Raw genomic sequence first — 57,671 nt, 5'->3', positions numbered from 1 at the left:
ACTGCCAACAGGGCCTTCCGCGCCACTGCACAGCAATGCGATTCAAAGGTTCCGCAATGTACTTTCCGCACCAGCAAGGAATGTTTCGCGACAGAATAGTAATCGAAGCTGACCAATGTTTTGGTGTGCCTGATGAAATCGATCCGGGTGCAGCGGCGTGTGCAGAACCGCTGGCTGTGTGTTTACATGCAGCCAATCGGGGTGAGGCAATTGCCGGTAGCCTATCGGGCAAAGTCGTGCTGGTAACTGGAGCAGGTCCGATAGGTGCGCTTTGTGTAGCGGTGGCAAAAAGACGTGGCGCTTCCGAAATTATCGTAACGGATATTCAAGACGCAACACTTGCGATTGCTACAAAAATGGGCGCCAACCACATAGTCAACATTGCAGCCGATCCAACCGGACTTGACCGTTGGAAAGAGGACAAAGGCAAGGTTGATCTGGTCTTCGAGTGTTCCGCTGCGGCCCCCGCAATAAATGACGCAATCTCATGTTTGCGCCCCCTCGGAACTATGGTGCAAGTGGGTGTTGCAGGGCCGACAACGATGCCATTGAATGTGATGGTTGGCAAAGAAATACAGTTCATCGGTTCGCAACGTTTCGATGCTGAATTTGCTGAAGCTGTTCAGCTGATCGGATCGCGTACAATTGACCCGCGTCCGATCATTACGGCCACATTTTCCGTGACTGAAGCGCTTTCCGCATTTCGCTTGGCTACCGACCGTTCCCAATCGGTCAAGGTTCAAATTGCTTTTGCCGCTGCGTCCGCACGGCACTGAAAACAGAGAGACGATAATATGAGACAGACCTGGCGCTGGTTCGGCCCCAAGGACCTGGTATCCATTGACGATATGTTGCAGGCAGGTGTGGAAGGCGTTGTAACAGCCCTTCACCATGTTACGACGGGCGCTGTTTGGTCGCCTGCAGAAATTGAAAGGCGAAAAGCCGACCTTTCTCAAATGAAAAACGGGGATCCCTCCGGTCTGCGATGGGAAGTCGTTGAAAGTCTTCCTGTCTCCGAGGATATCAAACGTCAGACGGGAAATTGGAAACAACATATAGCAAACTGGAAGACTTCCATGTGTAACCTGCGTGATGCAGGTATCGAGGTCATTTGCTATAATTTCATGCCAATTCTTGACTGGACGCGTACCGATCTGGCTTACCGATTACCAAACGGTGCCACCTGTATGCGCTATGACGCGATCGATTTTGCGGCCTTTGATTTGTTTCTTCTGCAACGCGACAGCGCAGCAGACGACTATAGTCCCGAAGTTCGCGAAGCCGCTCGCAAACGTTTTACAGAGATGTCCGATGAGCGACGTCTCGAACTTGCAGGCAATGTCGTGTTCGGCTTGCCCGGTGCTGCCGAACGCATGTCGATGGACGATGTAAAGCTTCATCTTGCACATTACGACAGTATTTCGCCTGAACATCTGCGCGGGCATTTGATCGATTTTCTGGCTGAAGTCAGCCCGCTGGCAGAAGAACTCGGTGTGCGCCTATGCTGCCATCCGGATGATCCACCGTTCCCACTGCTTGGCCTGCCGCGTATCATGTCCACCGAAGCCGATTATAAGACTGTGATGGATGCCGTTAATATTCCAGCCAATGGCATTACTCTTTGCACCGGATCACTGGGCACACGCGCGGATAATGATCTGCCTGGTATGATGAAACGTCTGGGTAATCGGGTCCATTTTCTTCATCTGCGCAATGTCAGACTTGAGGAATCTCATCTCGGCGGGTCGTTCCATGAAGCGGCTCACCTGGACGGTCACACCGATATGGTCGCAATGGTTGCGGCCATTCTTGCCGAAGAAAACCGCCGGAAGGCTCAAAACCGTAACGACTGGCAAATCCCCATGCGACCTGACCATGGTCAGGATATTCTGGATGATCTCAACAGAAGAGCACAGCCGGGTTACCCATCTATTGGTCGGTTGAAAGGTCTAGCTGAGCTACGCGGAATTATGACTGCTCTATCGCATACAAATGTTAAGGTTGTTGAATGAGGCGGCTTTCTGCACAGCGAAATGAGAGCGCGTTAGCCTGTTGGCCGGCATATGCGCCGGAAAACTATGAGGCTGGGATTGTCCATTTGGGACTGGGTAATTTTGCGCGCGCCCATCTGCTCGATTATACCGATAGGGTGTTGGCACAAAAAGGTGGCGACTGGCGCGTCATTGGCGTTTCACTGCGAGGAACTGCCGTCGCCGAGAGCTTGAACCCGCAACAAGGGCATTACACGCTGATCACGCGCAGTGCATCCACAGAGGCGCGGGTGGTTGGCGCGCTTGAAAATGTATTGGCCGGGGTGGATGTAAGTCGCGGTACACTGCAAGCAATGACAGCACCCCACTGCCGAATTGTCAGTTTGACAGTCACAGAAAAAGGCTATGGAATATCCAGCGATGGTCTACTAGATCGTAGCCATCCTGCGATCGTATTCGATCTTGAAAATCCTCAGACGCCTAAGGGCGTAATCGGACTGATTGCCTTGGCACTCAACAGGCGAATGGAAAAAGGCTTACCACCCTTTACAGTGCTAAGTTGTGACAATCTATCTCATAATGGTCAGAAACTTCGCAATGCAGTCCTTACATTCGCGAAAGAAGTCCATGGAGAAGAACTGTTCAGTTGGATAGCAAACAATGCGAGCTTTCCATCTTCAATGGTGGATCGGATCACGCCGGCCTCAAGTTCAGCAACGGTGAAACTTGCAGCCGAGCTTACGGGACGCGAAGACTACGCTGCGGTGGAAACAGAACCATTCTCACAATGGGTGATTGAAGATCAGTTTTGCGCCGGACGACCGGAATGGGAATGTGCCGGTGTCCTATTTGTCGAAGATGTTACTGCGTATGAAAATATGAAGCTTCGGATGCTGAATGGTGCGCATTCGATGCTTGCGTATAGTGGGCTCTTGTCCGGCAAAGCATTGGTACGCGATGTTATGTCCGACCATAACCATGCCCTCCTTGTGAAGCGTCATCTTGCAGCCGCTGCTGCAACCGTCAAGGGCCTATCAATTGACCTCGACGCCTATTCATCTGCGCTAGCTGAGCGGTTTTCCAACCCGGCTATCGCGCACTCAACAACTCAAATTGCAATGGACGGTACTCAAAAGCTACCTCAACGCATAACAGCTCCGGCTCTAGAGACAATTGCAGCTGGTGGATCAATACGTCCTTTTGCATTTTCGCTGGCCGCCTGGCTTGCCTATCTTATTCAGAAAGACAGTGATGGTAATCCACAAACGTTGAATGACCCGCGCGCAACTGAGCTTCAGCGAGCTTTAAGGAATACGGCTGCTCCCGAGGAAATAATTCGAGCCGTTGCAGCAGTTTGCCCTGATGTTCTCCCTGAGAAATTAACGGAAGGTATTTTCGGCACCATGCTTCGGGAAGTAGTCAATGAAATTCAAACCGAAGGCATGGCTGCTTTTATCAAACGGGAGGCACAAAGGGGCGAATAGAGCACAATCCAATCGGCGCATGGCCTTTGATAGGATAATGCATGAAAATCTAGTTTTGGGCTTTCATATGGTAGGTAACCTGCTGATAGGGTATTTTTATACCGGCCGCGTCAAAGGAAGTTTTCACGGACTTAGTGGTGTTGCGAACCACATCCCAATAATGACTGCTGTCAACCCAATAGCGATAGCACAATATTATTGCACTATCGGCGAGTTCATCGACAAAAAACGCTGGTTTGGGATCCGCCAGAACGCCCTCTTGCGACGAAACAATGTTCTCAATTATTTTGAAAGCGTCATCGATGCTGTCATCGTATCCTATGCGGACCTTGAAGTCGTGCATCCGCGCTTTAAGGCGACTGTAATTCGTAACAGAGGTGTTCCAAAGAGTAGAATTTGGAGCCATAATGTATATGCCGTCGTAAGATTTAAGCTCAGTCGTAAACAGGCCTATCTCTTCAACAGTTCCCACCACACTGCCTGCGCTTATAAACTCTCCAACACGAAAGGGCCGGAGAACCAGAAGCATAATGCCAGCTGCAATATTCTGAAGCGTTCCTTGCAAGGCGAGGCCAATTGCGAGACCGATTGCTCCCAGTGCCGCAAGTATTGAGGCGGTCTGGACGCCGAACTGGCCCAGAACCATCACAAGAACAATAGCAAGTATTCCATAGCGGATCACTCCGCCAAAAAATTTTGAGATTGTTTTATCAAGCCCACGGACGTTTGATAGTGAAGTGACTGCCCAGCGTTGAAGTGTTCCAGCTAATATCCATCCTGCGCATAGGATCAAAATTGCACCGAGTGTCGATAGAGAATAGCGCAAAAGCAGATCTGATATTTGGAACAAAAATTGATTAGTATTTTCAAAGATTTCGGTCGCTTTTTGTTCCATTATTCCTGTCTCAGTTGTTAACATTTTGAATTTGGTGGGCCGATGATCACATGTCGGCTGAATGCTCCGGTGCGCGATGGACCAGTTGCGTTTCTGGTGTGTAAACCAACGCCAGGTAACGCTCAAACTGGACCAGTACGTCCGAGATCAATTGTTCTTTTGTCATGCCCATGACATCATAGCCACGACCCCCACTCGAAAAATAGGTTCTTGCTTCAAATCGGAATTCCGGTTTTCCCACGGCCATAGTCGAGAAAGCCGGAATCTGGTGTGAGGCTGGCATTATTCCGTAAATGAAGTCACGAACACCATCTGCGGAGGAGCGCAGCGCTATCGAACCGTTGTCTTCCGACACCACGACCGTGTCGCGTCCACGATTGTTGAGTTCTGACGCGACTTCTGAAAGTGCCTTCATCGCCGGACCTTCGATAAACGTTAGCACTTCACGTTCGGAAGGCGCATGCAGCATTAACCCCAACCTGCGCTGCCAGGTCAGACCTGATGCTGGTTGTGCCGTTGGCGCATTTGGAATTCCCGCATGTGCGACTTGCTGGGCAAGATCGGCTCGCATGCCTTTGAAAAGCGACCAAACAAGAACAAGAATGACGATAGAAAATGGAAGTGCACTTGCGATAGTCACCGATTGAAGGGCACCTAATCCCCCTGCAACAAGCAGGCTGGCAGCCACGATACCTTCCAGTGCGCACCAGAAGACCCGTTGAGCTGTCGTCGTTTCTGTCTCACCACCAGCAGCAATAGAATCCACGACCAACGACCCAGAGTCCGAAGACGTAATGAAGAAAATCGCGACCAAAAGGACGGCAAGCGTTGAAGTCAATGTTGTCCAGGGAAGGTATTCAAAGAAATGGAAGAGACCAACCGACACGTCGGCAGCTATCTCGGCCCCCAGCTTTCCGTTGGCAACGGTTGTGTCAATCAAGATCGCGGAGTTTCCGAAAACAGTCATCCAAAAAAATGTGAAACCGGCTGGAATAAACAAAACAGCTGTAACAAATTCTCGTACTGTTCTACCTCTGGAAATACGAGCGATGAACATGCCGACAAAGGGTGACCAGGAAATCCACCATGCCCAATAGAAAAGTGTCCAGTCATCAATCCATGGTGTGGGCTGGTAGGCATATATATTGAAGGTTCTCAGTACTAAGGAATCGAGATAAAGACCGATATTCTGAACAAAATCGCGAAAGAGCTGTGCTGTTGGTCCCACAAGGAGGACAAACAGCATAAGCAAAATTGCAATCAGAAGGTTTACTTCTGACAAAATGCGAACGCCTTTATCAAGTCCTGTGACAACGGATATGGTCGCAAGTCCTGTAATGACCAATATTAGCGGAAGCTGTACCTCTAAACCGATGGGAACTCCCGTCAGATAATTTAGCCCGGCATTAATTTGCGAGACGCCAAGTCCAAGAGAGGTTGCAATACCGAACATTGTTCCGACAATGGCAAAAATATCAACAGCGTGACCAACAGGGCCGTTAATCCGCTCTTTCAAAAGAGGATAAAGGCCTGATCGGATCGTTAGAGGAAGATTGTAGCGATAGCCAAAATAAGCAAGTGACAGACCCACAACAGCATAGATCGCCCACGCATGAATACCCCAATGAAAGAACGTCACAGCCATTGCTTGTCGTGTCGCTTCGATCGAGCGTGGCTCAGCTGTCGGCGGGGCCATGAAATGGGACATTGGCTCGCCTACGGCATAATACATAAGGCCAATGCCCATACCTGCTGCGAACAGCATCGCGATCCACGACATAAAACTAAAGTCTGGTGTGGAATCGTCGGGCCCTAATTTTAGGCGGCCGTACCGGCCCAAACTGAGCAGCAAAACACTCGCGAGAAAAATTCCCACAACCAGAAGGTAAAACCATCCAAAATTCGCCAGAATACTATTTTGCAGAGCGGCAAAAATTTCGGACGCCTGATCTGGGGCTATTACGCCTACTGCCAGAAATAATCCTATGATGATTATCGAACCAAAGAATACGGGCGGATTTATAATAAACTTGGCTGGCATTGTGTCTCGCAGAACTGGAATATCGAAGGGGTAAATGTCAACCTAGGACCGGACAAAATTTTGTCAATATTATTAGAAAATTTATAATTATCTATAATTCATGTTAGCAATTATAATGTAAATAACACTAAAATAAGAAAAAACAATATTATAGAGCCAGTATTTAATAATACTATTCTTTATATTCGTTTTGTTCTTCATCTTTATGGCTATTTAAAATAAATTCCGCCATACGCGCATTATCACAATTCTTTCCTCTTTCCTGCCCCTCAGTGCATTTGCTAAGCATAATCTTTCTATGTTCATGGTTGTTGGTGTAATGCTCCACGGGAACTGGTCTACCAGAGAGATAGGCATTCAGACCAATCATTATTCCCAATGCCGCGATCGGGTATTTGAGGTTCATGATTTTCTCACTTTTAAGTCGAGATCGCTTCTTCTGCGTTTTGAATTATCACCTTCTTCGGATGTTAACCGATATGAACGCCATGCTGCTGCGCGTCCCAACAGATGCGCACCGATTGGTGCCGTAAGGAGTAAGAACACAATCGCTAATAAAGATCTTGTCGCGGCACTGACGGTTCCAATGTGAATTGCAGCCGCAATAAGTGCTAAGCTCGCGGCAAATGTTCCCACCTTCGAAGCCGCATGCATTCGTGAAAGTGCGTCAGGAAATCTGAATATACCCACAGCAGCAATGAGAGAAAAAGCCCCCGCAGTCAGCGCGAAAGCAGCCACTATTATTTCAATCATTGGAGCTATTTCTCCTCGTTTGACGAGACGCATATCGCGCTAACGCTGCAACCGATATGAAGCTGACTAGCGCCAAAGCAATAGCTATATCAAGATAAGCAGCGGCTTCCGTTTGGATGGCATAAAGACTGCTAAAGACGATAACCAAAGCCGTAAGCATATCCAGAGACAATACGCGATCAGCGAGCGATGGGCCTTTTAGGAGGCGTGCAAACCCGATTAGCAGCGATAAAATCACCATCCACATACTGATTTTCACACATAAATTCATAAAGTCTGAGGCTGTCATGGCTGAAAAACCTTCCTGACACGATACTCCATGCCGGATTTCAGCTCCGCGACAAGCGCGTCGGGATCATCTGCATATATCGAGTGAATTAGGAGGAAGCTTTTATCGTGCGCTACATCCAGAGTTAGAGTTCCTGGCGTGAGCGAGATTAGATTTGCTACCAAGAATATTTCCAAATCGCTCTTGGCATCCAACGGCATTTTTACAATCGCAGGATTCAATCTTGGGCGCGGTGCAATAACGTCTCTCGCCACATTGATACACGAAAGCACCAACTCTTTTGTGAAGTATAACGCTAAAACAATTGCTTGGGGCAGTGTGCAAAAATAATTCACCTGCCTAGGATCGCCAACGAGGCCCCGGCACAACCATAAGACTAAATATCCAACCAAGAACCCTGATGTTAGCATGGCTACGGAAAAGCTATTCCAAAGCGCTGACCACACGATTGATAAAACAATATTCAACGCAAAAATCATCATTGCGATCTAGCTCCTAGAACAGTGTTTACATAGGCTTGAGGATCTAGAAGCTGGTTGGCACCAACCATCGCAAATTTGAGAAAAGGTTCTGGCTGCAGCCCGATAAAAACCGTCATAGCAGCCAACACAATGACTGGCGTAAGCATGCAAAACCGCTGTCGCGGATCCAACTGTGACAGTGTGGGCTCAACTCCGCGTGTATGATCCTTCCAGAAGACCTCAGCCCATATTTTTGTCATCGAGAATATTGTGATCAATCCGACTAACAGTGCGATCGCTGCCACAAGCCAGAATTGAATATCCAATGACGCTTTTACAAGAAGATATTTCGCCCAAAACCCCGATAAAGGCGGGAAGCCAGCGAGTGAGAAGGCTGGTATCAGAAACAGGAACGCCAGCAATGGCGCAGACTTATATAAACCTCCGATTTTATATAAATCAGAGCTTCCAGTAATTTTGGCGGAGATGCCTGCAATCAAGAACAGATTTGCTTTCACGATGATGTGGTGAACCAGGTAGAAAATGGCTCCAGCAACAGCCAAAGGTGTCATCAAAGCCAGCCCTAGCACCATATACCCTATTTGGCTAACAATATGGAATGACAGGATTTTTCGGAAATCACTTTGCGCTGCAGCCGCCAATACGCCCGTCAGCATCGTAAGCACAGCAACCCATAAGAGTATGGTATGGGTGAAACCAACGTCGGTAACAAAAATTAGCGTGAACGTCCGAATTAACGCATACACGCCAACTTTAGTTAGGAGACCCGCGAAAATCGCCGATACCGAATAGTGAGGGGTATGATAAGATGCAGGGAGCCAGAAAAATAATGGAAACACGGCTGCCTTCAGGCCAAAGGCAAACATGAATAACACCGCAATCACCGACATTAGGTTTTGATCTGGAGCGCTCGCAACAGCGCCCCGCAGATCAGCCATGTTCAATGTTCCTGTTGCACCATATAACAACCCCGCGCCTGCAAGGAAGAAAACCGTCGAGATTAGGTTAAGCGTTACGTATTTGACCGCACCATCGATGGCCTCTCTACGTCCGCCAATAACCAAAAGACCAAAAGAGGAAATGAGCATCACTTCGAACCAGACGTAGAGATTAAACAAATCTCCAGTCAAAAAGGCACCAGCCACACCTGCGAGAAGTGTCTGATAAAGTGCGTGATATCCCAAACGTTGCGACTTCTGACCAATTTCAGCTTTAGCGAAAATGGATACTGCAACACCGATAATTCCAGTAATCAGAACCATGGCTGCGGTGAGATGATCAGCAACAAGAGTTATTCCAAAAGGAGCGCTCCAACCACTCATCTGAGCTGAAATTATGCCATTTTCACTTACTTTTATCAAAAGGACTATTGAACTCACCAGCAGCAATAAAGAGCCGAGTATCGAAATCCACGAGCCCCAACGATTGTTGCGTGCAAGGAATGTCAAAACTGCTGATGCCATAGGTATCAGGATTGGAAGAGAAAGAACCCAGCTCATTGATGGGTTTCCTTCGGCTCGGCGGCTCTCATTTCGTCAACTTCCAAATGTCCAAAGCTGCGATAGGCTCTCAAGGTGAGAGCAAGGGCAAACGCAAATAACCCGAAGCCAATGACAATCGCTGTTAAAAGAAGAGCCTGAGGGAGCGCATTTGCCATCGTTACGTCTGGCAGGCCTCCAGATTGTTGAAGTAAAGGTGGTGTGCCGAGGTTGAGCCGCCCCGATGAGAATATTGCAATATTGACACCGTTAGAGAGCAGAAGAAGGCCGAACAAAAAACGCAGTAAATTACCGGAAAGCATCAGATAAATTGCAACGGCTAGAAGGAAACCTGCAAGAAGAGCGAGCACAGTACTCATGAGCGCATCTCCTCGAGACCAAAAACAAGTGTGAGAATTGCTCCAAAAACGGCCAGGTAAACGCCAATGTCAAATAAGAGAACGGTCGAGATTGGTATATTGCCTATAGTGAGCCAAAGCCCCGTAAACGGACTGCCGCCAGACATCGCCGGGAACAATCCCGCAATGAGTGCAACGCCCATCCCAATTGCACCGACAGTTTGAGGGTCAACTTTGAGGGCTGAGCGTGCGTGCGCAGTACCTGTTGCAAAAGCATAAAGCGTAAATCCGGCAGCGCCTATTAACCCACCAATAAAGCCGCCACCAGGTGCGTTGTGGCCTCTTAGCAAAACGTAAAGCGAAAATAGGAGAAATAAGGCAGTGAGCAATCTTGCGCCTGTTCTAAGGATCAACGAATTCATGTTTTTCTCTTCTTCGTCCGGCGCGTCAAAAGCGAATAAGCACCTACTGCTGCGAGCAAGACGACCGTAATCTCGCCAAAGGTATCGAGTGCGCGGAAATCGACAAGAATGACGTTCACGATGTTCAAACCATGCGCGAGTGCGTAGGCGTTTTGTTCAAAGAACGCGGTAATATGCCGATCGAGCGGATTGGACGAGATAGCGAGGAGCGTGAGCGAAAAAGTCCCGCCAATCACACATGCAATGCAGGCGTGAAATAATCGCTTCGGAAAGCTCCGTTTTTCAACGATCCTCGGTAGCCTCAATGCTGCAATGCCAAACATGACAGCCGCAAGCACTTCTACCATCAATTGGGTCGTTGCGACATCTGGTGCACCGAAGAATATGAAAATGAGAGCGACACCTACTCCCATCGTACCAATACCAGAAATAGCAGCGATACGAGACTTCGTTGTAACTGCCAGTAATGCACCAGCTGCCGTAAATAATGCGATTAGCCAAATCAAAGGTGGAGCTGATGGATCCACTGATATGGATGGTCGCTTCAACATCAACGTTGTAAGGCTAGCTAGCGCTAAAACTAAGAAAACGTTGCGAAGATAAATCGTCAATTCTCCGGGCTGAATAAGGCGCGTCTGAAATGCAGCAAATGATCGGAAACCGTCGAGAAAGTTATCCCAAAGTCTGTCGAAGTCCGGGAAACGGGCGGCAAGTCTATCTACAAAAGGCCGGATTTTGTTAGATTTTAAGTATAGGATAGCTCCCAACGAGAACGTCATCGCACTTAAGGCGAGCGGCAGATTAAATCCTGCCCAAAGTGTCAGCTCCGCTGCCTTTTCGCGGGCGAGACTTTCCGTGACTGTGACTTCTACAATTGACCCGATAAGGCTTTGGGAAAACAATCCAACAACTAAACCCATCAAACCTAGTACGAGCGGTCCAGCTAGCATGGTCAGACCTGCTTCATGCGACTTTGTCGGAGTCTGACTTGATTGCTTGAGGAACGGCTTTAGCCCAACGATGCCGGCAATTGCAAAAATTAAAGCATTCGACGCCACCAGGCTTACGATCACAAGAGGCGCGGCATCCATTGTTAAGGAGCCTGCATATAACAATTCTTTTCCTATCCAACCAAGGAATGGTGGTAGTCCTGCCATGGATGTTGCCGCCAAAACTCCTGCCGTAGCAGTCCACGGCATCGCCTTCGCTAACCCTGAAAGCCTGCGAATGTCCCGCGTCCCAGTTCCATGATCTATCGATCCTACAACCATGAAAAGTGCAGCTTTATATAAAGAATGAACGACAAGGAATGTCACCGCAGCGGTCAACGCATAGCTGGAATTTCCGGCCAACATTAATGTTATGACGCCAAGTGCCATAAGCGTGGTGTAAGCCAATGCTTGCTTAAGATCCGTCTGACGAAACGCCAGTATCGAAGCCAGCACTGCCGTAATTGCTCCCGCTGTGGTCAAAGCAACTGTCCAGACCAAGGTGCCGCCCAGAGCGGGATGCAATCTTGCGAGCAGATAAACCCCTGCATTCACCATCGTTGCTGAATGGAGATAGGCTGATACCGGCGTCGGAGCAGACATGGCGTTAGGGAGCCAAAAATGAAATGGAAACTGTGCAGACTTTGTGAACGCACCCAGAAGAATTAGAATTAATATTCCGTGGTAAAGGCTACTGTCTTTAATATTGCCATCCTGCAAAATCACAGCAAGATCATAACTGTCAGAGACGTTACCTATCAGTATGAAGCCAGCTAGCAGCGCCAAACCACCCGCAGCCGTTATTAGCATCGCTTGTAGCGCATTTCGGCGAGCCGCCGGATCATTGTGATTGAAGCCGATGAGCAAATAGGATGTGACGCTTGTAAGCTCCCAGAACACGAAAAGCGTTATGAGATCACTTGCCAAGACTAAGCCGAGAATCGAAAGCATAAAAGTGAACAGATATAAAATGAAGCGGATAAAGTGCCGATGATTGCCCATGTAGCCAGTGGCATAGAGAAATATCAACGTTCCAATCCCGGCAATTAATACCGAAAAAATCAATGAAAGGCCGTCAATCATAAAATTTAAGCCGACACCCAATGAGGGCACCCACTGCAAGTTATATCGTATAGTCTCACCCTCTTGGACCGCGCTTAACGAACCAAGAAAATAAGCTGTCAAAATTAATGCCAATGCCGAAGCGACGTATCCAGCATAACGGTTGCCTGCCGGAGCGGCGTCATCGTGATTCATATATTATCCATGAAGATTCATCTGTTGCCACAATTGACCATGGATCGTTTTATAATGAAAATTGTTATTTTGATTGAAGCTCATAGGTAAAATCTATAAGCATTCTCTATGCCAAAAATGCATCAGCTTCGATACTTCATTGCCCTTGCAGACACGCTAAGCTTCAGCAAAGCTGCGGCCCTTTGCCATGTGACGCAACCCACCTTGAGCGCGCAGATTAAAGAACTTGAAGAACGGTTGCAGGTGCAGTTGGTTGAGCGCAGTCGGTCCTTCGTATTTCTGACTCCGATTGGTGAGGAAATAGCCGTAAGGGCTCGCGCGATAATTGCGCAGACAGAAGATATTCGGGAAATCGCACGCGGCACCAAGAATGAACAGCTTTCCGGAACACTCCAAATGGGGGTGGTGCAGACACTGGGTGCCTACGTTTTATCGCTTGCTGTGCCGAAACTTCGAAAGAAATATCCTGATCTGCGGCTCTCGGTGTGGGAAGACCGCATCGAGAGTTTGCCGGTGAAGCTGTTAGAAGGGGCACATGATCTCATGCTCATCCCTTCTAAACCACAGCATGCAGAACTCACTTCAATGATGCTCATGCGCGAACCATTCCATATCGTGATGCCCTATGACCATCCCCTGGCTCACCAATCATCAATCAATTCGTCAGATTTAAACGGCCAAACTTTGCTTTCTATGGATCGTTCAGGCGACGTTTATAATCAAATGCATCGCCTGTGTGCTGAAGTCGGGGCATCCTTCGTTACCGACTATGCTGGTGCTACTTTAGATACTTTACGGCAAATGGTTGCCGCAAGAATGGGGATTAGTTTGCTGCCCGCGCTATATGTAAGATCAGACGTCTTACGTGAAAAACTCGTCGTAGCAAGGCCGCTTTCTTTCGATGGTCCTTCGCGCGAGATACACATGGTGTGGAGGCAATCTTCCCCACGGCATGCCAAATACTTAGACTTTGCAAAACTCATAAGCGAATGTTTAGCACCTTGGGACGCAGGCGAAACTGGTGTTGGCAACTAAGATTAAAAGGACAGTTAAGAAGTCATTTTTCGCGACCGTTAATAAAAACTAGGTTTCTAGAGCCCCTATTAAATGGCGTTGTCACGTTAAGTTTGTCTGGCCGGAAAAGGCAGCGGTTCTCAGATCTTCAGGCGACACCGGCCGCAATTTTCCCTACATCGATAGCTTCGAGGCGATGGTATCGAATTGTTTGTGCGGCTCGACGACGGGACGGAACGGAAAGGCAATTGCGGGTCGCTGAGTGCATAGAGACGAACCTTTGCAACATGCCTAGTGCTAGGGGGGCCGCCTTGCATGGTTCGTTCCCGTTTACCGAACGGCAGATGGCTATTCTCGGCCCGATTATTGAGGCCCTTGTGCGAACACTGGTTAAGGCCGGGTGCCACTTCTGCCTTTGCCGCGCCTTTATCACGCCGCTTCTGCAAGATTTCATCGAGAACGGTGCCGTTTTGATCCACCGCACGCCAGAGTTTCTCTCTAGCGCATTTGACGACGACTTAGTCCAGATACCAAATATCACTGAGGCGCGCCTGATGCTGCCGTAAGTTGCATGCGATTTGGGGTCGGAACTTGGCGATCCAACGACGAACTGTCTCGTATGACACGTCGATTCCACGCTCAAGCAGCGTTTGCTCAACTTCACGCAGACTGAGATTGAACCGCAGATAACGCCATACCGCATGAGCAACGATGTTAGGTAGAAAACGGTGACGCTTGCAGCTGATAACGGATGTCTGCATCGCCTAAATTTACGCCTAGTCCATCACACAGGCAATTGCAGCCCAGTTAAAGTGACAATACCCGCCGTACAGTGGATGAAGGTTGAAGAACGCAAGGCCGCCAAACGACTCCGCGTCTCGCGCGTTACATCCAGACATTTGGTGCATGATGAGCGCAGTCATACCAGAACGAAGCGAGGATCGATGGAATTATGCTCCGAACAAAAAAATTTAAAGCGCCGATCTGCTCATTCAGATCCACGCTTTAAGATAGCGACACTCTGCAAGACGTTCTTTTAACGAACCAAATATCTATCCATCCAGATTAATGATTATGCCGCGGTGGCGTCTTCGAGAGCTGGCGAAATTTTTCCGCATCACGAATGGTTGCACCATCGGCAAGCTGCGTGACGGTTTGCCGGTAAATCATCTGCCAGGGTGTCGCATCCGCCGGTGTCTTCGGAAGGCCATCCGCCTTCCGGCGTGCAATCTCAACATCATCTACCAACATATCGCACCGGCCCTGATTGAAGTCGATACGAATAATATCGCCATTGCGCACCCAGGCCAAACCGCCGCCTGCTGCACTTTCCGGTGAAGCGTTGAGAATGGATGGACTGTCAGCTGTACCAGATTGGCGACCGTCACCGATGGTCGGCAGACTGGTAATGCCGCGTTTCAGCAAGTGATCTGGAGGCTGCATATTGACCACTTCGGCAGAGCCCGGCCAGCCGAGTGGGCCAGCGCCCCGAATGAGCAGAATGCAGCGCTCATCAATATTGAGCGCTGCATCGTTGATGCGCTGATGATAATCCTCAGAGCCATCAAAAACGATAGCACGACCATCGAAAACGCCCTCACGGCCCGGCTCTGAGAGATAGCGCTCGCGAAATTCCGGTGAGACCACACTCGTTTTCATGATGGCAAAATCAAACATATTGCCCTTCATGACAAGGAAGCCCGCACTCCCCTTGAGCGGCTGCGCATAGGGGTAGATCACATCGCGGTCCGAGGTTTCCCGACCTTCGAGATTTTTAGCAATCGTTTTGCCGGTAACACTTGCACAGGCCCCATCAAGCTTTCCCGCTGAAAGCAGTTCCCACATGATTGCCGGAACCCCGCCTGCCCGATGGAATTTCTCGCCTAGATATTCACCCGCTGGCTGAATATTGGCAAGCAATGGGATATCAAAGCCTTCATCTTGCCAATCGTCCGGTCGCAGTTCCACACCGGCGTGTTTTGCCATCGCCATCAGATGGGGTTGGGCATTGGTTGATCCGCCAATCGCCGAATTAACCTTGATCGCATTTATGAAGGATGCGCGCGTCATAATACTGGATGGACGGATGTCTTCCAGCACCAGTTCGACTGCGCGACGGCCCGTTCGATAGGCCATCTGAGCGCGCTCGCGATAAGCGGCCGGGATAGCAGCGCAACCGGTGAGCGACATGCCAAGCGCCTCAGCTATGGCATTCATGGTGGATGCCGTCCCCATCGTATTGCAGTGGCCAACGGACGATGCAGAACTCAGCGCCGCTTCAAGGAATTCTTCCTTGGTGATTTCTCCAGCTGCATATTTGCGGCGCGACTGCCATATCACTGTACCGGAGCCGACAAGCTTGCCCTCATGCCAGCCATCGAGCATAGGGCCGCCAGAAAACACGATTGCCGGAATATCCACAGTCGAAGCAGCCATCAATGCGGATGGCGTGGTTTTATCGCAACCTGTCGTTAGAACAACGCCATCCAGCGGATATCCATAAAGGATTTCCACAAGCGTCAAATAGGCCAGATTTCGATCCAGTGCTGCCGTTGGGCGCTTGCAGTTTTCAAACAGGGGATGACTTGGAAACTCAATGACAATGCCACCTGCGTCACGGATACCATCGCGGATACGCTTCGCAAGATCAAGATGATGACGGTTACAGGGATTGAGATCACTGCCAGACTGGGCAATCCCAATGATCGGCTTGCCCGAACGCAGCTCTTCCGGCGTAGTGCCGTAATTCATGAAACGCTCAAGATAGAGCGCTGTCAAATCCAGATGATCGGGATTATCAAACCAATCCTGAGAGCGTAGCCGACGCGGCGTGTTCCGATCGTCATTCATTGGCATTCCTCATGGTCACGATTGTTGAGCTTCTCCAGATACAGCAACAAGCCCGAATGGTCCGTTTCACCGTGACCGGATTCAACGAACGCACGGAATTCACCGCGGACATCTTCTGTCAAAGGCAAATGAAGGGAAAGGCTTTCAGCCATTGCCGCCACAGCATCCAGATCTTTCAGCTGCAATCGCGAAGGTCCACCCAGCTCAAAACGGCGCTCTACCATGCGTTTGCCATGCAGTTCCAGAATGCGGCTTTCCGCAAAGCCACCGCGAATGGCATCGCGAAACTTGCTGCGATCCGCACCTCCGGCTTCCACCAGCATCATGGCTTCAGCAACGGCACCGATGGTGATTGCAACAATCTGCTGGTTGGCAAGCTTGCATATCTGCCCCGCACCCGAAGGCCCAACATGCGTAACGCGGCCAAGAGCTGCAAACACATCCGCCAGTTCTTCAACAAGTGCCCCATCACCACCAGCCATGAGTGCAAGGGTTCCTGCCTCTGCTCCGACAGTCCCGCCGGAAACAGGGCAATCAATATGCCGGATACCCATTGCATTCAAATGCTGCGCATGTTCCCGCGCAATCGGTGGAGCGATAGACGAAGTATCAATGACAACTGTACCCGCCTTAAGCGCGGCTGCAACGCCCCCATCAAACAGCACCGCGCCGACCGCTTTACCATCGGAAAGCATTGTAAAAACCAGATCAGCGTCTTTAACCGCGTCAACAGCACTTGTGGCGACAATCGCACCATTTTGAGCCAAGGGCTCGGCCTTGAAGTTATCGCGATTCCACACAGAAACGCTATAACCAGCGCAAAGCAGGCGTCGAACCATTGGCGCGCCCATAAGCCCTGTGCCAAGGAAAGCAATCTTGCGCGTCAAAGCGAACCTCCAAGCTCATCCTCAACATGAGCATGAATAATCTGGTCAAATGAGGTTTCTGCCTCAAAGCCCAACGCGCGCGCGCGCTTGGCTTCAAAACCCGGCGCCCATCCCTCACACATCTTTATGATCATCTCATCCGGCTCGCGACGAATAAGCGCGACCGCTTTTTCACCGGCGATACGGCGTAATGCTTCGATCTGTTCTCCGACGGTAACGGAAAGGCCCGGCATAAACAAATTGCGGCGTGCTCCAACGCGCTGAAGATCCATCGTCGCCCCATGAATGAGAAAGCCAACGGCAGAGCGCGGCGAGGCATGCCAATGACGAACGTCTTCGGATACCGGCAACACGGCTTCCTGCCCGATCAAGGGCTCACGCAAGATATTCGAGAAGAAGCCTGATGCGGCGGCATTGGGCTTGCCCGGACGAATGCAAATCGTCGGCAAGCGGATACCAATGCCATCGAAAAAGCCGCGCCGCGTATAATCCGACAACAGCAACTCGCAGATTGTCTTCTGAGTGCCATAACTGGTCAGTGGCGTCAGGTGGAACTCATCGGGAATAGGAAACGGCAGTGGCGCGCCGACAACTGCAATTGATGACGTGAAAACAATGCGCGGAAAATAGCCGTCTTCCATATGCGCTTGGCGAACGGCATCAAAGAGAAGACGCGTACCATCGAGATTGATCCGGTAGCCCTTATCAAAATCAAGCTCTGCTTCGCCCGAAACAATGGCCGCCAGATGAAAAATGATATCTGGGCGTGTTTCGATCAGCTTCTCAGCGGTGCCGGGTACAGAAAAATCGCGACTTTCAAGCCTGACCTTGCCCGTAAAACCTGCAGGCGATTCCGGCTTTACGGCATCGATCAGCGTAAGTGTTTGGATTGACTTGCCATCAAGGCCGCCATCTTTAACCAATCGCTGCGACAGCTTGCGGCCGACCATACCTGCCGCGCCTATAATCATAATATGCATTATCTTCTCCTCCACGACAGATCTTATTCGACTCCGTGTGCTCCAACACCACAAGCTCGAAAAAGTATTTGTAAGGTTGTCTGATAACCTTATATCATGCGCTTGAAAACCAAAACTTAAGAATTTGCCCTCTGCATCATCGAATAAGGCAAGCAAGAGGCTGGAGGAATCATGCAACTGGAAATCAGACCCACGAGCGCCGCTGACATCGCATCAGATCATGTGCAGGCGCTGATCGCTCAATTGGGAGCAGACCTTGTTCTTTCCGGCAACGATACGGATCGCTTTTGCCGGGATTGGCACGATGATGTAATTAGCAGTGCTCTTGCGGTGCTGCGTCCGCGCTCGACACAAGATGTGTCCGCATGCGTTCAAGCGGTGAGCGCGCGTGGACTTTCCATTGTCCCGCAAGGCGGCAATACCGGTCTTGTGCTTGGAGCAATACCCGATTCCCCTACAACGCAGGTTGTTCTAAGCCTTGAGCGCATGACAACCGTGCGCAGCATTGATGCCGATGATTTTTCGGCAGTCGCCGAGGCTGGCTGCATTCTGTCGGAGTTCAAGGACAGGGTTGAAGCGGCTGGAATGTTCTTTCCACTCGCGCTGGGCGCACAGGGGTCTTGTCGCATCGGCGGCAATGTGTCCACCAATGCAGGCGGCATTAATGTGCTGCGCTATGGCATGACGCGTGAACTCGTCCTCGGTCTAGAAGTTGTGCTGCCGGATGGCTCCATCTTCGATGGCCTTTCAACGCTGCGAAAAGATAACCGCGGCATAGACCTGAAGCAGCTGTTCATCGGTGCTGAGGGCACTATGGGCATCATTACAGCCGTAGCCGTCAAGCTTATGCCGCATCCCGAACAGGTCACGACCGCGCTGCTCGGCCTGAATTCCCTTGATGATGCCATAGCGCTCTATCGCCGAGCAAGATACGATTGTTGCGACTTGATGTCGGCTTTCGAATTCATGCCCCCCCTTGCCTTCACTCTGGCACGAGAAGCAATGCCTGATTTGGCCATGCCGATGGACGGGAATTATCCGGCCTATGTGCTCATGGAAATTTCCGGGTCGGGTCTGATCAATATTGAAGATCTAATGCAATGCTTTCTTGAAAACGTCATGCAGGATGGTCTTGTTGTCGACGGGGTCATTGCAACTTCGCATGACCAATCCCGTAAACTTTGGCTGTTCCGCGAAGGAATGAATGAAGGTCAGGCCAAGCGTGGGCCTCATCTGCGGACAGACGTTTCTGTGCCATTGTCGCGCCTCGCCGATTTTGTCCGTGACGCAGAAGCTGCCGTTTATGCTTCTCTTCCAGACTGCATTTGCGTGTCTTACGGTCATGTTGGCGACGGCAATGTTCACCTCAATGTTCTGCCGCCCCTGATGCTTGATCGTAAAGAGATTGATGCCTGCATTTATGCAGCCAAAAACATTATCAATGATGTGCTCGAACGTTATGAAGGCTCAATCAGTGCAGAGCATGGGATTGGTCGTCTGAAGCGTCCAGATTTTGAAAAACGCTTGCCTGATATTCACAGGCAGTTGCTGAACAAGATCATGACTGCGATTGATCCTGCTCACGTGATGAATCCGGGCTGCCAATTGAGCTTACCTGTGAACTCTCAAACAAGCGCCTGAAGAATATACACATGCGCGCTGCATGCGTTGCTATGAAGCGCGGAGCGACCGTCAATCGCTATCGTTGTTTTTTGCGGGTCCGCTGATAATGCAGACAAACGGTTAAGTTAAGCTGGAACAGACGATCACTGAACACGTAATTTGAGTTCTGGACAGGGAAACAAACTCTAACTAAACAGTTGACACGGTTGTCAGACATCCTGACAATAAGGCAAAGTCGGTTTTGGAGGCCGCTGTCTTATAAAATGAGTATAGCCTTGTTCCATGTGGAGGAGAAGGTCAGTCGGCGACCTCAGTGTCGCTGAACATTAAGTAGTATGTGTTTCTGTGCCGGAGACAGGAAACAATTATTTGTAGCTTTCCATTGAAGGAACGCTATCGGGAGGAGGGTCGCTTGAATTCAGAGCATTCACTGAGTGCACTCAAAATTTTGCCTGCCAACATGCAAAATGCCATTTTGTTCGACCGGGTCTCTGCACCGGATACAAAAGGCATGATGTCATGATCAAGAAGCTAACTGATCTGTTTTTCCAATTTCTGGCGCTGCTTATGATTTTGGCGCTAGCAAGCATGGCGCTGATGGTATTCGTCAATGTCGTCCTACGATATGGCATGAATTCCGGCATTGCCATTTCTGATGAAATGTCACGATACTTTTTTGTCTGGCTAACATTTATTGGCGCCGTCGTTGCACACCGTGAGAACTTGCATATGGGTGTCGAAACGGTGGTTTCACGCTTCAGCCGAACCGGCAGAGTTGTCCTTATGGGCGCTTCCAATCTGGTCATCATGGGCGTGTCTGCAATTCTCTTTATGGGAACCTGGCAACAACTTCCGATTAACACCTCAATGGTCGCGCCTGTGAGCGGTCTTTCCATGGGCTGGGTTTACGGCATCGGACTGTTTACCGGTGCCGGTATTTTCCTGATTTCGCTTGAAAGATTGTTCCGCATTATAACGGGCCGCGTCACCGAAGAAGAAATTTCTGCCTTCGCCGGTGAACATACAAGTATTGAAAAACTATCGGAGCGCGCCTGATGACTCTTCTCGTATTCATAGGATCGCTCATCGGCGCTATGGCCATCGGTGTGCCGGTCGCGTTTGCGCTTATGCTCTGCGGTGTCGCCCTGATGTGGCACATGGACATGTTCAATTCGCAGATTATTGCGCAGAACATGATCGCCGGCGCCGACACATTCACACTACTGGCTATTCCGTTTTTCATTCTTGCCGGTGAGTTGATGAACTCGGGCGGTCTGTCCAAACGTATCATTGACTTCGCAATTGCCTGCGTTGGTCATATTCGCGGTGGACTTGGCATCGTGGCTATTTTTGCCGCGATCATCATGGCGTCGATTTCTGGCTCCGCAGCTGCTGACACTGCAGCTCTCGCTGCAATTCTCATTCCGATGATGGCTAAAGCCGGTTATAATGTTCCACGATCTGCGGGGCTTATCGCAGCAGGCGGTATTATTGCACCGGTCATTCCACCTTCGATGGCCTTTATCGTATTTGGCGTAGCCGCCAATGTCTCCATTACAAAGCTATTCATGGCTGGTATATTCCCCGGCATTCTGATGGGGATGTCGCTCATCATCACCTGGTTGTTGGTTGTTCGTAAGGACAAGGTCGAAACTCTTCCACGCGTTTCAGGAAAGGAACGCCTGAAAGCCAGTGGTCGTGCCGCATGGGCGCTTGGTATGCCCCTCATCATTCTGGGTGGCATCAAGGCCGGGGTCGTAACGCCAACTGAAGCCGCTGTGGTTGCTGCCATGTATGCACTTTTCGTTGGCATGTTCATTTACCGCGAACTCAAGATTACTGATCTTGGTCACGTGTTTCTTCGGGCCGCGAAAACAACATCTGTGGTTATGTTCCTCGTATGCGCGGCCCTCGTGTCTGCATGGCTTATTACAGCGGCGAATATTCCGGCTGAGATTAGCAATTACATCGAACCGCTGATCGACCGTCCGACTTTGTTGCTCTTCGTCATCATGCTTCTGGTTCTGGTTGTAGGTACAGCACTTGACCTGACACCGACGATCCTGATCTTAACACCGGTTTTGATGCCGATTATTCTGAAAGCCGGCATTGATCCTGTCTATTTCGGCGTTCTCTTCATCATGAATACATCTATCGGCCTTCTAACCCCACCGGTTGGAGTTGTGTTGAACGTCGTTTCCGGCGTTGGCCGCGTTCCGCTCGGTCGTGTCATAAAAGGCGTTTGGCCATTCTTGCTTGCGGAGATTTGCGTATTGTTCCTTTTGGTTCTGTTCCCAAGTCTCGTTCTCGTTCCTGCCAGTTGGCTCTATTAAGCTGCTGGCGCTCTTTTACTTTCTCTAAATCTGGGAGGATACTCATGAGAAAATTTCTAATCGCAACAACAGCACTCGTTTCTGCCGCAGTCACTTTTGCTGTTGGACCGGCACAGGCTGAATTCAAAAGTCGCAACATCCGCGTTTCTAATGGTATCAATGCTGATCACCCGGTCGGAAACGGCATCAAGGCCATGCAGGCTTGTCTTGATGAAAAATCGGATGGCAAGCTGAAGCTGACGGCATTCTGGGGTGGCGCTTTGGGCGGGGACCTCCAGGCAACTCAGGCGCTGCGTTCTGGCGTTCAGGAAGCTGTTGTCACGTCCTCTTCGCCTCTGGTTGGAATTGTTCCAGCGCTTGGTGTCTTCGATCTTCCGTTCCTGTTCTCGAGCGCCGATGAAGCCTATACCGTCATGGATGGTGAATTCGGCGATTTGTTGAATGAGAAGCTCGACGAAGCTGGTCTGGTCAATCTTGGTTATTGGGAAAATGGCTTTCGCAACCTGTCAAACTCCAAGCATCCCATCAACAAATGGGAAGATCTTGAAGGTATGAAGGTTCGCGTTATGCAGAACAATATCTTCCTCGATACATTTAAAAATTTTGGTGCGAATGCCACGCCAATGGCATTTGGCGAAGTTTTCTCTGCACTGGAAACAAAGGCGATTGATGCACAGGAAAACCCCTATGTGACCATCGACACATCCAAGTTTTATGAGGTGCAGGGCTTTGTTTCGGAAACAAAACACGCCTACACACCTTTCCTTTTCTTATTCTCCAAGCCGATCTTCAACACCTATTCTCCTGAAGAACAGGCTGCTCTGAAGGAATGCGCTGGCGTTGGTCGGGATGTCGAGCGTAGCGTGATCGCTGATCTCAACAAGAAGTCACTTGAAAAAATCGAAGCTGCTGGTGTGAAGTTCAACACCATTGCGCCAGAAGAACAGGCACGTATTCTTGAAAAGTCTCAGGTGATTTACGAAAAGCACAAAGCTGACATCGGGCCAGATATCGTGGAACGTGCTCAGAGCATCCTTGCTGATCTGCGCAAGTAAGTCTCAGTTCAAACGCAAAAGAGCCCGCGGTGAATTCTCACCGCGGGCTCTTTTATCGGAGGATTTCATGGACGGGATCACCCATCCATTTACGTTCTGAACCGCATCGGGTTGAGAGCGCATTGCACTCCAATCGGATTATGCTTTAATGCGCTGCTCGCGGAAGAAAATAAACAATCCAGATCCGACAATCAGCGCTGCGCCAACCATCATGCTGGTTTTTGGAATATCCCCAAAGAACATCCAGCCAAATAGCACTGCCCATAGCAGAAGCGTATATTGAAGCGGAGCTACTGTTGCTGCATCGGAGATTTTAAGCGCACGGTTGACGAGCATATGAGCCGCCATCGCCACGATGCCCAAAAGCAGCATAAGAGCGATTTCAGTCGGTGCCCCCAGAGGTCGCCAATCAAGTGGGGCAAAAATGACACCTGCTATAAGCGCACCCATCAATTGGAAGAAAACGAGCGTCTTGTCCGGTGTCGCGCGCAGGCTGCGGCCTGAGATCATCATGAACGCAAAGGCGATGGTGCCTAAGATCGAGATGATTGCTGGCGCAGTAAAAATGGCGCTGGACGGATTGAGCGCGATAATGACACCCACAAAGCCGATCCCGATAGCCGTCCAGCGACGCCAGCCAACCTTTTCTCCAAGCAGGAATGGTGAAGCCGCTGCAACGTAAATTGGTGCGGCCAGCCAATATGTCATGACGTCAGCCAGAGGCAAATACATGACAGCATAGTAAAACGCGAAAACCTCAAGGGTCGAAAAGAAAACGCGCGCTGCCTGCAGAAGCGGTTTCTCTGCTTTTACAATGGGTTGCAGCCCGGACCTCCAAAGAAAAGGGGCGAGAATGACAAGCGCTGCAAGGCTGCGGATCAATATGACCTGACCCACGCTGTAACTGGCCACAAGCCACTTTCCCATAGCGTCATTTAATGCAAACATCAGCATGCCCAAGAGCATGAGCGCAGGGCCGACTATTGCCGGGACTGCAATACCGCGCTGTTGTTGAGTGGTGATAGGCATCAAGCTTCCAATCAGAACTATCAGTTATTTTTCGACATCAAATCGAGGTCGCATTTGAAATACGGCGGCTCACTGTGAATGCTTTATCGAGTTCTGGATTTAACTCCATGCCAAGGCCTGCGCCGGGCGGCACTGTAATCATACCGTTCTTTACCTCTGGAAGAGCGGTGACAAGATCACGATACCAAGTCCGATAAAAGGCGCGGACACTCTCTTGCACCAACGCGTTCGGCGCATTCAGTGAAAGGTGGGTTGATGCACATAAAACCACCGGGCCGGTGCAATCATGAGGTGCGACAGGCAGATGCCAGGCTTCAGCCATTGATGCAATTTTCCGGGCCTCCGACAACCCTCCGCACCAGGAAATATCCAGCATGACGATACCCGCAACACCGGTTTCAAGATAATCGCGAAAGCCCCATCGCGAGGCCAGCGTTTCAGATGCGGAAATGGGCGCGGGAGAAACTTCGGCATAGCGCTTGAGACTGGAAAGACTGTCCATCTTGATGGGGTCTTCATGCCAGAAAGTGCCATAAGGCGTCAGCGCCTTCGCGATCTGCATGGCCGGCAAAAGCTGCCACATGGAGTGAAACTCCACCATGATATCGATACGATCGCCGACAGCTTTACGGATTTTATCAAAAGGCTCAAGCGCCAATTTCATATCCGTCGATGCAATATACTGTCCGCGCGTATTTTCCGCAGCCGCATCGAAAGGCCAGATTTTCATAGCCGTAATGCCCTCTTCAAGAAGAGATTGGGCCAACTCATCAGCCCTGTGCAAAAAGCCATTCAGATCATCATAATCACGACCGGTCGAAAGGCCATAATTGACTGTGGTCTGGCCGGTTGCTTTCTTGATATATTCTGTGCCTGCGCACGTGTTGTATGTTCGGATTTCCCGGCGCGTAAAGCCGCCCAGAAGCTGCGCTATTGGCTGGTTAGTCGCCTTCCCGAAAATGTCCCACAAAGCGATATCAAAAGCCGAGTTGCCGCGCACTTCCGCGCCCGATGAACGAAAGCCGACATATCCCACAAGATCGGACGCCAAACGGTCGATTTCCAGAGGATCGCGTCCAATGACCCGCGGTGCAACATATTCATGGATGTAAGCTTCAACAGTTTGCGCACCGAAAAACGTTTCGCCAAGCCCAGTGATCCCCTCGTCCGTATGAACAAGAACCCAAAGCAGGTTCGCGCGTTCTGCTACACGCACAGTTTCCAGCGCCGTAATTTTCATAGATTCCTCCTAAACGCCCCCAAGAATACTTCTCATAAGCCTTTGGGATTCCTCGTAACTTGACTGATGAAAGTATCAAATTCGTTAGCGTTTCGGGATGCAGGTCTTAAAAGCTTAACTGAACTTTCATAGATCGGATTCGGTCTCCTGCGGCCTCAAAAGCCTCAAGCACACCCTCAAGTGGATAAACGAAACTCAGAAGAGGTTTCACATCGACTGTCTTGCGATTGAGCATATCCACTGCAAGTTCAAACTCCGCGTGAAAACGGAATGAGCCGCGCATATCGATTTCTTTTGAAACGACAATATTCTGCGGAATCGATACGTCACCGCCGAGCCCCACCTGAACCAGAATCCCACGCGGCTTAAGCACTTCAAGCCCGGCACGCATGGCGCGTTCATTGCCCGAGGCTTCAAACATGACGTCGAAATAGCCCTTATTTGCAGTATAACTTGCAAGCTGCTCAGGATTATCAGCAACATTGATGGTGCGGTCTGCTCCAATGTCGCGCACCTTGTTCAGAACTGGCTCCATCACGTCCGTTGCCACAATTTCACGAGCACCATGAGCACGAGCAGCAATGATAATCAAAGCACCTATTGGTCCACATCCAGTCACAAGAACGCGCTTGTTCAGCAACGATCCGGCACGCGACACAGCATGAAGTGTAACAGCTAGTGGCTCGGCAAAGGCCGCTTCGTGAATGGATATGCCATCATCCACCTTATGGCATTGCCAGCTTTCAGCAACCAGTGTCTGACGAAATGCACCCTGAATATGAGGCATAGGCATAGCGCTACCATAAAAGCGCATATTCAAGCAGTGGTTCTGCAAGCCTGCAAGACAATACTGACAGGCACCGCACGGCCTGCTTGGCGAGACCGCTACCCGATCACCAACAGCAACATTCACGACACCGCTTCCCAGAGCCGTGACGGTTCCCGCAATTTCATGCCCGAGGATCATTGGCTCGCGCAGCCGGATCGCACCGATGCCACCGTGATTATAGTAATGTAGATCCGACCCACAAATGCCACCCGCTTGAATGGCAATCTCCACCTGACCTGAGCCTACAGGATCGGGTTTGCGCTCCTCAATTCTGAGGTCTTTTGCGGCGTGAATGACGACAGTTTTCATACACTTCTCCCTGATCTAACTTGCATATGTTATCGATAACATTTATGCAAGAACAACCTATAAATGATCATTCATCGCATTAATAAATCTGGGAGGAATTCATGACATTTCCGCTATTCGACCTTTCGGGTAAACTGGCCCTGATAACGGGTTCAAGCCAGGGGATTGGTCTTGCACTCGCCAAGGGGTTGGCCGAGCACGGCGCGGAGGTGATTATCAATGGTCGTGATGAGGCCAAGGTGGAAACTGCTGTTAAGACCCTGATTGATGCAGGCCACAAAGCGCATATCTCCACCTTCGATGTGACTGAAAGCGACGCCGTTAAAGCAGGAATAGACGCAATAGAGCGCAACATCGGGCCGATCGAAATTCTCGTTAACAATGCGGGAATGCAGCATCGTTCACCGCTTGAAGATTTTCCGGAAGACAAATGGCTACAACTGCTTGCGACCAATGTTTCCAGCGTTTTTTATGTCGGCAAAGCCGTGGCGCGTCATATGATCGGTCGTAAAGAAGGCAAAATCATTAATATAGCGTCAGTTCAAAGCGAACTCGCCCGACCGTCTATCGCACCTTATACGGCCACAAAAGGCGCAGTGCGCAACCTGACACGCGGCATGGCGACCGACTGGGCCAAATACGGCCTCCAGATTAATGCAATTGCGCCGGGTTACTTTAAGACGCCACTCAATCAGGCACTTGTTGATAATCCTGAATTTACGGGCTGGCTGGAAAAGCGCACCCCGGCGGGCCGCTGGGGTAATGTCGAGGAACTGGTCGGAGCTGCGGTCTATCTAAGCAGCAGCGCTTCCTCTTTCGTCAACGGTCAGGTGCTCCATGTCGATGGCGGCATGACGGCCAGCGTTTAAGCACAGAGTTTGTGTCAATCATGGGAGAAGGTTGATGAGCAGAACTTCGAATGTGGCTGTTATCGGTGCTGGTATTATGGGAACGGCGATTGCCACCCGGCTCATGGAGACAGGCAATCGGGTGAGAGTTTTCGATCTCGATAAAGACAAAGTCGCGCAACTTGCCGAAAAAGGCGCCATCGCATCAGGCTCTCCTGCGGAGGCTACCAAGGACAGCGATTTTGTTATCCTAAGCCTCAATCATGCGAACATTGTTCGTAATGTGGTTTTCGGTGAAAACGGCGTTGCTACAACTGCTGAAGTGGGGAAAACGCTGATAGACATGTCATCTATCGACCCTGCAGAGACCGCAAGAATGGCACAACAACTGGCGTCCGATACCGGCATGAAATGGGTCGACTGTCCGCTGTCAGGCGGCGCTCCACGTGCACTTTCCGGCCAGTTGACGATTGTTGCTGGCGGTGAGAAAGAAGACTTCGATCATACGTATACCGTGATGCAACATCTCAGTTCGAATTACACTTTAATGGGACCGAGCGGCGCGGGACAGACAACCAAACTTATCAATCAGCTTTTCTGCGCTGTGGCATTTCAAGCCGTTGCAGAGGCGGTCAAGCTTGCGGAAGCCGGTGGTGTTGACCCGTCGGTCATCCCACAGGCACTGGCTGGTGGACGCGCTGATAGCCGCATAATGCAGGAGTTTATGGGAAAATTTGCAGCGCGCGACTACAGCCCCACAGGCCGCATCGACAATATGCTTAAAGATCTGGACTCACTTCAGGCTTTTGCCATGAAGACGAAGACCCCTCTGCCTATGACTGGCCAAGTTATCGAAATACATCGCTTGCTGTGCGCGGCAGGATTGGGCGATAAAGATTCCGCCGAGATGATGCGTTTGCTGGATGGCAAACTTTCATAAAATAAGGCGGCCAATGGCCGCCTTTTCCATACTGCGTTTGCTAAACGACCGATGTTACCGGGTCTTTGCCACTGAAATGGGCGTTTAAGTTTGCCAATACCAGATCGGCCATGGCTTTGCGTGTCTGATGTGTAGCACTACCGATATGCGGTGTGAGAACGACGTTCCGCATGTCATATAGTTCGACAGGCACGTTTGGCTCGTCTTCAAAAACATCAAGTCCTGCACCACCAAGCATGCCCAATTGCAACGCCTTAACCAATGCTAATTCGTCCACCAACGCTCCGCGCGCGATGTTGATAAGAATACCATCAGGCCCAAGTGCCGTCAGAACGTCGGCATTTATTGCATGGCGTGTTTCAGCGCTCGCCGCAGCGGCAACCACCAGCACGTCACAGTTCTTTGCAAGCTCAATCAAGCTTGCGTAGTAGTCATAGTCAACATTCTGCTTGGCCCTACCAGTATAGCTGATCTGGCCCTCAAAACCTTCCAATCGCTTGGCAATTGCTTTTCCAATGCGACCCAGACCAAAGACACCATAGCGTCGCCCACTAACTCGGGCTCCAAGGCCGATTTCTGTTTTTGGCCAGTTTCCTTTGCGAACATGGGCATCTGCGATCGCTATGTGACGCGCCTGCGCGATAATCAAACCGAGTGCGGTGTCAGCCACATCTGTAGTTAGAACATCAGGGGTGTTTGTAACGCGATAGCCGCGGTGCCGAGCCTTTGGCAGGTCAACCTTATCAAAGCCAACACCATTAATGGCAACGATTTCAAGCGCGGGCAAGCGATCAGCCAGTTCATTTGGAATTCCGATATGACCGCCGGTGACAACAGCTTTAATCTTAGAACCGTGTTCGTTCAGAAACGCGTCCTGATCCGCAATCTCAAACCAGCGATGGACTTTGTATTGTTCATTCAGGCTTTGCTCCATTGCGGGGGTCAAAGGGCAAAGCTGGAGTATTTCTACTAACATAATGTGTCTCTTCATTCACTGTTTGGATGCGTTATTTTACGTCTGACTTCACGAACTGGCGAAGCTCCGGTGTCTGAGGGTTGGCAAACAGCTCCGCTGATGGCCCCTCTTCCCAAATCTTTCCCTGATGCATGAAAATCGTCTGCGTTGCGACGCGCCGCGCAAAAGCCATTTCATGGGTGACCAAGATCATGGTCATGCCACCACGCGCCAGTTCTTCCATCACATTGAGCACTTCTTCGGTAAGCTCAGGGTCAAGCGCGGAAGTCACTTCATCAAACAGCATCACCTTGGGCTGCATCGCCAAAGACCGTGCAATTGCGACACGCTGCTGCTGACCGCCTGACAATTGATCAGGATAGGCATCAAATTTTTCCGAAAGACCAACAAGCTTCAAAACCTCTTCGGCTTTTTTATGCGCTTCAGCCTTCGGTATATCCTTCACGATTTTCGGTGCGAGCATGATATTTTGGCCAACCGTGAGATGGGGAAACAGGTTGTAGCTCTGGAAGACGATACCAACGTCCTTGCGCAGTTTGCGCAATTGTGCGGCATCGCTTGACACCTTGTGCCCTGCAATCTCGATTTCGCCGGAATTGATTTTTTCCAATCCATTGATACAGCGCAGGAGTGTGCTTTTTCCCGAACCTGAACGACCAATCAAAGCAAAGACTTCGCCGCGTTCAACGGTCAGCGAAACTCCCTTGAGAACTTCAACATTACCGAAACTTTTATAGACATTGTTGATGACGACTTCAGACATTGAGCCTCCTTTCCAGCCAACGCGAGAATAATGAAAGTGGGTAGCAAACGGCGAAGTAGAGCGCGGCTACCACGATAAAAACGCGGAATGGCTGGAATGTTGCATTATTGATGAGCGTGCCTGCACGAGCCAATTCGACAAAGCCAATGATCGAAGCAATCGACGTGTTCTTGACCACCTGCACGGCAAAACCGACAGTTGATGGCAGTGATATGCGGACGGCCTGCGGTAGGATAACATAGCGAAACTGCTGCACCCTCGTCATCGCGAGAGACTCGGAAGCTTCCCATTGCGGCTTAGGCACCGACTGAATGCAGCCACGCCAGATTTCTGCCAGATAGCCCGATGCATAAACTGACATCGATGCACCTGCGGCCAAAAGAGGATGCAGATCAAACCCGGCAAGACTCAAACCATAATAAGAAAGAAACAGGATCATCAGCACCGGAATACCCTGAATAATCTGGATATAGGTGCCAGCAACTACCCGCAACCATTTCAGCGTTGACACGCGTGCAAGAGCGATCAGGAAGCCGGTAATGCCACCGCCAATCAAGGCAATAACAGTCAACAATACCGTCCATTGCAAGCCCGTCAGCAGAAAGAGAAATTCGTCAGGTCCGAAAGTTCTAAAGGTCATGCTGAAGCCTCCGGAATAGCGACGATGGAACGGCGCGCAACGCGTCGGCCAAACAGCCAGAGACCGACCAGTGCCAGCAGCGCACGTAAGCATAAGGCCAGCAGCAAGTAGATCAGTGTGACGACTATATAAACTTCGAATGACCGATAAGTTTGCGATTCAACGAAGGCTCCAGATGCGGCAAGTTCTTGGGTAGAAATCACCGAGCAAACACTGGATGCCAGCATCATCAAAACGAACTGGCTGCACAAAGCCGGGTAAACTTTTGCTAAAGCCGGCAGAATGATCACATGGCGATAAATTTGCAGTCGCGTGAAGCCAAGCGCTTCGCCTGCTTCAATCTGCGACTTATGCACTGCCTCAATCCCTGATCGAATAATTTCGGTCGAGTAGGCTGTGAGATTAATAGTCATACCGATAAGCGCCGCAACTTCCGCGCCGACGCGAAAACCTATTGCTGGCAAACCGAAATAGATGATGAACAACTGCACCAGAAACGGCGTATTGCGAACGATTTCGACATAAGAGTTGATCAAAAATCGAATTATGCCACTGTTCATCGAGCGCAATGACGCAAAGACAATGCCACCTGCGCAGCCAAGAACGATTGACATAATTGAAAGTTTGATCGTCAGCCAAATACCAGAAATCAGAACATCTTGATATTGGGCGATGACTCCAAACTGAAACGTGTAGGACATGGTCTGGCCTCCCGCTGTATGTCAGCGCTTGTGCGGGTATTTCGATGCAAGGATATGGAAGTTCCCTCGGTACGTTGAGAGCGCCTTAACGCACCCAGGGAACAAACAATCAGAACGATGGAAGATCCGGCATCGGACGGCCTGTCCATTTCACAGCGATCTCGTCTAAATCGCCCGAAATCTTCATGAGATAGATTGCCGTATTAAGCCACTGACGCAGCTCGAAATCCTCAAGCTTGGTTGCCATAGAATTGCCCTGCTGGAAAAATGTGAAGCCGACCTTCATCCCCGCTTCTGGGCGCTGTTTGATGATCGCTTCGCCAACGGTGGAGGGTAGCGCCACTGCATCCACTTGCCCGGCAATCAACGCCTGCGCGCTTGTCGAATCGTCTTCATAAACGACGATTTCAAGACCTTCTACGCCCGCCTTACGGAGGGCTGTTTCCTGAGTAGAGCCGCGGTTAACCGAAACTCTCTTGCCTGCCAAATCTTCCAGCTTTGCAAAATTCTGATCAGGGCCGGAAATAATATCCATATTAAACGCGTTGTAAGGCTGAGTGAACATCACAGTCTTCGCGCGTTCGCCGGTTGGTGACAGCGTTGCAACAAGGAAATCAACCTTACCTGTCTGGAGTGCTGGAATACGCGCAGGTGGGGTCAGCGGAACCAACTCAACAGGCAGATTGAGATAGGTTCCCAATAGATTGGCGACATCGACGTCATAGCCAGTTGGGTTGCCCTTTTCATCGATCATACCCATGGGCGGAGCGCCAGTCAGCACACCAATCTTGACATTTCCCCGACCCACAATGTCACTTAATGACACGGCATTTGCATCTGCTGTGGCGGACATACCGACGATACCAGCCAAGGTCAAACCCATGGCAATATTACGAACTGCTTTCAGAATACGCATAATTTCTCCTCCAAATTCCCGCATTTACCCAATCCTCCTTGAGTAAAAACAAGATGTCATCGCTATACGTTGAAACTTACCATTCGATTACAATAGGAATTACATTTGATGTTTTCGATAACATTCATAATGCACTACCAGAAAAATTTTAGTCAATTCCTTAAATTTTCCCACACAAAGACACCAAACAAGGCCACTTAAGAGCATTTGATGCTGTAACTTTTGCTAAATCGGACAAAGTCTTACTGACATTCTTCCCCCTTGTAATAGTGCATGTTATCGATATCATTGCAATACGAAATCTCAATATAGGAACTCAGCATGCATACTCGTTCAGCAATTTTCGAAGGCACCATCCACCCCGGGCGCGAAGAAGAATTCTTTGCAATTGTAAAAGAGCAATTGCTTCCTGTTTGGAAACGTATGCCAAACGCAAAGGCCGTGCGGGTGATGCGAATGCTGAATGTTGACCCTGGCTCGCCACCTATCGCCATGGTGCAGGAAATAGATTATCCATCCATCGAAGCAGTTGAAGAAGCTTTGGCTTCACCCGTACGGCTTGAAGGACGCGTTATCACAGACAGGATGATGGAAATGTTCGACGGACGTTTCTATCATGTCGTTTACCGACAAATCCCAACTACCGATGAGACACAGACTGCCTGATAACCCAACTGACTGGACAGGATTGATAATGATCGCCTCGCCCCAACGAAAAGCAACGATGCGGGATGTTTCCCGTCTCGCGGGCGTATCTCAAATGACTGTCTCGCGCGTTCTAGCTGACCCTGAGCTCGTGTCTGAAGCCACACGCAAGCGTGTGATGGAAGCGATTAATCAACTAAGCTATGTTCCGGACAGAGTAGCCGGCAGTCTTTCGTCGAGACGTACGAATTTCATAACAGCAATACTGCCCACACTCACCAACTCAAATTTTGCCGATACCGCACAGGGATTGGCAGAGGCGCTACGACCAAAAGGCTATCAGCTATTAATCGGCTTCACGATGTATAAGCTTGAGGAAGAAGAGCGCATCATTCGCGCGATGTTAGAGCGGCGCCCTGATGCTATCGTGATAGCCGGTACAGTGCACACAAAAGCCGCCACAGAAATGCTCCTGAGAGCTGACATTCCGATTGTTGAAATATGGGGTAAGCCCGACAAGCCGATTGATCACTCGGTCGGATTTTCCAACTATGAAGTCGGGCGCGCTGCCGCTCGCCACCTCTTGTCTCTTGGACATCGACGCATCGGCGCAATCGGTTCACGTACAGACGCGGACGCTATCGACTTACGTGGCGAAAGCCGATTGTTGGGTTTTGCCTCCGTTTTGCGCGAGGCAGGTGTCAATGACCGATTGATCATACGCAAGGGGACAGCGCCCGTTTCACATGATCACGGCGCACGCACCATATCCACTCTGCTTGAGCTTGCGCCCGATGTGGAAGCGGTCTTTGCTGTGTCAGATATTTCGGCGTTTGGCGCGCTAATGGAGTGCCATCGCCGGGAAATTAAAGTTCCCGAGCAACTCTCACTGATGGGCTTTGGTGATTTCGATATTGCGCGCCAATGCGTACCAGCAATAACAACAATACGTGTCGACGCAGCGAAAATTGGGAGAAAAACGGGAGAGTTGCTGCTTAGTTACCTTGAAAAAGGCCAAGAAGAAGAAAATATAAAGCCGAGTCATATGGACTTGGGCTTTGAAATAATTGAAAGGCAAACAACGACAACGGCGGGATAATAATAATGAATTATTGGGTGCTGTCACATTGTTTGAAGTAGGCGCGTGCTGACGCGGGCCAGTGGATTTTACGCAAGCTTATGCGCTGTGGCGTTCCATTCAGCGATCTCATTCATACGATGCGCTCGGATTAAGCCCGCTGAACGGTTTGAACTTGCTTGAAGAAAATGGTTTCGGGTGGCTGAAAAGATAGATACGAAATACTGCAATGCTCCAATGGAGCGAAAGAGCTTTGGTGCAGCGATCGCGTTTTATGTCCAAATTATTCATGAGTATCGGATATTTGGTCAGTTTCTGACAACGGGACACTGTCGCGATGCCGTTCAAACATAATGCCAATCGCCGTCACCACATCGGCAAGCAAAAGTTCAAACTGAAGAACTGGCGGGAGTATGAAGCAGGCTTACGTCAGCGCGGCAGCATTACCTTCTGGATGAGCGATGAAGCTATTGCAGCATGGCATGCGGTGAAGAGAAGCGCACGTGGTGGCCAGCCCCGCTATTCAGATATGGCGATTGAAACCGTTTTGACATTGGGGCTGGTGTTTGGACTTCCACTGCGCCAAATCGAAGGATTTATGACATCTCTTTTCAAGTTGATGCGGCTGAAACTGCCTGTCCCGGATCACACGACTTTAAGTCGGCGGTCTGGTCATTGGCGTAGGAATATGCAGCAAGCGGCCAGTAGTAGATCATCAGATTGTCCCTTGCATGTCATTGTTGATAGCACAGGCTTGAAGATCTTTGGCACGGGCCAATGGCTTGAGGAAAAGCACGGTGTGAAAGCCCGTAGACAATGGCGCAAGCTGCATATAGCCATTGATGCTGACAGTGGTGACATCGTTGCCGAAGTGCTTACCGATCAGAATACAAGTGACGTCAGTCAGCTTGAAAGCTTGCTTGATCAAATACAAACACCGATAGACCAATTCACCGCAGATGGGGCGTATGATGGTCAGTCGTCTTACTATAAAATCAGGCAGCACAGCGCGTCAGCAAAGATTGTCATTCCGCCTCGTCCGCAATCTATCATCAAAGAAATCCACGGCCCACCGACACAGCGTGAAGCACATGTGAACAGCGTTGACACAGACGGCCGCATGCGATGGCAAACAGACAATAATTACGGAAAACGTTCCTTGGTTGAAACCACCATGAGCCGTTATAAGCAAAACGGCGGTCATCGTTTGAACGCGCGTTCATTCATCAATCAGCAGGCGGAAGCTTCACGCCGTTGCAGCATTCTCAATCGGAAGTTGGTATGCGCTCGCCCGGATTCCGTCCGCGTCAAGCAAACGACAACATAAAAGCCAACTTCAAAGATCAAATTACGTCTAGAAAGTGATCGATGCACCAAAGCCGGCGAGAGGGATTGTTATCGCAAGATAAGAAAGCCGTCCAATACGGCCTTGGAATGAAAACAGGGAAAACATTGTGTCTCCGCTTGGCAACAATCTTGGATTTAAATGGCCATCAAGGTATAAACATCGCCACCGCGGCGACTCCCATTACCAGGGTTGCGATCCAGCCCAAAATTATAAGCGGTAACCCTACTCGGTAGGCGCCCATCACGGATTTACTTGAAGCAATCAGAATGACCACTACCATCAAAGGAACGGCCACAACCCCGTTTATTACCGCGCTCCAAAACAAAGCCTTCATGGGACTTATAGGCGAATACTGAATTACAAGAGCGAGCAAAACACTAACTGTGATAACGCCGTAAAAGCCCCGTGCGTCAGTTGCTTTGAGTTCAAGACCGGATTTCCAACCCAGAGCCTCAGATAATGCGTAAGCACCGGATCCGGCCAGCACCGGCACGCCAATGAGACCGACACCAAGAATGCCGAGTGCGAACAGAATATAGGCAAAATTGCCCGCCAGTGGCTTAAGCGCAGAGGCTGCTTGGGCCGCGGTTTCAATGTTTGTTATGCCCTGTACGTTCAATGTGAATGCGGTAGCCAGTATTATAAAAAAGGCCGTGACGTTGGAGTATAGCATACCACTCCAAGTATCCCAGCGGATGCGCCGAAGCTCCCTAGGGGCGGCCGCAGCATCCCTTGAAAGTGGAGCTTCATTATTTCTCCATGCATTTCTTCTACTTCCTCTGAAGCTTGCCAGAAAAAAAGATAAGGACTGATCGTAGTGCCGAAAACACCGACGATCATGGCAGCGGAATTAGAATCCAGGGCAAATGTCGGCCACATCGTGCGCCGCGCCACTTCCGCCCACGGAACGTGCACAGCGAATAAAACACCGGCATACGCCAGTAAGGAGAGTGTTAGCCACTTAAGGAAATAGACATAGCGATGATACGGGACGAAGATTTGAAGCAAGAGCGTCGCAACTACAAATAAGGCTGTCATCAGATGGCGGTCGACACCACTGACCAGTTCGGCAACTTCACCCATGGCTGCGACATCGGAGGCTATATTAAGTATGTTGGCGATTAACCGCAGCAAGACAACGCTTCTGACAACAATCGGCGGATAGGTCAGCTTGATATTGGCGGCCAAGCCCCTTCCTGTCACGCTGTCAATGCGACCGCACATGGATTGCATTGCCGCCATCAGCGGGAAGGCAACAGGCATGGTCCACAGCATATTGAAACCGAACTGAGCGCCAGCCTGAGAATAGGTTGCAATTCCACTGGGGTCATCGTCCGCCACCCCAGTAATCAGTCCCGGCCCCACACGCGACAAGGGGTGCTGTTTTAATCGTGATCAAAGAAACTCAAACCGGCTCCCTGTTTGTGGCTTCTTCATGCTTTCTCTGCCAAGTGCCATGAGCCCGCCCCTAGATCAGTCTAAAACCAATTCGGGTATTCTTCTAATATCAGTTCTACCAGATTACAGACGTCAAATTCCGCTTCGCTTTAGGAAAAAACCATCGCGAATGTATCCTGTTCAAAGTAGACCTTTGCGCCTAGGTCTGGCAACCATATTCAAGGAAGATCCATTTTTCGAAGGATCCGTGGGCCGTCGAGCTCGCTCTTAAGCGTGAACGAAGCGATCAACTCACAGAAACACCGCTTTATTGCAGTATATCCGCACAAAGGACGGCTTTGCACACACGATTGAAATCGATGGCACGTGCATGCCTGACTGTGCATATCGAACCTGAGATCAAAAAAGCTCTGATTTAATTTGATCTCAAACAATGCGCAGTAATTTCAGAGCTGTTATTGCCTATGGTGTCGGCAAGAATTTCGGACTAAAATTCTTAAAACGGAGCGTGAGAACAATAATCTAAATAGCATTGTGCTAGTGTAATCGATCTGAAGCAAAGGAAATGCGGCTTGGATAAGCAGCTGATTACTTTCAATGCCGGTTCTTCCAGCGTGAAAATCGGTTTTTTCGCCTATGATGGGGAACAGATCGTAAAATTCTCCAGAGGTGAGATCGATCTGAACGGCTCACCCTTAACCTTTCGCTTACGGGGAGAACTTTGCAACTTAGATATCGTATTAGATACATCTGGTGCAGATGAGGTCGCTGTAATCGTTGAAGAACTTTTCTCGAGGCTCTCGACGCATACAAATCTCTCCCGTATGCTGGCAGTTGGCCACCGGGTGGTTTTCGGCGGTGACCAATTCATCCAGCCAATCTTGGTCGATGATAAGCACATCAACGCAATCGAAAGATTGTCAGGTTTTGCTCCGTTGCACCAAGCGAAGAGCGTCGCTTTGATCAAAGCGATCCAAAGACTCTTTCCGCACATCAAGCAAACCGTATCCTTTGACACCGCGTTTCATCAAACCATCCCGGAAGTGATTCGCCGCTTCGCGCTTCCGTGTGAATTCCACGAGCGTGGCTTAAAGCGATATGGCTTTCATGGCCTCTCCTATAAATCGATAATCGGCAGTTTTTCCCAAAAGGAGCCCAAGCTTTCTGTTGGAAGGATAGTAGTCGCCCATTTGGGTAGCGGAGCCAGCCTTTGCGCTATCGAAGGAGGCAAAAGTATGGATACCAGCATGAGCTTCTCAACACTGGACGGTATTCCCATGGCGACCCGTTGCGGGACACTGGACCCGGGCTTGCTTCTTTATTTTCTCCAACAAGAGAACATGCTTCCAGATGCTCTATCAGATTTGCTCTATCATCGCTCGGGCCTTTTCGGACTTTCGGGAATAAGCGGAGATACACGCGATCTCCTTGAAAGCAACGCACCGCAGGCCCGTGAGGCTCTTGAAGTATTCACTCTGCGTATAGCTGGTGAAATTGCCCGTCTTGTTTCCACGCTTGGTGGTCTTGATGCGCTGATTTTCACTGCCGGAATTGGGGAACACCAGCCAGAGATTCGCGCTTCGGTTTGCCGACGCCTCTCTTGGCTGGGCATCGATCTTAATACCAGTGCCAACAATCGAAATGCTTTCCGGATCACCACCAACTCGAGCCGTGCAGCTGCGTTTGTTCTTGCTACCGACGAAGAACGGATCATCGCCATGGAAACGCTTCAGGTTGTTGGGAACAGCTCCATGTAAACCGTAGGTGATATGACTGCCAACAATCGTGAAGGAGACAAAGCATGAGTCGTACATCACCTCAAGGCCCTCTTAACTCCACGCAGCTTTCGCTAATTGACCGGTATTGGCGCGCGGCCAACTATCTATCGGTAGGGCAGATCTACCTGATGGAGAACCCGCTCCTGCGCAAACCGCTTGAACCGGAACATATTAAGCCCAGATTGCTCGGCCATTGGGGTACAACACCTGGCCTCAATTTCATTTATGCTCATCTTAATCGCATTATCAAGCAACAGGCTGCCAATGTAATCTACATATGCGGCCCCGGTCACGGCGGTCCGGGCATTGTGGCGAACACCTATCTCGAAGGCGTGTACTCGGAGATATATCCCGCGATAAGTCAGGACGAAGCAGGCATGGGCAAGTTATTTCGCCAGTTTTCATTTCCTGGCGGCATACCAAGCCACGTCGCGCCTGAAACACCGGGTTCAATTCATGAAGGCGGAGAACTTGGATACTCCCTCGTGCATGCCTATGGAGCCGCTTTCGACAACCCAAATCTGGTGGTTGCTTGTGTCGTAGGCGATGGCGAAGCAGAAACAGCAACGCTTGCTGCTTCATGGCATTCAAACAAGTTTCTCAATCCCTCGCGCGATGGCGCAGTCCTGCCGATCCTGCACCTCAATGGCTACAAAATAGCTAACCCCACTATACTCGCGAGGCTAGCAGATAATGACCTGACGAACTTGTTCATCGGTTATGGCTACGAACCGTTCTTCGTCGAGGGCAGCGAGCCGGAAGCTATGCATCAGAAAATGGCGCAAACACTTGACGCTGTCTTCGAACGTATTGCTACGATCAAGAAGAATGCCGATGTAAAGTCACCAGAACGTCCGTTCTGGCCCATGATCATCTTGCGAAGCCCGAAGGGCTGGACGGGCCCCAAAACAGTCGACGGTCAAATTGTAGAGAATTACTGGCGCTCGCATCAGGTGCCTGTTGCTAACTGCCGGGAAAACGATGGACACAGACAAATCCTCGAAGACTGGCTGAAAAGCTACGTTCCGGAGGATCTATTTGACGAGAACGGTTCATTGAAGCCCGAATTGCGTGAGCTCGCTCCAAAGGGCAAGTTACGTATGGCTGCCAATCCACATGCCAATGGAGGATTGCTGCGCACCGAACTTCACACACCCGATATCCGAGATTATGCTGTGTCTGTGAATCAACCTGGCATGATCGAGGCACAATCGACCAAGATTCTTGGTGAATATCTCCGCGACGTTTTAAAGCTGAACGAGCATGAAAAGAACTTTCGCATATTTGGCCCAGATGAAACAGCTTCCAACCGCCTCAGCGCTATTTTTGACGTTAGCGACCGTGTATGGATGGCTGAAAAGCTTGATACAGACGATCATCTGTCGTCCGACGGGCGGGTATTGGAAGTATTAAGCGAGAACTTGTGCCAAGGTTGGCTCGAAGGCTATTTGCTGACCGGGAGGCACGGGTTCTTCTCTTGCTATGAGGCTTTCATCCACATCGTTGTTGCGATGTTCAATCAACATGCGAAATGGTTGCAGGTTGCGCAAAAATTGGAGTGGCGAAAACCCGTCTCATCACTCAATTATCTCCTGACGTCTCATGTGTGGCGTCAGGATCATAACGGTTTTTCCCATCAGGACCCAGGTTTTGTTGATCTCGTAACAAACAAAAGCGCAGACGTGGTTCGAGTTTATTTTCCTCCGGACGCCAACACGTTGCTGTGGGTTGGCGATCATTGCCTGAAAACCTGGAACCGAGTGAACGTGATAGTGGCGGGGAAGCAGCCAGAACTACAATGGCTCGCAATGGAGGACGCCATACGCCATTGCGAAGCGGGTCTGGGCATATGGGATTGGGCCGGGACAGAAGACGGTCTGGAACCAGACATTCTGATGGCTTGCGCGGGTGATGTCCCGACAATGGAAACCCTTGCTGCTGTTGATCTACTGCGTCAGTCTCTGCCGCATCTGCGCATCCGCGTCGTCAATGTCGTGGACCTGATGGTTTTACAGTCACCGCAGCATCATTCGCATGGTATTTCTGACGAAGAGTTTGACCAGATTTTCACAACCCACCGTCCGGTCATCTTCGCATACCACGGCTATCCTTATCTCATACACAGGCTCATTTATAAGCGCGCCAACCACCCTAACTTCCACGTGCGAGGCTTCATCGAAAAGGGGACAACGACAACGCCTTTCGATATGGCGGTTCTCAACGAACTGGACCGCTTTCATCTGGCGATTGAGGCGATAAGACGTCTGCCATTAAATAACGAGGTAGCGCTACCTCTGATTGCCGAATTCCAGGAAAAACTGACATTGCATAAGAAATACGTTTGCGAGCATGGCGAGGACATGCCGGAAATTAGGGATTGGAAATGGCCTTACACCAGATGAACCAGGAAACCTCAAAACGGCCCACGAAAACAGTATCGAATGATTGAATCCTCTGGCCCCTTAAGAAGGGAGACAAATTGCGCTGGAGCTGTTTCGGCATCGGCGAGTATGTTGGAATAAACGTACACGGCAAAAATAAAACCTATCAGGTTGATAGAGTTGAAAAGCGTTGAATGCATCTATTATATTGGCTTCAAGCAATTCTTCACTGAACGGATGCTGGCCAAGCATACGCTCTTAAAGGAGATCAGAATGTTCAAGCATATTCTTATTGCGACGGATGGTTCCGAACTTGCAGAACGATGTGTTGGCCAAGGGCTCTCATTGGCCCAATTCCTGCGATGCAGGGTAACTATTGTAACTGTAACAGCACCATATAGCAATTCAGGCATATTTGGAGGTATGCTTGATGATGACGATATTGTCGTTAGATATAATCAAAGCTGGGAAAAATTTGCCTCCAAGGTTCTGGGTCACGCAAAGGACTTGGCAAACGACCTACAGGTTGAAACCGATGTTGTGCACCTTATAAATCCCATTCCATCGGATGCAATAAGCACGGCAGCTGACTCGCTCCGCTGTGACCTAATTGTGGTTGCAACTCACGGTTATTCGGGAGTACAACGCCTCGTTCTGGGCAGCCAAACCAATGAAATCATTACGCAAGCGAAAACATCAGTGCTCGTTGTTAGGTAGTCGCGAAACGGCTTTCAACGACTAGCACGGCGGCTCCGGGATTAGAGTTATTTGTTCATTTTCATTTAAAAGTGATGGCGCTGGCCGCAAAAGAGTCCCTGTTTTTTCGCCAACCTTCGAGAATTGCCATACGGTTCGTCGAAACTGGCTCCGTTGCGATACAGGATATATGCCGCCACGATGAAGATGATCCCTGCGAATATGCTATTGAAGGCGTTCATGTATGCACTCAATCGCGTGGCGACCATCATTCCGAATACCCCTCCTATGATGCCACCTCCGATAAACGCAGCTGCAAGCCACCAGTCGATTAGACCGGAACTGGCATAGTTCAAAGCCGTGGCCAGTCCGAAGGCCCCCACGGAGAGAAGGGACGTGCCGATTGCGTTGATCATCGGCATACCTGTTGCCAACATCAAACCGAGCACAATCAGGAAACCCCCGCCGATAACGAAGAATCCGCATGCTGCGCCAGAAGCAAGAGCTATAGCTGCTGTAACGAGACACATTCTTAAATCGATCGGGCGGCACTCGACGTCCAATCTCTTTTTGGGCTTCAACATGAACAGCCCAATGACGATCATGAGGATGCCGAACAGAAAGATGAGACGATCACCGTCTCAAGCTTTTCCAAGACTGGAACCGATAAGTGCCCCGATAACGCCTAGTGCTGAGCAGACAGCGCCACAGCGCCACCAGACGTGCCCCTTCAAGGCATGGCTCGTAAAATTCGCGAACGCGTTGAACGAAACCGCAAGTGCACCCGTAGCGATGGCGACATGGGGCCGGCTCACACCGACAACATACAGGAGCAACGGTGTCGCAAGATGGAGCCGCCGCCGAGCAATCCCAGCATAAAGCCGACAATACCGCCAGAACCTATTGCCAAAAAGATAGAATTGCTCAACTCTGTCTGCTCCAGATTCTGTCGTGCACGATCATCCCGACCAGCATGGCAATGACGAAGAGTACAGTTTGAGGCAGCCCCATCGACAATGACGCGATAGCGGGACCGGGACAGAAGCCGCCAATACCCCATCCCAGACCGAACAGTGCCGAGCCACTGATTAGAGGGGCATCGATCCCTCGACGCGTTGGTACATGAAAACTGTCGTCGAATGTAGGATGCTGAATCCGCTTCGTTATTTGAACACCAACGAAGGCGACGCTAACCGCGCCACCGAGAACAAAGGCAAGACTTGGGTCCCAAGCGCCGAAAATGTCGAGAAAGCCTTGTACACGAACGGGATTGAGCATTCCAGACATAGACAGTCCAAAACCGAAAATGGCACCGGAGGCAAGAGCGCTGCAGAATTGATAAAACTTTAGGTTCATAGCCCCAGACCTCGCAGCACAGAAACAGCAATCATTCCTGTTCCCAGAAAGGTAGCAACCGCTGCAATTGATCGCGGTGACAGACGAGCCAGCCCCAACACACCGTGCCCGCTCGTGCAGCCAGACCCCATGCGCGAACCGAAGCCGACAAGAAGTCCGGCGACGATGATCAGTGGCCACCCGGTAGTAATTTGCACAGTGGGCCAGGTGCCGAAAGCGGTCAGATAAATAATTGGCCCGATTACCAGTCCCACGACGAACGCAAGGTTTGTTAACGACGCGCTTCTCTGTAAAAGTCGCCCGACGATTCCGCTTACTCCAGCAATCCTGCCGTTAAGGATCAGCAGCATCGCTGCTGAAATACCGATTAACATCCCGCCGATAAGTGAGGATAGATAAGTGATCAATCTACGCCCTCCACGCAAAAGATGTCATAAAGCGAGGCGACCAGTTGCGCTGCCTTGTCTTCTGTGAGCCGATAGAAAATCTTTTTTCCATCCCGTCGCGTCTCGACTATCCCGGAGTTGCGCAACACAGTTAGGTGCTGCGACAGGTGCGGTTGATGAACCTCGATTTTTTCTTCCAGCTCCCCAACGGAATACTCGCTTTCCACAAGGCTGCAGACGATCATCAGACGCGCTGGATGAGACAGTGTCTTGAGCAGGTCTGCCACTTCGCCCGCGCGCAAAGATAGTTCTGCAGAAGATAACCCCGCTTTCATCATTGCCAACCTGTCCACGATCATTCCCATACAGCCCCTTCCAACGCGTCCAGTGGAAACTTCAGATAACGCTTACCGTTGGCTTCCGGCTCAGGCAGACGTCCACCACGTATGTTCACTTGCAACGCATGCAGGATGAGCTTTGGCATTGGCAGCGTTCCGTCGCGCTTGGTCCGTAAGGCGACAAAGGCCTCTTCCGATACGCCCGCTAGGTGCGGATTGTACTTCTTTTGATCAGCCACGGTGCTTTCCCAACGCGGTGCACGACCGCCCGGCTGGTAGTCATGTCCGGTGAATATCCGCGTCTCATCGGGAAGTGCGAGGATATTCTGGATCGACTGCCATAGTGCTCTCGCATCGCCGCCGGGAAAATCCGCGCGCGCCGTACCGCTGTCGGGCATAAAAATTGTGTCATGGACAAAAGCCGCGTCGCCGACCACGTAAGTGATTGAGGCGAGGGTATGCCCCGGCGCGAACATAACTCTGGCATCCATGGAACCAACCTTGAACATCTCACCATCGGCAAACAGCCGATCCCATTGCGAGCCGTCTGTGGCAAGTTCGGGCCAGTTATATATCTCATTCCATAACTTCTGGACGTCGATTACATGCTCGCCTATCGCAGTTTTTGCGCCGGTTCTCTCCTTCAGGTATTGAGCTGCGGAAAAATGGTCGGCGTGTGGATGAGTGTCGAGAATCCATTCGACCGTCAGGCCACTATTGCGGACGTAATCGAGAATTGCGTCTGCATTGATCGTCCCCGTGGCCCCCGACTTTTCATCAAAGTCGAGAACGGGATCTACAATTGCGCACATTCTTGTTGTCGGATCGGACACAACATATTGGACACTCCAGGTTCGCTTATCAAAAAAGCCTTTTACCCGCGGGCGACGGTCAGCGAAGCGCTTGAGCCATGCTGCAGCGACACTGGTATCAAAGTCGAGCTGATGTCCGAAGTGTACAATGTCGTCGACAGACATGCGCCCGTCCAATACCTCGCCGATTAGATGAAGGCTGAGTGAGCGCGTACCAGTCTTGCAATGAGCAAGCACGGGACCGTCCGATTTTCTGACCACCGCCTGAAACGCACGCACATCAGCTTCAGTGATCGTATTCATTGTGACCGGAATATACGCATAAGAGAGATCGCATTGGTGGGCTGCATCGCATTCCGCTTCGTTTCCCGGCTGGTCTGCGCTTTCGTTATCGGGGCGGTTGTTGATCAGCGTTTTGAAGCCGCTTCGATCGAGTACACTGAGTTCTTGCGCGCTTGGCTGCGAAGATACCGACAGCTTCTCAGATATTCTGGTGACGGGCATTTATGCCTCCAACGTAACATTATATAATATACTATAATGTATAATGTTAACGTTTTCAAGCCTCCCTCGAAAACGCAGATTTTTAAAATCCGCGCAGGAGCTCTAACGAAAACGGCAAAAGCCCGATCGTGGGGGAACAATTCGATAACTTCAAACTATCAGGCCACTGGAAAAGGGTCTCGATGAAGGTATGATGATATGCATCCAATGCCCGGAGGTACCTCAATGAGCCGATTGCATACAGAAAACCACCTCGTATCGCGGATCGGTTGGCTTCGCGCAGCGGTACTCGGCGCCAATGATGGTATTGTCTCAACGGCGAGCCTCATTATGGGCGTCGCATCTGCTTCAACGGGAACGACGCAGATATTGATCGCTGGCATCGCAGGCCTTGTTGCAGGCGCGATGTCCATGGCGGCGGGTGAGTATGTTTCTGTCAGCTCTCAATCCGATACGGAGTTGGCAGATCTTGCCAGAGAGCGCAAGGAACTCGAAACTCAGCCCGAAGCAGAGCTCGATGAATTGATGCAAGCCTATATTGATCGCGGCCTAACTCCGGAACTGGCGCGGCAGGTGGCAATACAGCTGACCTCACACAATGCTCTGGCAGCTCATGCCCGTGACGAACTGGGAATCGTCGAACACATGGAAGCACGGCCTGTGCAAGCAGCGCTGACCTCAGCGGCCACGTTCTCGATCGGGGCCGCCCTACCCTTGCTGATGGCTGTCATCGCGCCTCCCTCGATCTTGCTTTACGCGGTTGCTATCTCTTCCTTGCTGTTTCTTGCGTTTCTAGGCGCAATCGGCGCCAAGGCGGGAGGAGCTAATATGCTTAAGGCAACCGTTCGCGTCACCTTTTGGGGGGCGTTGGCGATGGCAATCACGGCTAGTATTGGGGCCCTAGTCGGCACAGCGGTCTGACCGTCGATCTGAGTTTATAGGGAATACATATGAAAAGAAGAATTACTGTAGTCGGTCAGAGGCAGGGCTCTATAATTTGCTCATTCCTATAGGTCGGGGAGACTATGAAGATGCGGTTCTCGATTGAAGATCGATCAAAAACAATCCTGCTGATTTTTGCCTTGTGCGGACTTGTGATGGGGCTCGGCTTGCACTTTTCCGGCTACTCCTCGGGAGCACGGATAATCTGGGCAATTGCCACTTTGCCTGTGCTGGCATCTTTGCTCGTCGAGATTCTCCGGAGTTTATGCCGAAAGGAGTTTGGGCTGGATATCGTCGCCGCGATGTCTATGTCGGCCGCACTGGCATTTGGGGAAATGCTGGCGGCTTCGATTGTCGCCCTCATGTATACTGGCGGAGCCTTTCTTGAGAGCTTTGCCGAGGGACGAGCACGCCGTGAGATGCATGCTTTGCTGTCCCGCGCACCGCGAACGACAATGCGATATGTCGATGACCATCTCGACGAGATTGCCGTTGAAACTATTCGTCCCGGTGACCGCCTTCTAATCCGTCAGGGAGATGTCATCCCCGTCGACGGAAGTATCACTTCCGTAAAAGCTTTCGTAAACATGTCTGCTTTGACGGGAGAGTCACTTCCGATTTCGCTTGCGTCGGGAGCAGATGTGCTAAGCGGTTCAATGAATGCCGGCGATGCTTTCGATATCGTTGCCAAGCACGAAGCGAAGGATAGCACCTACGCTGGCATCGTTCGCCTCGTGGAAGAGGCACAGCATTCCAAGGCTCCAATGTCCAGACTGGCAGACCAGTGGTCTGTCGGCTTTCTGATCGTGACCGTCATAATCGCCTTCGGAGCATGGTGGTTCACGGGAGACCCGATAAGGTCGGTCGCCGTTCTCGTCGTGGCGACACCATGTCCTCTCATCCTGGCCGTGCCCGTCGCCCTTGTTGCGGGACTGTCGCGTTCCGCTCATTTCGGCGTGCTGGTAAAGGGTGCTCGTCCATTGGAGAACATGGCTCGTATCAACACGTTGGTGCTGGACAAGACTGGAACACTGACAGATGGCCGCCCACAAATTACTTCAATCAACGCGCAGCCAGGATTGAGTGAAAATGACCTACTGCGTTTCGCCGCCTCCCTTGACCAGGTGTCCAAACACCCAATGGCACAGGCTCTCGTGGTGGCCGCTCAGGAACGGGGTATAGAGATTGTAATACCGACCGACGTGAGCGAACTGGCCGGGGATGGTGTGACTGGCTTCGTCGATGGCAAAAGCGTCATTGTCGGCGGACACAGCTTCGTTGAGAGACAAGCCAACGCAAAGCTTATCGAAATCCCCAATGCTGAAGCTGGCGCAGTCCTGGTTGCAGTCGCAATAGACGGCAGGCTTGCGGGCTATATCATTATGGCCGATCCCTTGCGAGCCGATGTGATCGATACGTTACGCGGTATACGCAAGGACGGCGTAAAGCGAATAGTGCTGGCGACAGGTGATCGTGCTGCAGTGGCCAAACGCATCGCCAAGGGTTTGGGGCTTGATGCCATCTACTCCGAACTTTCACCCGATCAAAAGGTGCTGACCGTGCTCAGCGAGCGTAAGAACGGCCCCGTGATGATGGTCGGAGACGGGGTCAACGACGCGCCCGCACTTGCAGCGGCTGATGTTGGCGTTGCCATGGGTGCGAGGGGAGCGGCAGCCTCGGCAGAAGCGGCCGATGTCGTTCTTCTCGTAGATAGAATAGACAGACTTCGCGCCGGGATAGAAATTGCCAAGCAATCAAGGCGCATTGCTGTCGAAAGTGTTGTGGTGGGGATTGGTCTCTCTGTAATTGCCATGATCGCAGCAGCGTTCGGTTATCTAAAACCTGTTCACGGTGCATTGCTCCAGGAGCTGATTGACGTCGCTGTCATCCTCAATGCGCTTCGGGCGTTGAGAACCTCACCCAACATTGGCTAAAGGACGTCATTGTACACCAGAATATGAACGGGTGCACATGGACGAAATCTGTCTGTCAGCAAATGTCGACCCAAAATTTTCACCTGGCTACAGTTTTGTCCGGATTGCCTCGCAAACGATATTGATCCCTATTTTCGCACTGAATGGCGACTTGCAACACGCATTTCATGTTTTCTCCATAGAAAACGTCTGCGTGATAGATGCCCCACTTGTCTGCGCGGAATTTCGCTCCTCGCTCAGAAGCGTCTCATACCGCAGCACGTTGGCTGGACGCTTTGATCGATGCGCAACTAAAGGCACGAGAAAGCACGGACTATTTCGGCAAGTTGCTACTTTCCCTACAAAAACTGCCGGCTCGCCTTAAACAACATTCGTCTTCGTCATTATCGAGTTTATCAACAGCAGCTCGTGCGCATTGTTTCCAGAGCCTGGGTGAAGATGGGTTTGAGCGACTGTTCCACGGAACTGCAATGCCCAATTTCAGAAAGCACCCAAATGCCGCTGAGCATCCAGATCTTTGATTGACAAGCCCTTTATATCCGTTATTCTAGATATATGGAAAATGAAGCTGCAATTACGGCGCTGGCCGCCCTCGCCCAATCGACAAGGCTCGATACATTTCGCCTACTTGTGAAACACGAACCAGACGGTATTCCTGCCGGTGAACTGGCGCGTATGCTGGATGTGCCACAGAATACAATGTCTGCGCATCTGGCGACATTGTCTCGTGCTGGACTCGTGAATGGCGAACGTCAGAGCCGCTCGATCATCTATCGCGCTGATCTCGACCGGTTTCGAGAACTGACCCTTTTCATGATCAAGGACTGCTGTGGCGGTAGTGCCGAGCTCTGCGCACCTCTTATAAAAAGTCTGACACCCTGTTGCGAACCGAAAGCGCTCACCCAGTAACACAAGGCCGCTGAATTCGGTCTTCCATAAACGGACTGATAAAATGAAAGACCGGATCTACAACGTGCTCTTTTTGTGCACGGGCAATTCCGCACGCTCAATTTTGGGCGAGGCAATTCTGAACAAGGATGGCGAAGGACGTTTTCACGCCTATTCGGCTGGTAGTCGGCCAAAAGGCGACGTTCATCCTCTCCCAATCAAGGAACTGGACGCTCTCGGCTATTCCACCGAGAATCTGAACTCAAAAAGCTGGGACGTGTTTTCAGGTACCGACGCCCCTCAGATGGATTTCATTTTCACGGTCTGTGACAACGCTGCCGGAGAAGCCTGCCCTGTCTGGATTGGCCATCCTATGACAGCCCACTGGGGCATTGAGGACCCTGCCGCTGTTGAAGGAAACGACGCAGAAAAGCTGCGCGCCTTTGCACAGGCGGCCCGTTTTCTGAAGAACCGGATATCAGCATTCCTGAGCCTTCCCCATACCACGGTAGACCGCATGGCGCTTCAAAATCATCTGAAAGGAATCGGCACCATGGAAGGTAGCACACAGACAAATGTGGAGAATAACTGATGTCCACATTCGAACGATATCTGACTGTCTGGGTGGCTCTTTGCATTGTCGCTGGCGTAGCTCTGGGCCATTTCTTTCCGACAGTATTCCATGCAATCGGATCTGCTGAAGTCGCCAGGGTGAATATTCCAGTCGCCATTCTTATCTGGCTCATGATCATCCCCATGTTGCTAAAGATCGATTTCAGTGCATTGAGACAGGTCGCTGAGCACTGGCGTGGCATCGGCGTCACGCTCTTCATAAACTGGGCCGTCAAACCATTCTCTATGGCACTTCTCGGTTGGCTATTTATCGGCTGGCTGTTTCGCCCTTATCTGCCTACAGACCAGATCGATCCCTACATTGCTGGTCTGATTATTCTGGCGGCCGCCCCTTGCACAGCAATGGTGTTCGTCTGGTCCAACCTGATCAAGGGCGAGCCGCATTTTACGCTGTCGCAGGTCGCCTTGAACGACGCGATCATGGTTGTGGCATTTGCCCCTATCGTCGGGCTACTGCTCGGACTGTCGGCAATTACTGTCCCGTGGGACACGCTCATTCTGTCGGTTGTCCTCTATATCGTCATGCCGGTGATTATCGCGCAAATCCTGCGCAGAAGCATTCTCGCCAGTGGTGGACAACGAGCGTTCGACGCAATGCTGAAGACACTACAGCCGCTGTCTCTGATTGCGCTCCTGGCGACACTTGTTCTGCTATTCGGGTTTCAAGGAGAGCAGATCATCGAACAGCCCGTGATCATTGCGATGCTGGCCGTCCCGATCCTTATCCAGGTCTATTTCAACTCTGGCCTCGCTTATCTGTTGAATCGAATTTCAGGCGAGCAACATTGCGTCGCCGGTCCCTCAGCTTTGATTGGTGCTTCAAACTTCTTCGAGCTGGCAGTAGCAGCCGCGATCAGCCTTTTCGGCTTTTCATCTGGCGCAGCACTTGCAACGGTAGTTGGCGTTCTTGTTGAAGTGCCTGTCATGCTTTCCGTTGTCTGGATCGTCAACCGCTCCAAGGGCTGGTACGAACGCGGTGCCAATCAATAGCCAGTCACCGAAACAGGAAAACTCTGATGTCAGTTACGATCTATCACAATCCGAGCTGTGGCACGTCTCGCAACACATTGGCCTTGATCCGTGCCAGCGACGAAGAGCCTGTCGTCATTGAATATGTAAAAAAACCGCCTTCGCGAGAACGACTAGTCGAATTGCTTCAAGCAATGCAGATGACACCCCGTCAGCTCCTTCGCGAGAAAGGCACACCATATGCCGAGTTGGGATTGTCCGATCCTAAATGGACCAATGATGAACTGGTCGACTTCATGATGGCGCATCCTATCCTGATCAATCGTCCAATAGTGGAAACGCCGCTTGGCACCAGACTGTGCCGTCCGTCAGAACTGGTTCTCGACATTCTGGAAAACCCGGTGTCATCATTCACCAAAGAGGACGGAGAAGTCATTATATATGAAAGAAAGTCCCGCTGAAATGGATCTGCCGAACCTCGATCAGAATTCATTCGCATTGCCCAACCTGGATGCACTACGCGCCGACTTTCCAAAGCATAAGCCTCGTATCCTTTTGCTCTATGGCTCACTTCGTGATCGATCCTATAGTCGGTTTCTAACGCTGGAAGCGCAGCGCCTGCTCGATGCGATGGGTGCTGAAACGCGTATTTTTCATGCCAACGGTCTTCCTTTGCCAGACGACGGTTCAGTGGAACATCCGAAGGTTCAGGAATTGCGTGAGGCAATGCTTTGGTCAGAAGGGCAAGTCTGGACCAGTCCAGAACGTCATGGAGCCATGAGCGCTATCATGAAATCGCAGATCGACTGGATTCCTTTGCCGGGTGGAGCAATTCGTCCGACGCAGGGGCGAACTCTGGCATTGATGCAGGTTTCAGGCGGATCGCAGAGCTTTAACGCTGTCAATCAGATGCGCATACTGGGGCGCTGGATGCGAATGATCACCATTCCAAACCAGTCATCCGTCGCAAAGGCATGGCAGGAATTTGACGACGCTGGACGGATGAAACCCTCGTCGTTCTATGATCGCGTCATTGATGTGATCGAAGAAATAATGAAGTTTACGCTTCTGACGCGTGGCATCTCGGAACATCTCACAGACCGTTATAGTGAGCGCATGGAAGAAGCGGCCAAACTTGAAAAGCGTGTTTCGTTGAAATCAATATGAGCGCTGAACAGCTTCCCATTGCGGCCATTGTCGGTCTCGGACTGACCCAGAATATCAGTTACGGCACTTTATATTATTCCTTCAGCATTCTCGCGCCTTCCATGGCGCGGGACTTCTCCGTTTCCAACGAATGGATTTTCGGAGCGCTGTCGGTTGCCCTGCTAGCCGGGGGCTTCCTGGCTCCCTGGTTAGGCAAATGGATTGATCGTTACGGCGCAGGTCGCATGATGACGATAGGCTCGATACTGGCCGCCGTCTCTCTCATACTGTGTTCGTTTTCTCCAAATGCTTTGGTGTTTGCAGGTGCGCTGACAATCATCGAAATCGCCGCAAACCTCGTCCAACATGGAGCAGCCTTTGCATTATTGGTGCAATTAGCGCCAAATGTTGCCCAGCGTAGTATCACCTATCTGACACTGATTGCAGGCTTTGCCTCGACAATTTTCTGGCCCATCACAACAACTCTTCAGCATTGGCTCACCTGACAACAGACCTATTTGCTGTTCGCTTGCCTCCATTTGTTTCTCTGCGTGCCGGTACACCTTATGCTCGCGCGTTCTATTGCAAAGAGTGGTCGGAAGCGATCAACAAATGGAACAGTCGCAACCGCCTCTTCAGGCGATCTTCCTGCCCATCAAAGGCGCAAAGGTGTCGTACTGGTTCTCGTAGCATTCTCGTTGCAAGCCCTCGTTGCGGCGGCCATTCTGGTCCATATGGTGCCGATGTTGGGCGCGCTCGGTCTTGCAGGTTCTGCAGCTTTTATTGGCGCGATATTCGGACCTTCTCAGGTAACCAGCCGCCTGATCAACATGCTCGGTGGCAAAAACCTCGCTCCGATCAGTCTGGCAGTAATCTCTGCCTCATTGATGGGGTTAGCCCTCATTGTTCTGCTATTCGGTGCTCCATCCATTATTGCGACGATGATGTTTGCCTGTCTTTTTGGCTTCGGAAACGGTCTCTTCAGTATTGTCTCCGGAACGTTACCGTTGTCACTATTCGGCAGTGAGGGCTACGGTGCCATGCAAGGCAAGATCATGTCAGCCAGACTAATCATTTCGGCCACTGCACCATTCGCGATGGCTTTCGGCATAGAGAATATCGGTGTGAACTGGAGCCTATTCATCTTGACGCTAACGGTTGGTTGGGCGACCATCACATTGATCGGACTGAAGTTGCTTCGATAGTGCCAGGCGGCACCTCATAAGAAAATGTGGGCCCATTGAAAAACGCAAATCATTTCAACGAGTCACTTGGATTATTGAGTGCATTTTTTCCGTTAACGACTGCAATTGCGATTTTAAACGGAAAACGACAGTCTCACTGGCGCGCGCCAGTGGCGAAAGTAGTAAGCGGGGCAGATCGGTTGGCGGTTCTTTTGTTTTTGATTCCAAGTCAAGCCCTACGCATCAATCCCCTCTGATCCTCAGTAAGGGTCAAGAATACCCGGCGTATCTCGGGGGGTAACCTGTTGACTATTTTTGTTCGGAATTACCCATCATGACCGCAAAAATAAATAAACCAATGCATGCTGATATTTAGCATCATTTGGTGCTATTTATGACGCCTTCGCAGGGAGTCAGATTATGCGCTCAACCATCAACCTTGATGACAATCTTTTAGAAAAAGCCAGAATGTTGACCGGCACGAAAGAGACAGGCGCTTTAGTCAGACAAGCGCTAGAGACACTAGTGCGAATGGAGACTGGGAAACGCCTGATTGCCCTTGGAGGCACGATGCCGGACCTTGAAGCAGCCCCTCGTCGTAGAAGCTCAGTGGAGAAGTGATACTGGCAGACACTTCAATTTGTATTGACCACTTCCGCGGCGGCGACAATGAGCTTATCACGATTATTGGTGATGATCTTTTGCTTTGTCATCCAGCGATTATCGGCGAACTTGCGCAGGGCAGTCTTCGAGACAGGACGAGTGTCTTGGCTTTCTTGAAAGTGCAACGTGAAGCTCAAGTCGCAACACATGACGAAGTCATGACCCTGATTGAAAAGCATTGCATTTTTAGCATGGGTATAGGCTATACTTATGCTCAGTTACTGGCATCAGTTCTCCTCGAACGCCGAACATCACTATGGACCCGGGACAAGCGTTTGAAGGTTGCGGCAGATAAAGTCGGCGCACGTCTTTACGAGCCGCTTCACAGTTAATAATGAAACAACGCTATCAGTTTCAGGGTTGGCTTTGCGAAAGAATATTGCGATCAACGATTAAAATCATCCATCCAATCATCTGATTGCCAGTCAAGAATATCTCGTGTTTCTCTAATTGCACCAACCGATTGCCGCAACAGGTCAATGCGACGGCGTGCTGGTTAATCGTCGTTCACATAATCAAATCCAAACATGTTTTTTCTTTTATTGTCACTGCTGTACGTGCGTCTTGCTTATAATTGCGTGATTTGCGGCAGCGGCCTCACTTCTTCCTCCAAATAAACTTTCGTATTAGCGATCTTGATGCCGTTTCTTCAAAAACCATCTTGATCATCATGTCAGCCGACCGCTTTATGCTGAGCTGTGTCTCAAGTTTGGTCATCAGTTTCGTTCGCAAGTATGTTTGAGTACTCGCCGAAAATATCGATCCCTGCATCTTCAATGGCGCGATCGTATCCGCCATGAATACCAGGTAGTAAGTCAGTCGCACGGCCAAACAGTGCCCAGTCTCACGTGCTCCTTTCCCGTTCGAGAAAGAACCTATTCTTCCAAATGTGCCGCTGCCTTACAGGGTTTAATACGTCGACCTTTCGACCGGCGGTGCATGCAAGAAGAGAAGTTGAGGAAGATCATATTACTCAATACGCATCTAGATACTCCTTCTGCCACAAAGCCGTCGAAACAGCGCGGGAACGAACTAATGATCGCACAGTGAGCGACTATCTGCTTTTTCAAGATTAAAGCGATTTCCGGTCTGACTATTTGCTCTGAACCCTAGCTTGCGCGTGCGCCGTGAATACTAGCGCCAATTAAAACCGTGTGTTTGAATTATATAATCGAATCGTTGAGGTGTATAAACAAGTGGTAGAAGTCTCCGGAAACCCGATCTCCCCTCGACCGGCTGACGGAGAACGCCGGGCAATTCGAAATCTCACTGCTCAATATCTCGTTGCTGCTACACTCGTCTACGAGGCTATTCGAGCTGAAGAACTAGTTTGGGTTCGCTTGGTTGATCCTGATGCAGGGCGACTGGACGATGTTATAATAGGGCGTGCTGGCCGCATTGATGCTTATCAAATCAAGTGGTCCGAATACCGCCATTCCGTGACCTTTAATCACCTTGTCACTGCAAGTAGGGTATCTGGCAAACCCTATCCCGCGCCATTCCAACTAATGGCGGATGGATGGAAAAAACTTAAGGCCATATATCCAGAGGAGGCGGTACACGCGCATTATCTCACGCACGACGCCGCATCATCATCAGATTCTTCCAGTGAAAGGCTTGATGACGGTCACCCTGCGCATTTACAGTCCTTTTTGAAAAATGCATTTCCTGGTCGTGCCACTTGGTTCGCACCTGACGATCCCACATATAAAGCTTGGTCGAACAAAATCGACAAGATCGAGCGCGCATCTGGTATTAGCGGAAATGAGCTCGCAGAATTCATCACCGATTGTGAACTCGACCTAGGCTTCGATCTTGGCCCGTCGCGCTGGGAGCCTCGCTCTTGGACCGACGTCGAGGACCTCGCGAAGCTATTGTTGTCGAAGGTCTCCAAAAGCGGCGGCGGCGCAGTCGAACTACGGATCGACACCATCATGAGCGAGCTAAACTGGGGCGATCGATACGACCTGCGCTTCAAGCATGATTTTCCAATAGACGAACGCCTCTACCGTCCTATCGAGCCAACGGTCCAGGCCCTTGAGAGGGCCTTTACCCAATTTGAACGAGGTTATCTCGCACTTGTTGGTCCCCCAGGATCGGGCAAGTCGACGACCCTCACGCATATGTTGCGGTATCGCAAAGGGGTAAGGCTGGTCCGCTATTATGCGTTTGTGCGCGACGATCCACAGCTGGGACGAGGCGAAGCGTTTTCCTTCCTCCATGATCTTTGTGTGCAATTGGAGTCAATGGGGCTCGGACGAGCGCGGCGCCGTAATTCTTATCCTGATACGCTGGATGGATTACGTGAGCGCCTGACCGCTTTGCTGCGCGATCTGGGTAACGAAACATCCAAAACAGGCGGACGTGCAATCATCCTGGTCGACGGTCTCGACCATATCGACCGCGAGCAAAACCCAATGCGCTCCCTCATGGAGGAACTCCCAGCACCGAGCGCTTTGCCAAATGGTGTCCTGATCGTATTGGGCACACAGCCGGTTGGTTTGAAGGCACCGACAGCTGCTTTGCGACCGATTAATGCGCAATTGGAGGAAGCTGGTAGAAAAATAACGATGGCCCCGCTCTCCCGGTCGAGCATATACGAGATCGCGCGAACGGTGCTGCCGCACAACCGATTGCGGCTTAGCGACGAGGACATAATTGCTGCTGCGAGCGCCGGCCATCCGCTATCCCTTGCCTACTTGCTGAAGCGTCTTACCAATGCCTCCGACGATGATGCTGCTCGCGCATTGCTGGATGCAGGTCTCGATTTTGGTGGCGACACAACCCTCGAATATGAGGCTTATTGGGACGGTCTGAGTTCGGACCCTGAGGTTCGAGATGTCCTCGGGTTGATTGGGCGTATTCGTGGCGCCGTCGATATTTCAACGATCAAGCAGCTCGCTTCGATGGAAGCAGTGCAGCGTTTCGCGAACACTGCTGTTCACCTCTTCAGGCAACTCACGCCTTCGCGGTGGGCGTTCTTCCATAACAGCTTCCGACAATTCGTTCTTGGCAAAACCATCGTTGACGCGTTCGGCATTGCCGACCCATCGGCCAATATCGGACTCCATCGCCGCCTGGCGACTATCGCTGCTCAGCCGACATCAGCGCAGGCGTTGAAGTGGCAAGAATTGTATCATCTCGAACAGGCTGCGGAACCATTCGCGCTGTTGGAGCGTGCGCAGCAGCAACTCTTCAGACAACAATTTCTAGCGGGGCGGCCCATATCGGAAATCAGCGAGGACGTAGAGCGTGCGCTTAAAGCTGCAGCCGAAACTAATAATGGCGCGGCCATCGCCCGCCTGCTTTTGATCGAAAGCGAACTTGAAGATCGCCACGACGCACTCTCACAGACAGAATTTACATCGATCCTGCTTGAGCTTGCGGATCCAGCAGAGTTAGCTGGACGGTTTTTTGTGTCCGACGAGCTTCTCGTTTCGGATGACTTGGCTTTGCAATGGTCAGTCCGGCTATCGGAAACTCGGTCGGACGGGTTAGGTCTGAAACTTTTCGAAGCCGCTGAACCGATGGAAGTCCTTGCCGGCGCGGAACGTGTCAGCGGGAGCCATGGACGCAATCTTGACGACTGGGCTCGAGCAGCATGGCGATTTCGCCCTCTGGATCAGCTCGTTGCCGCAATCGGCAACATTCGCGGCGAGGTACACTTTCGACCAGGTAAGGATGAGGCCGACGACCCTAAGGCTGACGAAAATGCCCAGATCGAGCTCCTGACGCAGCTTGGAATTGGCATTCAGGATGCGCGGAGCGAGGCCACCTATGCAGAGTTGGCGACATTGCTCGGCCAATCGGCGATTGGCCAAAAAGTTCTACTGCGGTTAGCATTTCGATCTGCTCGATTGTTCGTAGATGGTATCTCGACAGTTGGCGATCCAATCTCAGCCATGCGCGCAGTCCTTGAAGCGCTCCCCCCGGGCCAGCAGTCCGTTCAAGAGGCGGCCACCCTTGCTGATATTCTCTCCCAAATACCCGCGTTGTCAGACCGAGCAGACAACTACCTGAAGCTTTGCCCCTCACCTCTGAGCGTCAGGGAGCTTCGCGATCCGGGATCGGAGGCGTTCCGACCTGTCGAACCCCTGTTTCGGCAATCTCGCGCAATGGACTTGCCCTGATTTAATGGAGAGGTTCTGTCACTAGTTTACGTTTTATCATCTCGAACTGGATCGGTGATTTATACCCGAGTGCAGAATGTCTGCGCACA

At 50.8% G+C, this 57,671-nt stretch carries 56 protein-coding genes and 2 pseudogenes (1 of these 58 running past the window's edge); 29 read left to right on the top strand and 29 right to left on the bottom strand.

Features of this window, described 5'->3' with window-relative positions:
* The 3 genes in view from WH356_RS20360 to WH356_RS20350 are tightly spaced (at most 18 nt apart) and all read left to right on the top strand, a layout consistent with a single transcriptional unit that may run on beyond the window.
* Positions 1–776: the 3' portion of an L-idonate 5-dehydrogenase gene (locus tag WH356_RS20360; protein ID WP_339514093.1), read on the top strand. It extends 307 nt beyond the left edge of the window; only the last 776 of its 1,083 coding nucleotides appear in the window; the start codon falls outside the window, past its left edge; it ends in the stop codon at positions 774–776.
* 18 nt (positions 777–794) lie between these two features.
* Positions 795–2,012: a mannonate dehydratase gene (gene uxuA / locus WH356_RS20355; RefSeq protein WP_339514091.1), complete on the top strand. Its 1,218-nt coding sequence runs from the start codon at positions 795–797 to the stop codon at positions 2,010–2,012.
* A complete protein-coding gene (locus WH356_RS20350; RefSeq protein ID WP_339514089.1) occupies positions 2,009–3,475 on the top strand; it encodes a mannitol dehydrogenase family protein in 1,467 nt (488 codons plus the stop codon). Before uxuA ends, WH356_RS20350 begins: the two co-directional genes overlap by 4 nt.
* 49 nt (positions 3,476–3,524) lie before the next feature.
* On the opposite strand, the gene WH356_RS20345 is transcribed toward WH356_RS20350, so the two are convergent.
* The 10 genes from WH356_RS20345 to mbhE all read right to left on the bottom strand — a co-directional run bounded on the left by WH356_RS20345 (position 3,525) and on the right by mbhE (position 12,440).
* Complete coding sequence (locus WH356_RS20345; RefSeq protein WP_339514087.1) at positions 3,525–4,370, bottom strand: mechanosensitive ion channel family protein; 846 nt, start codon at positions 4,368–4,370, stop codon at positions 3,525–3,527.
* 46 nt (positions 4,371–4,416) lie between these two features.
* Positions 4,417–6,411 carry a BCCT family transporter gene (locus WH356_RS20340; RefSeq protein WP_339514085.1) on the bottom strand — a complete coding sequence of 665 codons (1,995 nt, stop codon included), beginning with the start codon at positions 6,409–6,411 and terminating at the stop codon, positions 4,417–4,419.
* A gap of 172 nt (positions 6,412–6,583) precedes the next feature.
* Complete coding sequence (locus tag WH356_RS20335; RefSeq protein WP_339514083.1) at positions 6,584–6,817, bottom strand: hypothetical protein; 234 nt, start codon at positions 6,815–6,817, stop codon at positions 6,584–6,586.
* On the bottom strand, positions 6,814–7,164 hold the full coding sequence (mnhG, locus tag WH356_RS20330) for a monovalent cation/H(+) antiporter subunit G (protein ID WP_339514081.1): 351 nt from the start codon (positions 7,162–7,164) through the stop codon (positions 6,814–6,816). Before mnhG ends, WH356_RS20335 begins: the two co-directional genes overlap by 4 nt.
* Positions 7,157–7,405 carry a monovalent cation/H+ antiporter complex subunit F gene (locus tag WH356_RS24130; RefSeq protein ID WP_445253707.1) on the bottom strand — a complete coding sequence of 83 codons (249 nt, stop codon included), beginning with the start codon at positions 7,403–7,405 and terminating at the stop codon, positions 7,157–7,159. Before WH356_RS24130 ends, mnhG begins: the two co-directional genes overlap by 8 nt.
* A 44-nt stretch (positions 7,406–7,449) precedes the next feature.
* On the bottom strand, positions 7,450–7,935 hold the full coding sequence (locus WH356_RS20325) for a Na+/H+ antiporter subunit E (RefSeq protein ID WP_339514079.1): 486 nt from the start codon (positions 7,933–7,935) through the stop codon (positions 7,450–7,452).
* On the bottom strand, positions 7,932–9,434 hold the full coding sequence (locus WH356_RS20320) for a Na+/H+ antiporter subunit D (protein ID WP_339514077.1): 1,503 nt from the start codon (positions 9,432–9,434) through the stop codon (positions 7,932–7,934). Before WH356_RS20320 ends, WH356_RS20325 begins: the two co-directional genes overlap by 4 nt.
* On the bottom strand, positions 9,431–9,793 hold the full coding sequence (locus tag WH356_RS20315; protein WP_094507544.1) for a Na+/H+ antiporter subunit C: 363 nt from the start codon (positions 9,791–9,793) through the stop codon (positions 9,431–9,433). The genes WH356_RS20320 and WH356_RS20315 overlap by 4 nt, the downstream gene beginning before the upstream one ends.
* Complete coding sequence (locus WH356_RS20310) at positions 9,790–10,194, bottom strand: Na+/H+ antiporter subunit B (protein ID WP_339514076.1); 405 nt, start codon at positions 10,192–10,194, stop codon at positions 9,790–9,792. The genes WH356_RS20315 and WH356_RS20310 overlap by 4 nt, the downstream gene beginning before the upstream one ends.
* On the bottom strand, positions 10,191–12,440 hold the full coding sequence (gene mbhE, locus WH356_RS20305; RefSeq protein WP_339514074.1) for a hydrogen gas-evolving membrane-bound hydrogenase subunit E: 2,250 nt from the start codon (positions 12,438–12,440) through the stop codon (positions 10,191–10,193). Before mbhE ends, WH356_RS20310 begins: the two co-directional genes overlap by 4 nt.
* Before the next feature lie 108 nt (positions 12,441–12,548).
* Between mbhE and WH356_RS20300 the strand changes: the two genes are divergently transcribed.
* Complete coding sequence (locus WH356_RS20300) at positions 12,549–13,475, top strand: LysR family transcriptional regulator (RefSeq protein ID WP_339514072.1); 927 nt, start codon at positions 12,549–12,551, stop codon at positions 13,473–13,475.
* Positions 13,476–13,602: 127 nt separating this feature from the next.
* Here the strand turns inward: WH356_RS20300 and WH356_RS20295 are convergent.
* The 4 genes and pseudogenes from WH356_RS20295 to denD form a co-directional block, all read right to left on the bottom strand.
* A pseudogene (locus WH356_RS20295) lies at positions 13,603–14,215 on the bottom strand (IS6 family transposase).
* A gap of 304 nt (positions 14,216–14,519) precedes the next feature.
* Complete coding sequence (locus WH356_RS20290; protein ID WP_339514070.1) at positions 14,520–16,304, bottom strand: IlvD/Edd family dehydratase; 1,785 nt, start codon at positions 16,302–16,304, stop codon at positions 14,520–14,522.
* Positions 16,301–17,191 carry an NAD(P)-dependent oxidoreductase gene (locus tag WH356_RS20285; protein WP_339514068.1) on the bottom strand — a complete coding sequence of 297 codons (891 nt, stop codon included), beginning with the start codon at positions 17,189–17,191 and terminating at the stop codon, positions 16,301–16,303. Before WH356_RS20285 ends, WH356_RS20290 begins: the two co-directional genes overlap by 4 nt.
* Positions 17,188–18,171, bottom strand: coding sequence for a D-erythronate dehydrogenase (denD, locus tag WH356_RS20280; RefSeq protein ID WP_339514066.1), 984 nt, complete (start codon positions 18,169–18,171; stop codon positions 17,188–17,190). The genes WH356_RS20285 and denD overlap by 4 nt, the downstream gene beginning before the upstream one ends.
* Positions 18,172–18,342: 171 nt before the next feature.
* On the opposite strand from denD, the gene WH356_RS20275 reads away from it, so the two are divergent.
* The 4 genes from WH356_RS20275 to WH356_RS20260 all read left to right on the top strand — a co-directional run bounded on the left by WH356_RS20275 (position 18,343) and on the right by WH356_RS20260 (position 23,182).
* Entirely contained in the window at positions 18,343–19,812 is a 1,470-nt protein-coding gene (locus WH356_RS20275; RefSeq protein WP_339514064.1) for an FAD-binding oxidoreductase, read from the top strand.
* A 501-nt stretch (positions 19,813–20,313) separates the two neighbouring features.
* Positions 20,314–20,850 carry a TRAP transporter small permease gene (locus WH356_RS20270; RefSeq protein ID WP_445253705.1) on the top strand — a complete coding sequence of 179 codons (537 nt, stop codon included), beginning with the start codon at positions 20,314–20,316 and terminating at the stop codon, positions 20,848–20,850.
* Positions 20,850–22,127, top strand: coding sequence for a TRAP transporter large permease (locus tag WH356_RS20265; RefSeq protein WP_339514062.1), 1,278 nt, complete (start codon positions 20,850–20,852; stop codon positions 22,125–22,127). The genes WH356_RS20270 and WH356_RS20265 overlap by 1 nt, the downstream gene beginning before the upstream one ends.
* A 44-nt stretch (positions 22,128–22,171) precedes the next feature.
* The gene (locus WH356_RS20260) at positions 22,172–23,182 is read left to right on the top strand and encodes a DctP family TRAP transporter solute-binding subunit (RefSeq protein WP_339514060.1); all 1,011 of its coding nucleotides are present in this window, start codon (positions 22,172–22,174) and stop codon (positions 23,180–23,182) included.
* Between the two features lie 138 nt (positions 23,183–23,320).
* On the opposite strand, the gene WH356_RS20255 is transcribed toward WH356_RS20260, so the two are convergent.
* The 3 genes from WH356_RS20255 to WH356_RS20245 form a co-directional block, all read right to left on the bottom strand.
* Positions 23,321–24,211 carry a DMT family transporter gene (locus WH356_RS20255; RefSeq protein ID WP_339514058.1) on the bottom strand — a complete coding sequence of 297 codons (891 nt, stop codon included), beginning with the start codon at positions 24,209–24,211 and terminating at the stop codon, positions 23,321–23,323.
* A gap of 37 nt (positions 24,212–24,248) precedes the next feature.
* Entirely contained in the window at positions 24,249–25,451 is a 1,203-nt protein-coding gene (locus WH356_RS20250; RefSeq protein WP_339514056.1) for a mandelate racemase/muconate lactonizing enzyme family protein, read from the bottom strand.
* A gap of 106 nt (positions 25,452–25,557) precedes the next feature.
* Complete coding sequence (locus WH356_RS20245; RefSeq protein WP_339514055.1) at positions 25,558–26,589, bottom strand: L-idonate 5-dehydrogenase; 1,032 nt, start codon at positions 26,587–26,589, stop codon at positions 25,558–25,560.
* 101 nt (positions 26,590–26,690) lie between these two features.
* Here WH356_RS20245 and WH356_RS20240 point away from each other — a divergent pair, with 101 nt between their 5' ends.
* Both WH356_RS20240 and WH356_RS20235 read left to right on the top strand, forming a co-directional pair.
* Positions 26,691–27,458: an SDR family oxidoreductase gene (locus tag WH356_RS20240; protein WP_339514054.1), complete on the top strand. Its 768-nt coding sequence runs from the start codon at positions 26,691–26,693 to the stop codon at positions 27,456–27,458.
* A gap of 34 nt (positions 27,459–27,492) precedes the next feature.
* A complete protein-coding gene (locus tag WH356_RS20235) occupies positions 27,493–28,377 on the top strand; it encodes an NAD(P)-dependent oxidoreductase (RefSeq protein WP_339514052.1) in 885 nt (294 codons plus the stop codon).
* Between the two features lie 40 nt (positions 28,378–28,417).
* Here WH356_RS20235 and WH356_RS20230 read toward each other — a convergent pair whose 3' ends face one another.
* The 5 genes from WH356_RS20230 to WH356_RS20210 form a co-directional block, all read right to left on the bottom strand.
* Positions 28,418–29,353: a 2-hydroxyacid dehydrogenase gene (locus WH356_RS20230; protein WP_339514050.1), complete on the bottom strand. Its 936-nt coding sequence runs from the start codon at positions 29,351–29,353 to the stop codon at positions 28,418–28,420.
* 31 nt (positions 29,354–29,384) lie between these two features.
* Positions 29,385–30,116, bottom strand: coding sequence for an amino acid ABC transporter ATP-binding protein (locus tag WH356_RS20225; protein WP_339514048.1), 732 nt, complete (start codon positions 30,114–30,116; stop codon positions 29,385–29,387).
* Positions 30,109–30,756, bottom strand: a complete 648-nt coding sequence (locus tag WH356_RS20220) for an amino acid ABC transporter permease (protein WP_339514046.1) — start codon at positions 30,754–30,756, stop codon at positions 30,109–30,111. Before WH356_RS20220 ends, WH356_RS20225 begins: the two co-directional genes overlap by 8 nt.
* The gene (locus WH356_RS20215; protein WP_339514044.1) at positions 30,753–31,457 is read right to left on the bottom strand and encodes an amino acid ABC transporter permease; all 705 of its coding nucleotides are present in this window, start codon (positions 31,455–31,457) and stop codon (positions 30,753–30,755) included. Before WH356_RS20215 ends, WH356_RS20220 begins: the two co-directional genes overlap by 4 nt.
* Before the next feature lie 109 nt (positions 31,458–31,566).
* Positions 31,567–32,340, bottom strand: a complete 774-nt coding sequence (locus WH356_RS20210; protein WP_445253706.1) for a transporter substrate-binding domain-containing protein — start codon at positions 32,338–32,340, stop codon at positions 31,567–31,569.
* Between the two features lie 354 nt (positions 32,341–32,694).
* Between WH356_RS20210 and WH356_RS20205 the strand changes: the two genes are divergently transcribed.
* The 3 genes from WH356_RS20205 (at position 32,695) to WH356_RS20195 (ending at position 35,423) form a co-directional block, all read left to right on the top strand.
* A complete protein-coding gene (locus WH356_RS20205; protein WP_339514040.1) occupies positions 32,695–33,039 on the top strand; it encodes a hypothetical protein in 345 nt (114 codons plus the stop codon).
* Between the two features lie 58 nt (positions 33,040–33,097).
* On the top strand, positions 33,098–34,117 hold the full coding sequence (locus WH356_RS20200) for a LacI family DNA-binding transcriptional regulator (RefSeq protein WP_339514141.1): 1,020 nt from the start codon (positions 33,098–33,100) through the stop codon (positions 34,115–34,117).
* 316 nt (positions 34,118–34,433) lie between these two features.
* Positions 34,434–35,423: an IS5 family transposase gene (locus WH356_RS20195; RefSeq protein WP_339514038.1), complete on the top strand. Its 990-nt coding sequence runs from the start codon at positions 34,434–34,436 to the stop codon at positions 35,421–35,423.
* Between the two features lie 166 nt (positions 35,424–35,589).
* Here WH356_RS20195 and WH356_RS20190 read toward each other — a convergent pair whose 3' ends face one another.
* Both WH356_RS20190 and WH356_RS20185 read right to left on the bottom strand, forming a co-directional pair.
* Entirely contained in the window at positions 35,590–36,117 is a 528-nt protein-coding gene (locus tag WH356_RS20190; protein WP_339514036.1) for a divalent metal cation transporter, read from the bottom strand.
* Positions 36,084–36,785 carry an NRAMP family divalent metal transporter gene (locus WH356_RS20185; protein ID WP_339514034.1) on the bottom strand — a complete coding sequence of 234 codons (702 nt, stop codon included), beginning with the start codon at positions 36,783–36,785 and terminating at the stop codon, positions 36,084–36,086. Before WH356_RS20185 ends, WH356_RS20190 begins: the two co-directional genes overlap by 34 nt.
* A gap of 629 nt (positions 36,786–37,414) precedes the next feature.
* Between WH356_RS20185 and WH356_RS20180 the strand changes: the two genes are divergently transcribed.
* From WH356_RS20180 to WH356_RS20170, 3 genes are all read left to right on the top strand, one after another.
* A complete protein-coding gene (locus WH356_RS20180; RefSeq protein ID WP_339514032.1) occupies positions 37,415–38,599 on the top strand; it encodes an acetate/propionate family kinase in 1,185 nt (394 codons plus the stop codon).
* A gap of 44 nt (positions 38,600–38,643) precedes the next feature.
* Positions 38,644–41,022 carry a phosphoketolase family protein gene (locus tag WH356_RS20175; protein ID WP_339514030.1) on the top strand — a complete coding sequence of 793 codons (2,379 nt, stop codon included), beginning with the start codon at positions 38,644–38,646 and terminating at the stop codon, positions 41,020–41,022.
* A gap of 252 nt (positions 41,023–41,274) precedes the next feature.
* Positions 41,275–41,718 (top strand): universal stress protein, encoded by a 444-nt coding sequence (locus WH356_RS20170; protein ID WP_339514028.1) that lies wholly within the window; start codon positions 41,275–41,277, stop codon positions 41,716–41,718.
* Between the two features lie 65 nt (positions 41,719–41,783).
* Here WH356_RS20170 and WH356_RS20165 read toward each other — a convergent pair.
* The 5 genes and pseudogenes from WH356_RS20165 to blh form a co-directional block, all read right to left on the bottom strand.
* Positions 41,784–42,574 (bottom strand): annotated as a pseudogene (locus WH356_RS20165) (sulfite exporter TauE/SafE family protein).
* A 47-nt stretch (positions 42,575–42,621) separates the two neighbouring features.
* Positions 42,622–43,053: a YeeE/YedE family protein gene (locus WH356_RS20160; RefSeq protein WP_339514026.1), complete on the bottom strand. Its 432-nt coding sequence runs from the start codon at positions 43,051–43,053 to the stop codon at positions 42,622–42,624.
* The gene (locus WH356_RS20155) at positions 43,050–43,460 is read right to left on the bottom strand and encodes a YeeE/YedE family protein (RefSeq protein WP_339514024.1); all 411 of its coding nucleotides are present in this window, start codon (positions 43,458–43,460) and stop codon (positions 43,050–43,052) included. The genes WH356_RS20160 and WH356_RS20155 overlap by 4 nt, the downstream gene beginning before the upstream one ends.
* Complete coding sequence (gene bigR / locus WH356_RS20150; RefSeq protein WP_339514022.1) at positions 43,457–43,804, bottom strand: sulfite-sensing transcriptional repressor BigR; 348 nt, start codon at positions 43,802–43,804, stop codon at positions 43,457–43,459. Before bigR ends, WH356_RS20155 begins: the two co-directional genes overlap by 4 nt.
* Positions 43,795–45,093 (bottom strand): bifunctional sulfur transferase/dioxygenase Blh, encoded by a 1,299-nt coding sequence (gene blh / locus WH356_RS20145; RefSeq protein WP_339514020.1) that lies wholly within the window; start codon positions 45,091–45,093, stop codon positions 43,795–43,797. The genes bigR and blh overlap by 10 nt, the downstream gene beginning before the upstream one ends.
* Positions 45,094–45,318: 225 nt before the next feature.
* Between blh and WH356_RS20140 the strand changes: the two genes are divergently transcribed.
* The 13 genes from WH356_RS20140 to WH356_RS20080 all read left to right on the top strand — a co-directional run bounded on the left by WH356_RS20140 (position 45,319) and on the right by WH356_RS20080 (position 57,582).
* The gene (locus WH356_RS20140) at positions 45,319–46,014 is read left to right on the top strand and encodes a VIT1/CCC1 transporter family protein (RefSeq protein WP_339514018.1); all 696 of its coding nucleotides are present in this window, start codon (positions 45,319–45,321) and stop codon (positions 46,012–46,014) included.
* Positions 46,015–46,124: 110 nt separating this feature from the next.
* Entirely contained in the window at positions 46,125–47,969 is a 1,845-nt protein-coding gene (locus WH356_RS20135) for a heavy metal translocating P-type ATPase (RefSeq protein ID WP_339514139.1), read from the top strand.
* 48 nt (positions 47,970–48,017) lie between these two features.
* Positions 48,018–48,248, top strand: a complete 231-nt coding sequence (locus WH356_RS20130; RefSeq protein ID WP_084486914.1) for a TniQ family protein — start codon at positions 48,018–48,020, stop codon at positions 48,246–48,248.
* A 276-nt stretch (positions 48,249–48,524) separates the two neighbouring features.
* The gene (locus WH356_RS20125; RefSeq protein ID WP_024899212.1) at positions 48,525–48,878 is read left to right on the top strand and encodes an ArsR/SmtB family transcription factor; all 354 of its coding nucleotides are present in this window, start codon (positions 48,525–48,527) and stop codon (positions 48,876–48,878) included.
* A gap of 43 nt (positions 48,879–48,921) precedes the next feature.
* The gene (locus WH356_RS20120; RefSeq protein ID WP_339514015.1) at positions 48,922–49,449 is read left to right on the top strand and encodes an arsenate reductase ArsC; all 528 of its coding nucleotides are present in this window, start codon (positions 48,922–48,924) and stop codon (positions 49,447–49,449) included.
* On the top strand, positions 49,449–50,480 hold the full coding sequence (gene arsB, locus WH356_RS20115) for an ACR3 family arsenite efflux transporter (protein WP_339514013.1): 1,032 nt from the start codon (positions 49,449–49,451) through the stop codon (positions 50,478–50,480). Before WH356_RS20120 ends, arsB begins: the two co-directional genes overlap by 1 nt.
* Positions 50,481–50,506: 26 nt before the next feature.
* On the top strand, positions 50,507–50,920 hold the full coding sequence (gene arsC / locus WH356_RS20110) for an arsenate reductase (glutaredoxin) (protein WP_339514011.1): 414 nt from the start codon (positions 50,507–50,509) through the stop codon (positions 50,918–50,920).
* Positions 50,901–51,626 (top strand): arsenical resistance protein ArsH, encoded by a 726-nt coding sequence (gene arsH / locus WH356_RS20105; RefSeq protein WP_339514009.1) that lies wholly within the window; start codon positions 50,901–50,903, stop codon positions 51,624–51,626. The genes arsC and arsH overlap by 20 nt, the downstream gene beginning before the upstream one ends.
* Entirely contained in the window at positions 51,623–52,111 is a 489-nt protein-coding gene (locus WH356_RS20100; protein ID WP_339514007.1) for an MFS transporter, read from the top strand. Before arsH ends, WH356_RS20100 begins: the two co-directional genes overlap by 4 nt.
* Positions 52,112–52,171: 60 nt before the next feature.
* Complete coding sequence (locus WH356_RS20095; RefSeq protein WP_339514005.1) at positions 52,172–52,810, top strand: hypothetical protein; 639 nt, start codon at positions 52,172–52,174, stop codon at positions 52,808–52,810.
* A 399-nt stretch (positions 52,811–53,209) separates the two neighbouring features.
* Positions 53,210–53,410: a type II toxin-antitoxin system VapB family antitoxin gene (locus tag WH356_RS20090; protein WP_339514003.1), complete on the top strand. Its 201-nt coding sequence runs from the start codon at positions 53,210–53,212 to the stop codon at positions 53,408–53,410.
* Positions 53,407–53,784: a type II toxin-antitoxin system VapC family toxin gene (locus tag WH356_RS20085; RefSeq protein WP_339514001.1), complete on the top strand. Its 378-nt coding sequence runs from the start codon at positions 53,407–53,409 to the stop codon at positions 53,782–53,784. The genes WH356_RS20090 and WH356_RS20085 overlap by 4 nt, the downstream gene beginning before the upstream one ends.
* A gap of 864 nt (positions 53,785–54,648) precedes the next feature.
* Positions 54,649–57,582 (top strand): ATP-binding protein, encoded by a 2,934-nt coding sequence (locus WH356_RS20080; protein ID WP_339513999.1) that lies wholly within the window; start codon positions 54,649–54,651, stop codon positions 57,580–57,582.
* Positions 57,583–57,671 lie beyond the last annotated feature (89 nt).

The organism is Ochrobactrum sp. MYb379 (genome assembly GCF_037479515.1).
Taxonomy (GTDB): Bacteria; Pseudomonadota; Alphaproteobacteria; order Rhizobiales; family Rhizobiaceae; genus Brucella.
The sequence above is the reverse complement of the archived record's forward strand: the minus strand, read 5'-3'. Positions and strand labels throughout refer to the sequence as shown.

Excerpts from the sequence above, each read along its gene's own strand:
- uxuA (WP_339514091.1), top strand. The coding sequence starts at position 795 with ATGAGACAGACCTGGCGCTGGTTCGGCCCCAAGGACCTGGTATCCATT.
- WH356_RS20350 (WP_339514089.1), top strand. The coding sequence starts at position 2,009 with ATGAGGCGGCTTTCTGCACAGCGAAATGAGAGCGCGTTAGCCTGTTGG.
- WH356_RS20345 (WP_339514087.1), bottom strand. The coding sequence starts at position 4,370 with ATGGAACAAAAAGCGACCGAAATCTTTGAAAATACTAATCAATTTTTG.
- WH356_RS20340 (WP_339514085.1), bottom strand. The coding sequence starts at position 6,411 with ATGCCAGCCAAGTTTATTATAAATCCGCCCGTATTCTTTGGTTCGATA.
- WH356_RS20335 (WP_339514083.1), bottom strand. The coding sequence starts at position 6,817 with ATGAACCTCAAATACCCGATCGCGGCATTGGGAATAATGATTGGTCTG.
- mnhG (WP_339514081.1), bottom strand. The coding sequence starts at position 7,164 with ATGATTGAAATAATAGTGGCTGCTTTCGCGCTGACTGCGGGGGCTTTT.
- WH356_RS24130 (WP_445253707.1), bottom strand. The coding sequence starts at position 7,405 with ATGGTGATTTTATCGCTGCTAATCGGGTTTGCACGCCTCCTAAAAGGC.
- WH356_RS20325 (WP_339514079.1), bottom strand. The coding sequence starts at position 7,935 with ATGATGATTTTTGCGTTGAATATTGTTTTATCAATCGTGTGGTCAGCG.
- WH356_RS20320 (WP_339514077.1), bottom strand. The coding sequence starts at position 9,434 with ATGAGCTGGGTTCTTTCTCTTCCAATCCTGATACCTATGGCATCAGCA.
- WH356_RS20315 (WP_094507544.1), bottom strand. The coding sequence starts at position 9,793 with ATGAGTACTGTGCTCGCTCTTCTTGCAGGTTTCCTTCTAGCCGTTGCA.
- WH356_RS20310 (WP_339514076.1), bottom strand. The coding sequence starts at position 10,194 with ATGAATTCGTTGATCCTTAGAACAGGCGCAAGATTGCTCACTGCCTTA.
- mbhE (WP_339514074.1), bottom strand. The coding sequence starts at position 12,440 with ATGAATCACGATGACGCCGCTCCGGCAGGCAACCGTTATGCTGGATAC.
- WH356_RS20300 (WP_339514072.1), top strand. The coding sequence starts at position 12,549 with ATGCCAAAAATGCATCAGCTTCGATACTTCATTGCCCTTGCAGACACG.
- WH356_RS20290 (WP_339514070.1), bottom strand. The coding sequence starts at position 16,304 with ATGAATGACGATCGGAACACGCCGCGTCGGCTACGCTCTCAGGATTGG.
- denD (WP_339514066.1), bottom strand. The coding sequence starts at position 18,171 with ATGCATATTATGATTATAGGCGCGGCAGGTATGGTCGGCCGCAAGCTG.
- WH356_RS20275 (WP_339514064.1), top strand. The coding sequence starts at position 18,343 with ATGCAACTGGAAATCAGACCCACGAGCGCCGCTGACATCGCATCAGAT.
- WH356_RS20270 (WP_445253705.1), top strand. The coding sequence starts at position 20,314 with ATGATCAAGAAGCTAACTGATCTGTTTTTCCAATTTCTGGCGCTGCTT.
- WH356_RS20265 (WP_339514062.1), top strand. The coding sequence starts at position 20,850 with ATGACTCTTCTCGTATTCATAGGATCGCTCATCGGCGCTATGGCCATC.
- WH356_RS20260 (WP_339514060.1), top strand. The coding sequence starts at position 22,172 with ATGAGAAAATTTCTAATCGCAACAACAGCACTCGTTTCTGCCGCAGTC.
- WH356_RS20255 (WP_339514058.1), bottom strand. The coding sequence starts at position 24,211 with ATGCCTATCACCACTCAACAACAGCGCGGTATTGCAGTCCCGGCAATA.
- WH356_RS20250 (WP_339514056.1), bottom strand. The coding sequence starts at position 25,451 with ATGAAAATTACGGCGCTGGAAACTGTGCGTGTAGCAGAACGCGCGAAC.
- WH356_RS20245 (WP_339514055.1), bottom strand. The coding sequence starts at position 26,589 with ATGAAAACTGTCGTCATTCACGCCGCAAAAGACCTCAGAATTGAGGAG.
- WH356_RS20240 (WP_339514054.1), top strand. The coding sequence starts at position 26,691 with ATGACATTTCCGCTATTCGACCTTTCGGGTAAACTGGCCCTGATAACG.
- WH356_RS20235 (WP_339514052.1), top strand. The coding sequence starts at position 27,493 with ATGAGCAGAACTTCGAATGTGGCTGTTATCGGTGCTGGTATTATGGGA.
- WH356_RS20230 (WP_339514050.1), bottom strand. The coding sequence starts at position 29,353 with ATGTTAGTAGAAATACTCCAGCTTTGCCCTTTGACCCCCGCAATGGAG.
- WH356_RS20225 (WP_339514048.1), bottom strand. The coding sequence starts at position 30,116 with ATGTCTGAAGTCGTCATCAACAATGTCTATAAAAGTTTCGGTAATGTT.
- WH356_RS20220 (WP_339514046.1), bottom strand. The coding sequence starts at position 30,756 with ATGACCTTTAGAACTTTCGGACCTGACGAATTTCTCTTTCTGCTGACG.
- WH356_RS20215 (WP_339514044.1), bottom strand. The coding sequence starts at position 31,457 with ATGTCCTACACGTTTCAGTTTGGAGTCATCGCCCAATATCAAGATGTT.
- WH356_RS20210 (WP_445253706.1), bottom strand. The coding sequence starts at position 32,340 with ATGGGTTTGACCTTGGCTGGTATCGTCGGTATGTCCGCCACAGCAGAT.
- WH356_RS20205 (WP_339514040.1), top strand. The coding sequence starts at position 32,695 with ATGCATACTCGTTCAGCAATTTTCGAAGGCACCATCCACCCCGGGCGC.
- WH356_RS20200 (WP_339514141.1), top strand. The coding sequence starts at position 33,098 with ATGCGGGATGTTTCCCGTCTCGCGGGCGTATCTCAAATGACTGTCTCG.
- WH356_RS20195 (WP_339514038.1), top strand. The coding sequence starts at position 34,434 with ATGCCGTTCAAACATAATGCCAATCGCCGTCACCACATCGGCAAGCAA.
- WH356_RS20190 (WP_339514036.1), bottom strand. The coding sequence starts at position 36,117 with ATGCTATACTCCAACGTCACGGCCTTTTTTATAATACTGGCTACCGCA.
- WH356_RS20175 (WP_339514030.1), top strand. The coding sequence starts at position 38,644 with ATGAGTCGTACATCACCTCAAGGCCCTCTTAACTCCACGCAGCTTTCG.
- WH356_RS20170 (WP_339514028.1), top strand. The coding sequence starts at position 41,275 with ATGTTCAAGCATATTCTTATTGCGACGGATGGTTCCGAACTTGCAGAA.
- WH356_RS20160 (WP_339514026.1), bottom strand. The coding sequence starts at position 43,053 with ATGAACCTAAAGTTTTATCAATTCTGCAGCGCTCTTGCCTCCGGTGCC.
- bigR (WP_339514022.1), bottom strand. The coding sequence starts at position 43,804 with ATGGGAATGATCGTGGACAGGTTGGCAATGATGAAAGCGGGGTTATCT.
- blh (WP_339514020.1), bottom strand. The coding sequence starts at position 45,093 with ATGCCCGTCACCAGAATATCTGAGAAGCTGTCGGTATCTTCGCAGCCA.
- WH356_RS20140 (WP_339514018.1), top strand. The coding sequence starts at position 45,319 with ATGAGCCGATTGCATACAGAAAACCACCTCGTATCGCGGATCGGTTGG.
- WH356_RS20135 (WP_339514139.1), top strand. The coding sequence starts at position 46,125 with ATGCGGTTCTCGATTGAAGATCGATCAAAAACAATCCTGCTGATTTTT.
- WH356_RS20125 (WP_024899212.1), top strand. The coding sequence starts at position 48,525 with ATGGAAAATGAAGCTGCAATTACGGCGCTGGCCGCCCTCGCCCAATCG.
- WH356_RS20120 (WP_339514015.1), top strand. The coding sequence starts at position 48,922 with ATGAAAGACCGGATCTACAACGTGCTCTTTTTGTGCACGGGCAATTCC.
- arsB (WP_339514013.1), top strand. The coding sequence starts at position 49,449 with ATGTCCACATTCGAACGATATCTGACTGTCTGGGTGGCTCTTTGCATT.
- arsC (WP_339514011.1), top strand. The coding sequence starts at position 50,507 with ATGTCAGTTACGATCTATCACAATCCGAGCTGTGGCACGTCTCGCAAC.
- arsH (WP_339514009.1), top strand. The coding sequence starts at position 50,901 with ATGAAAGAAAGTCCCGCTGAAATGGATCTGCCGAACCTCGATCAGAAT.
- WH356_RS20100 (WP_339514007.1), top strand. The coding sequence starts at position 51,623 with ATGAGCGCTGAACAGCTTCCCATTGCGGCCATTGTCGGTCTCGGACTG.
- WH356_RS20095 (WP_339514005.1), top strand. The coding sequence starts at position 52,172 with ATGCTCGCGCGTTCTATTGCAAAGAGTGGTCGGAAGCGATCAACAAAT.
- WH356_RS20090 (WP_339514003.1), top strand. The coding sequence starts at position 53,210 with ATGCGCTCAACCATCAACCTTGATGACAATCTTTTAGAAAAAGCCAGA.